We start from the raw sequence: 57,671 nt of genomic DNA, 5'->3' as shown, positions 1-57,671 counted from the left end.
GAATCCGGCCTACCAAATGAAATGGGCTTGATTAAAAACCAATATACCCAACGGACCTTTATTCAACCAACACAAGAACTACGGGAGCAAGGGGTTCGGATGAAGCTCTCTGCCGTATCCGGTGTCGTGAAAGGCAAACGGGTTGTCATGATTGATGATTCTATCGTACGTGGGACAACATCACGTCGAATTGTGAAGTTATTGAAAGAAGCAGGAGCTACAGAGGTCCACGTAGCAATCGGTAGCCCAGCCCTTGCCTACCCATGTTTCTACGGGATCGATATTCAAACACGTAAGGAATTGATTGCTGCCAATCATACAGTAGAGGAAACACGCGATATCATTGGTGCAGATAGCTTGACGTATTTGTCAATCGATGGCTTGATTGATTCTATTGGAATCGATACAGATGCCCCAAATGGCGGTCTTTGTGTGGCTTACTTTGATGGAAAATATCCAACACCTTTGTATGACTACGAAGAACGCTATGTGGAAAGTTTGAAAGAACATACTTCTTTCTATTAAGATCAGTGCAGAAGAAAAAAGAGGAAAAAATTATGTCTAAAAATGCTTATGCCCAATCGGGTGTGGACGTTGAAGCGGGTTATGAAGTTGTTGAACGCATCAAAAAACACGTGGCACGTACGGAGCGCGCAGGTGTTATGGGAGCTCTTGGTGGTTTTGGTGGCATGTTCGACCTTTCAAAAATAGGTGTCAAAGAGCCAGTTTTGATCTCAGGTACAGATGGTGTTGGAACAAAGCTTATGCTGGCTATCAAGTACGACAAACACGATACCATTGGTCAAGACTGTGTAGCTATGTGTGTTAACGATATTATCGCTGCAGGTGCTGAACCCCTCTACTTCCTCGACTATATTGCAACAGGTAAAAATGAACCTGCTAAATTAGAGCAAGTCGTTGCAGGTGTTGCAGAAGGTTGTGTGCAAGCAGGTGCCGCCCTTATCGGTGGGGAAACAGCTGAAATGCCTGGTATGTACGGTGAAGATGATTATGATTTGGCTGGATTTGCTGTCGGTGTTGCAGAAAAATCTCAAATCATCGATGGTTCAAAAGTAACTGCAGGCGATGTGATCCTGGGGCTTGCTTCAAGCGGTATCCATTCAAATGGTTACTCACTTGTTCGTCGTGTCTTTGCTGATTACACAGGGGAAGAAGTTCTCCCAGAATTGGAAGGGGAGAAACTTAAAGACGTCCTTTTGGAACCAACTCGTATCTACGTCAAAGCAGCTTTGCCACTCATCAAAGAAGAATTGGTGAATGGGATTGCCCACATCACGGGTGGTGGTTTCATCGAAAATGTACCACGTATGTTTGCGGATGACTTGGCTGCTGAAATTGACGAAAGCAAAGTACCAGTCCTTCCAATTTTCAAAGCCCTTGAAAAATATGGCCAAATCAAACACGAAGAAATGTTTGAAATCTTCAACATGGGTATTGGTCTCATGCTTGCGGTTAAACCAGAGAATGTGGAACGTGTCAAAGAACTTCTTGACGAACCTGTTTATGAAATTGGTCGTATTGTGAAGAAGACAGATGCAAGTGTGGTGATTAAATAATGGCTAAAAAAATTGCTGTTTTTGCCTCTGGGAACGGCTCAAACTTTCAGGTGATTGCGGAACAATTTCCAGTAGAATTTGTTTTTTCAGATCACCGGGATGCCTATGTCTTAGAGCGTGCCGAAAAGCTTGGGGTATTATCCTACGCTTTTGAACTCAAGGAATTTGAAAACAAGGCAGACTATGAAGGAGCCATTGTCGAACTTTTGGATGAACACAAGATTGACTTGGTTTGTCTCGCAGGCTACATGAAAATCGTCGGCCCCACCTTGCTAGCAGCTTATGAAGGCCGTATCATCAATATTCATCCGGCTTATCTCCCTGAATTCCCAGGAGCTCATGGTATTGAGGATGCTTGGAATGCAGGCGTTGACCAGTCTGGCGTGACTATTCATTGGGTGGATTCTGGCGTTGATACTGGTAAGGTTATCAAACAAGTCCGTGTGCCACGTCTAGAGAATGATACCCTTGATACTTTCGAGACTCGTATCCACGAAACAGAGTACAAGCTCTATCCAGAAGTCTTGGAACATTTGGGAGTGGAGAGGAAGTTTGAATATAAGTTAAAAAATTGGGATAGAACTGTAGATCAATATAATCCATGGAAAAATAATAAAGGTATAAGGTTGATTAATGAATTTCTTGAATGTTTAACAAAACCGAATAATGAATTTTCTTGGATTGAACCTAATAGAAAAAAATACAAACCTGCAACAAGATACATAATCCCTACACATGTTCAAGGAGATTATGAAAACGCGAATTTATATATTTGTTTGTTTAATCCTGGGGTTGCTAAGGCTGTTTGGGATTTGGATAAAATTAATTTTAATAGTTTTATTAAATTTGCACAAAAAGAAAAGTACATTAAACGAATGTTTCAGGGTAGTGAGACATGGAAAGAAGATGATGTAATTAAGAAAATTGTGCAGAATGAGAATATAATCGATCAAGAAATTAAGATAATCTATAATAATTTTGAAAAGAGACCAAATTTTAAAGAACTAAAACAGTTTATTAATTCGGAGTGTTATTATATTAGAAAATATTATGCAGAATTATTAGGTAAAAATAGGCCTGAGAATTTATTGGTAGATAAAGCTGTTGCTTTCTTGGTAGAAAACTTAGATTGGGAAAATAAAGAAAAGTACCTAAAGTTAGATATATGTAATTTAGAATTGGTTCCTTTTGCTTCGCTGAATAAGAAAGATATTAAATTATCGGATGTTGATGAAAAATTTACGAACTTCACAGTGAGTATTATTTTGAAACGAATTTCAAATTATTTGAAGAATGGTGGAGAAAAACCAGTTTTTGTTTTTAGAAGTAGAAAAGAATGGTTTGAAAGAATTAATATATTTATTAATTCAGAATTTGGAATGAGTGAGCCTTTTGATATTGAAAATAGTGAATTAATAGATTATTTTTATGAGTTTTCAAGTCAAAATGCAGTCTTATCAAGAAATAATATTCTAAAAGCTAGACGAAAGATAAGAGAAGATGAATTTAACTCAGGTTTCCTCAGTCTATTCAAATAAGTAAGGAGAACAAATGACTAAACGCGCACTAATTAGTGTTTCAGATAAAGCGGGCATTGTTGAATTTGCCCAAGAACTCAAGAAACTTGGTTGGGATATCATCTCAACAGGTGGTACCAAAGTTGCCCTTGATAATGCTGGGGTAGACACGATTGCCATCGATGATGTGACTGGTTTCCCAGAAATGATGGACGGTCGTGTGAAGACTCTCCACCCAAATATCCACGGTGGTCTTCTTGCTCGTCGTGACCTCGATAGTCACCTAGAGGCTGCTAAGGACAACAAGATTGAATTAATCGACCTTGTTGTGGTCAACCTTTACCCATTCAAGGAAACGATTCTTAAACCAGATGTGACTTACGCTGACGCGGTGGAGAACATTGATATCGGTGGACCATCCATGCTTCGTTCAGCAGCGAAAAACCACGCTAGCGTAACAGTTGTGGTAGATCCTGCTGACTATGCTGTTGTGCTTGACGAATTGGCAGCCAACGGCGAAACCTCTTATGAGACTCGCCAACGTTTGGCAGCAAAAGTATTCCGTCACACGGCAGCCTATGATGCTTTGATCGCAGAATATTTCACTGCTCAAGTGGGTGAAGAAAAACCTGAAAAACTCACTTTGACCTATGACCTTAAGCAACCAATGCGTTACGGGGAAAACCCTCAACAAGACGCAGACTTCTACCAAAAAGCTTTGCCAACGGCTTACTCCATTGCATCCGCTAAACAGCTGAACGGTAAAGAATTGTCCTTCAACAATATCCGTGATGCTGATGCCGCTATCCGGATCATCCGTGATTTCAAAGACCGTCCAACCGTTGTGGCCCTGAAACACATGAATCCATGTGGGATTGGTCAAGCTGACGATATTGAAACTGCTTGGGACTACGCTTATGAGTCTGACCCAGTCTCCATTTTTGGTGGAATCGTCGTTCTCAACCGTGAGGTAGACGCTGCGACAGCTCAAAAAATGCACGGTGTTTTCCTCGAAATCATCATTGCACCAAGCTATACAGATGAAGCGCTTGAAATCTTGACAACCAAGAAGAAAAACTTGCGGATCCTTGAATTGCCATTTGACGCTCAAGATGCTAGTGAAGTGGAAGCAGAATACACTGGTGTTGTTGGTGGTCTCCTCGTTCAAAACCAAGACGTGGTGAAAGAAAGCCCAGCTGACTGGCAAGTGGTGACGAAACGCCAACCAACGGAGACAGAAGCGACAGCTCTTGAGTTTGCTTGGAAAGCGATCAAGTACGTCAAATCAAATGGGATCATCGTGACCAATGACCATATGACACTTGGTGTTGGCCCTGGTCAAACTAACCGTGTGGCTTCAGTTCGTATTGCTATTGACCAAGCTAAAGACCGTCTTGATGGTGCTGTTCTTGCTTCAGATGCCTTCTTCCCATTTGCAGATAATGTGGAAGAAATTGCCAAAGCAGGGATTAAAGCGATCATCCAACCAGGTGGATCAGTCCGTGACAAAGAGTCAATTGAAGCGGCTGATAAATACGGCTTGACCATGATCTTCACAGGCGTGAGACATTTCAGACATTAATCAAAAAAGGCACTCATTCAACGATGAGTGTCTTTTCTGCTGGTTAAGAAGACCTTAATAGGGGTAGATATAGGTGACGGTTCCCCAGATGGGGTTAGTTGGATCGAACCAACCGCGGAAGTTGTCGATATAGCGATGGCCGTTGTAGTTAGCCTCTTGGATCTGAATTTTTTGGTCATGTTCGACATCCGTAACCAAGGCGACGTGCCCATATCCCCCATCATCCCAACAGGCGATGGCACCGACCTCTGGAGTGTCTCCTGTCCGGAATCCAGCAGCGCGTGCACTAGCTGCCCACATGCCGCCATTTCCCCACCAGTTGTGGGCCCAAGGGGCTAATTCTTTCGCTCCCCAGGTACACTCACCGATGGGGTAGGTATTTCCCGGGTGTGTTGCGAGTGGAGTGAGCTTTGGCTTTGCTTTTTCTACTTGAAAGGTAGTGGGGAATAGCCCTTTTAGTTGTCCTTGGCTTTTCTGATAGACGTGGAGATGAAATAGCCCATTTCCCTTGTGTTTTTGAGCCTGAAAGCGCAGTTGGAAATGTCCAGGTGCTATCTTCTTTGCGGGATACCAGACCAGATCATCCTGCCCATTTTCTTCAGACCAGATGGGGAAGACAATCTCGTCAACGTCTTCAAACAACTTTAGGTCTACCTCAAATTCTTGTGAGGAGATGGGTGTGATCGTAATCTTGGGTTGGGAGGAAGCCAGGTCTTTTTGCTGGACTCTGGTCGTGAGAGGGTAAAGTCCGGTTAGCTGCTCATTTGCCTCCACCCCATAGACATGGACATGATAAAGTCCGGCTTGATCAGAATGGTTGGTCAATGGCACTTGTAGGTCAAATCCCTTGTCACTGCGTTCCACAGGATACCAAATCAGGTCATCTTGACCATTTTGGTCAGACCAGACGGGAACTTGGATCTTTTGATACTTATCCGGGACGTTTCCAAGATGAATCACTAGCTGCCCTTTTTCGGCATAGATAGCATTGGTCGCTTGATCTGCATGGGCAATAGAGGCTTGCATCCCCCATGTCGCACAAGTCAGTACAACAAATTTTTTGATCGTTTGCATAATACTCCTTTTCGTCAATTAGTAGGTCTCACCTATACTATTCGGAAAAAAATGAGAAATAGGAGAAAATAGCAAAAAATGTTTGGATTCTACTGGGAATAGGAGACTTTTGCTGAAATCATTAGAATAAAACGAACGATTATGATATAATTTAATAAAATAATTCGCAAAAGAGGTTCGAGATGAAACTTTTGGTTGTTGGATCTGGCGGTCGTGAGCATGCGATTGCCAAGAAATTGTTGGAGTCTACAAACGTTGAGCAGGTTTTTGTGGCTCCTGGTAATGATGGGATGCGATTAGACGGTCTTGATTTGATCAATATCGGAATTTCCGAACATTCTAAGCTGATTGATTTCGCAAAAGTCAACGATATTGCTTGGACCTTTATTGGTCCAGATGATGCCCTTGCAGCTGGAATTGTGGATGACTTCAATGCAGCTGGTCTCAAAGCCTTTGGTCCGACCAAGGCTGCGGCTGAGCTGGAGTGGTCCAAGGATTTTGCTAAGGAAATCATGGTCAAATACGACGTTCCGACAGCAGCCTATGGCACATTTTCAGATTTTGAAGAAGCCAAGGCCTACATCGAAGAAAAAGGAGCTCCAATCGTCGTCAAGGCAGACGGCTTGGCCCTAGGGAAAGGTGTCGTCGTTGCGGAGACAGTTGAGCAAGCAGTTGAAGCCGCTCACGAGATGCTTTTAGACAATAAATTCGGTGATTCAGGTGCGCGTGTGGTCATCGAGGAATTCCTTGACGGGGAAGAGTTCTCTCTCTTTGCTTTTGTCAATGGGGATAAGTTCTACATTATGCCGACGGCTCAGGACCACAAACGTGCCTACGATGGCGACAAGGGTCCGAACACTGGTGGGATGGGTGCCTATGCGCCAGTTCCTCACTTGCCACAGAGCGTGGTTGACACAGCAGTTGACACTATTGTCAAGCCAGTTCTTGAAGGCATGATCAAAGAAGGTCGTCCTTACACTGGTGTACTTTACGCGGGACTTATCTTGACAGCTGACGGCCCTAAAGTCATCGAGTTCAACTCTCGTTTTGGAGATCCTGAAACGCAAATCATCTTGCCTCGTTTGACATCTGACTTTGCACAAAACATCTCTGACATTTTGGAAGGCAAAGAGCCAGCCATCACTTGGACGAACAAGGGTGTGACACTGGGCGTGGTTGTAGCATCAAACGGTTACCCACTCGCTTATGAGAAGGGTGTCAAGCTTCCAGCCAAGACAAATGGTGACATCATCACTTACTATGCTGGTGCCAAATTCGCTGAAAATGGCCAAGACCTTCTTTCAAACGGAGGACGCGTCTACATGCTGGTTACCACAGCAGACACCGTCAAAGACGGCCAAAACATTATCTACAACGAACTCAACAAACAAAACACAGAAGGCCTCTTCTACCGAAACGACATTGGAAGCAAGGCAATAAAAGATTAACAGATACTAACTTTGTCATGGCGAGCGAAAGCGAGCCAAACTAAGATAATGGTCGTTTGATTTGCGAGCGTTAGCGAGCTAGTATAGGATAATCGTCGCAGTAGTGGAACTCCTAGTAGCAGAAAACTGGAGACTCGGGCTCCAGTTTTAGTAATGGAACGCTACAGGCGGTCGCTTACATCCGCACTACAATAGACGATTATTAAAAAAGGAGAAAAAATGAAACCAGTAATTTCCATCATCATGGGCTCAAAATCTGACTGGGCAACCATGCAAAAAGCTGCTGAAGTCCTCGACAACTTCGGCGTCGCTTACGAAAAGAAGGTTGTTTCCGCCCATCGAACGCCTGACCTCATGTTCAAACATGCCGAAGAAGCACGTAGCCGTGGCATCAAGGTCATCATCGCGGGTGCAGGTGGCGCTGCTCACTTGCCAGGTATGGTTGCTGCTAAAACAACCCTTCCAGTCATTGGGGTACCCGTCAAGTCTCGCGCCCTTAGCGGTGTGGATTCTCTTTATTCTATCGTTCAGATGCCAGGTGGGGTACCTGTCGCAACCATGGCTATCGGTGAAGCAGGTGCGACTAACGCTGCCCTCTTTGCCCTCCGTCTTCTTTCGGTAGAGGACCAGGCTATCGCGACAGCTTTGGCGGATTTCGCTGAAGAACAAGGAAAAATTGCAGAGGAGTCTACAAATGAGCTCAACTAAAACCATTGGGTTCATCGGTGGTGGCCAGCTCGGTCAGATGATGGCGATCTCAGCTATCTACATGGGACACAAGGTTATCGCCTTGGATCCAGCAGCTGATTGCCCAGCCTCCCGTGTGGCGGAAATCATCGTGGCCCCTTACGACGACGTGGATGCCCTTCGTCAGTTGGCAGATCGCTGTGATGTTCTCACTTATGAATTTGAAAATGTGGATGCTGACGGTTTGGATGCTGTTATCAAGGAAGGACAACTCCCTCAAGGAACAGACCTGCTCCGCATTTCTCAAAATCGAATCTTTGAGAAGGATTTTCTTTCTAACAAGGCCCAAGTCACTGTGGCTCCTTACAAGGTCGTGACCTCAAGCCAGGATTTGGCAGATATTGACCTGTCGAAAAATTATGTCCTCAAGACTGCGACCGGTGGTTACGATGGCCATGGTCAAAAGGTTATTCGTTCAGAAGCAGACTTGGAAGAAGCATACACTTTAGCCGATTCAGCAGACTGTGTCTTGGAAGAATTTGTCAACTTTGACCTTGAGATTTCAGTCATCGTGTCTGGAAATGGCAAGGATGTGACAGTCTTTCCCGTTCAGGAAAATATCCACCGCAACAACATTCTTTCAAAAACCATTGTGCCTGCTCGCATTTCAGAAAGTCTAGCTGAAAAAGCCAAAGTCATGGCAGTGCAAATCGCAGAACAACTGAACCTTTCTGGTACACTTTGTGTAGAAATGTTTGCGACAGCTGATGACATCATTGTCAACGAAATTGCGCCACGTCCACACAACTCAGGTCATTACTCAATCGAAGCCTGCGACTTCTCCCAGTTTGATACCCATATCTTGGGCGTTCTCGGAGCACCACTCCCAGCAATTCACCTTCATGCACCAGCTGTTATGCTCAATGTTCTCGGCCAACATGTCGAGGCTGCTGAAATATATGTGACAGAAAATCCAAGCGCTCACCTCCACTTATATGGTAAACTAGAAGCAAAGCACAACCGCAAAATGGGACATGTGACTTTGTTTAGTGATGAACCAGATAATGTGGTTGAATTTGGGAAAGGGATTGATTTTTAAAATGGTAGAAGAATTCGATGATGTATTCGATGATGACATTACTACTCTAACATTTACTTATGCGGACGATGTAGAGATTCCAGAAATTCCTGATACAGAAGGGATTCATGTTGTAGAGATAACAAATAATCGACTAGTTATAAAGCATATCCTCGATGATGATGAGGTCTATGATTATATAAAGAGTTGTGGATTAACAAGTCGCCCTATAAAACTTTCGATTGAATTTTGTGTTTACGAAGATTCTGAGGAAGAATAGTCTTTAAATTGAATGTGGGAAATATATGATTCAACTCATCGTCAACTCTTTGTTTAAACAAGAGAAACCATATAACCACTGCTGGAAAGGGATTGATTTTTAAGTGAAAATAGCGATTCTAGGACTTGGAGTCATCGGGACCACTTATGCCTACGCCTTTCAAAAAGCAGGCTATCAAGTGGAACACGTACTGAGAGATAGTAAGAAAAGTACAGCTCCGAAGGAGTTGTCGGTTGATCTACTAGATGGTCGCTATCATTCCAAAGGTGAAAACAAACACGACACCTATGAGGTTCATGTGGCAGAAGCTGATTCAGAATATGATTTTATTTTTCTGAGTGTGCGTCATGGGCTTATCAAAGAAGCTGTGGAGACCTTGCGAAAAAATCATATCAAAGGCACCCTTGTTTTCTTCTGTAATTTCTGGGATACTCGAGAAGAGGTCCTAGAGTGGGCAGGGGATTACGACTATATTTTGGCCTTTCCGACAGCGGGTGGTCACATGCAGGAGAACCATTTGGATGGTGTTTTGTTCGACCATTTAATGTTAGAGGGAGAGCAAAAAGCACATATTTCTAACTATGCTGATCTGACGGATTTACTGACTTCTGCAGATTTGAAGTGGGAAGTACCTCATGATATGGTCGAGTGGATTTGGATTCATATGGCGATTAACGCAGGTGTCACTTCGACAGCTGCTCGTTCGGGAAATCTGGAAAAACCAGAAGAATTGGCTTTGAATTTGATGAATAGTTCATCGGAATTGTCATTGGCCATCAAGGCCATTCGAGAGGCTTTGAAAGTCGTAGAAGCGCGTGGCGTGAATTTGAAGCTTTACAAAGCTGAACTCTTACCTTACAAAATTCCCGCTTGGATAGCCGGCAAAGCCATGAAAGTCATGTTTGCGAAAAATGAGCTAACTCGAAAAATCATGACCTTGCACAATGACAAACAGGACATCTTCTATTGTTGTCAAAGTGTTTATCAGACTGGTCAGGAGTTAGGTGTCAAGATGCCTATTCTGGAAGCAAATATGAAGGGTATTTCGATTTAGGAGGTTTTATGATTCAACTCATTGTCAATGCTTTTGTTGAGAAGGACAAGACAGGAGCAGTCGTCGAAGTCTTGTATGCTAGTAGTGATCATGAAAAAGTGAAAGCTAAGTATGAAGAGCTGACTGCTCAATATCCTGAAAACTATTTAGCTATCTATGATGTTCCGCTGGATACGGATTTGAATACACTGGATCATTATCCATCTGTGTGGATTGGGAAAGAAGAATTTGAATAAAGCGACTGTCGGTTGCTAACTGATGTAAAACATCAAAAGAAAGGAAAATTAAACATGATTGATAGATATAGCCGCCCAGAAATGGCGAACATTTGGACTGAAGAAAATAAATACCGTGCTTGGCTTGAGGTGGAAATCTTGGCTGACGAAGCATGGGCTGAATTGGGAGAAATTCCTAAGGAAGATGTGGCTTTGATCCGTGAAAAAGCGGACTTTGACATCGACCGTATTTTGGAAATCGAGCAGCAAACTCGTCACGATGTGGTGGCCTTCACACGTGCGGTTTCTGAAACGCTTGGTGAAGAGCGTAAGTGGGTTCACTATGGTTTGACTTCTACTGACGTGGTGGATACTGCCTATGGTTACCTCTACAAACAAGCCAACGACATCATCCGCAAAGATCTTGAAAACTTCCTTAACATCATCGCTGACAAAGCGAAAGAACACAAGTTCACTATCATGATGGGTCGTACTCATGGTGTGCACGCTGAGCCGACAACTTTTGGTCTTAAATTGGCAACTTGGTACAGCGAAATGAAGCGCAACATCGAGCGTTTCGAGCATGCGGCTACTGGTGTGGAAGCTGGTAAGATTTCTGGTGCGGTTGGTAACTTTGCCAACATCCCACCATTCGTTGAAAAATACGTCTGCGATAAATTGGGTATCCGTGCTCAAGAAATCTCTACACAGGTCCTTCCTCGTGACCTTCACGCTGAGTACTTTGCGGTTCTTGCGAGCATCGCAACTTCTATTGAGCGGATGGCGACTGAAATTCGTGGTCTTCAAAAATCTGAACAACGGGAAGTGGAAGAGTTCTTTGCCAAAGGTCAAAAAGGGTCTTCAGCAATGCCTCACAAACGCAACCCAATCGGTTCTGAAAACATGACAGGTCTCGCGCGTGTGATCCGTGGTCACATGGTCACAGCTTATGAAAACGTAGCCCTTTGGCACGAGCGTGATATCTCTCACTCATCAGCTGAGCGGATCATCGCACCAGACACAACTATCTTGATTGACTACATGCTTAACCGTTTTGGAAACATTGTTAAGAACTTGACAGTCTTCCCAGAAAACATGATCCGCAACATGAACTCTACATTCGGTCTAATCTTTAGCCAACGTGCCATGTTGACTTTGATTGAAAAAGGTATGACGCGTGAGCAAGCTTATGACTTGGTGCAACCAAAAACAGCTCAATCATGGGATAATCAAGTAGATTTCAAACCACTTCTTGAAGCAGATCCAGAGGTGACATCACGCCTGACTCAAGAAGAAATCGACGAAATCTTCAATCCAACTTACTACACCAAACGGGTGGATGAGATCTTCGAACGCATCGGTTTGGGAGACTAGGCGCAACTAAAAACGGGAATTTGAAAAATAGACGAAAGAGGCCGGGACAAAAGTCCTAGCCTCTTAATTGTTCTTGGATTGTCGAGCAAGACGCAGTGGTTGAGTGGGCTCTACTACGCTGATTTCATCAGCTTTTACAGCCCTACTCAACTGTGCAGAGGTGGGACGACGAAATCGAATTCTAACGAATTACCGATTTCTGTCCCACTCTCTTTTTAAACTTTTTATAGCTAAACTATCACTAATTATATATATTTTTAAAGAGGTCTTTAGAAATCGTTTTTAACATGCTATACTGGACCTATAAAAAAGACCGAGATGTCTCAGTCTTTTTGGTTCTTAGTGATCGCGGTCACAGGAGATGAACTTGATCTTGTAGTAGTCACCGCGTTTATAGGTTTCCGTGTATTCAAGGATTTGGCCAGTCGCTTCTAGCTTGGTCATCTTCACTTGTTTGACTGTTGGGAAATTTTCGTCGATCTTCAATACCTTAGCAATCTTGCTTGGTGTAGGAAAGACGATTTCGTTGACTTCTTCGAAGTGCTCGTCATTCATATGAATGTGGTAGTCTTCTTTGAAGCGATCATAGATAGAGCTATAGTATTCCAAATTTGGATAGTTTGGATTGATGTATTGTTCAGGAACATAGGTTTGGTGGAAGATATAGGTATCATCCCCTGTCTGGCGAGTCCGTTCGATCTTATAGTAGAATTGCGTTGGGTTGAGGCCTAGTTTATCTAGGATGCTTAAGGTGTTTCCACGTTTAATAGAGAGAACTTTGACTTTGGCCTTTTGGATTGGGAAGGTTTCAACATCTGAAAATTCTACCAGTTTGTGTTTTCGAGCACGAGAAACAAAGGTTCCCTTTCCTTGCTGACGGACAATGTAGCCATCGGCGGCGAGGTCGTTCAAAGCACGGACAACGGTGATAGAGCTGACATCATAAATTTTGATGAGTTCAGCTTCCGTATAAAATTTATCTCCATTTTCAAATTTTCCTGAGATAATTTGCTGCTTCAAATCATCTTTGATGTGTTGGTACTTTGGAATTGCCATAGTGCTACCTCTCTTTAGATTTCTCTTATTTAACCCTATTTTAACATATTTTTTATAAAAGTGTTGACATTTTTCAAATAATTTATTATATTAATAAATGAAAAGGGTTACATATAAGAAAGGGGGGCGTTTATGGGAGTTTTTGAGATTCGCGATGCTTTCTATTTAAAAGGTCAACCCTTTAAGATTTTGTCCGGAGCAATCCATTATTTCCGTATTGACCCAGCAGACTGGTATCATTCCTTGTATAATCTAAAAGCTTTGGGTTTTAACACGGTTGAGACCTATGTTCCTTGGAATGCGCATGAACCCCGCAAAGGGCAGTTTGACTTTAGTGGCCGATTGGATCTAGAACGTTTCATTCAAACAGCCCAGTCCCTAGGACTTTACATGATTGTAAGGCCGTCGCCCTTTATCTGTGCAGAGTGGGAATTTGGTGGATTGCCAGCTTGGCTCTTAGAAGAAGACCTGCGAATCCGCTCATCAGACCCAGCCTTTATCGAAGCGGTGGATCGTTATTATGATCGCTTGCTTGGGTTGTTGACACCCTACCAAGTGGATCGGGGTGGTCCAATCCTTATGATGCAGGTGGAAAATGAGTATGGCTCTTATGGAGAAGATAAGGATTATCTTCGTGCCATTCGGGATTTGATGAAGGAAAAAGGCGTGACCTGTCCTCTCTTTACATCAGATGGTCCATGGCGAGCAACGCTAAGAGCAGGAACCTTGATCGAAGAAGACCTCTTCGTGACAGGAAACTTCGGTTCCAAAGCAGCCTATAACTTTGGTCAAATGAAAGAATTCTTTGACGAATACGGCAAGAGATGGCCCTTGATGTGTATGGAATTCTGGGATGGCTGGTTTACCCGCTGGAAAGAACCTGTGATTCAAAGGGACCCAGAGGAGTTGGCTGAAGCTGTCCATGAGGTCTTGGAGCTTGGCTCCATTAATCTCTACATGTTTCATGGCGGAACCAATTTTGGCTTCATGAATGGTTGTTCAGCTCGGGGGACGCTTGATTTGCCACAGGTGACGTCCTATGACTATGGGGCTTTGCTCAATGAGCAGGGCAATCCGACGGAGAAGTATTATGCTATTCAAAAAATGATGGCGACCTATTATCCGGAATACCCACAGCAAGAACCGCTCATCAAAGAGTGTTTACCAGAACAGACCTTGCAATTGGCGGCCAAGACTAGTCTTTTTGGGAATCTGGATAATTTGGCTCAAGTCGAGACCAGCCTTTATCCCGAAAAGATGGAAGAGTTGGGGCAAACCACAGGTTATCTCCTATATGAGACAGACCTTGAGTTGGATGCGGAAGAAGAAAGACTGCGCATCATTGATGGTCGAGATCGGGTACAGATTTACCTGGATGATCAACATGTAGCAACGCAATACCAAACAGAGATCGGTGAAGATCTTTTTATCAAAGGAAAAAAGAAAGCGGTTACGAATTTAAAAATCTTGCTTGAGAATATGGGACGTGTCAACTATGGGCACAAGCTCTTGGCTGATAGCCAGCACAAGGGCATTCGCACAGGTGTCTGTGTGGATTTGCATTTCCACCTGCATTGGAAGCAGTACCCACTGGATTTACAAGATCTCAGTCAGCTCGATTTTTCAAAGGAATGGCAGGCAGGTGCTCCAGCCTTTTACCGATATGATTTTCAGCTGGACCACACCCTTGACACCTATCTGGATATGACAGGATTTGGGAAAGGGGTCGTCTTTGTCAATGGCCATAACCTTGGTCGTTTCTGGGAGGTCGGACCGACCACTTCACTTTACGTGCCTCATGGTTTCCTCAAAGAAGGAGCTAATAGCCTGATCGTCTTTGAGACAGAAGGGCGTTACCAAGAGACACTTGAACTTGTTCAACAACCTACATTCAAAGAAGTAAAGGGGGAAAACTTATGACTATTGTAGGATGCCGTATTGATGGACGTTTGATCCACGGGCAGGTAGCCAATCTTTGGACTACCAAACTAAATGTTTCACGTATCATGGTGATCGATGATGAAGTCGCTCAAAATGATATCGAAAAAAGTGGCTTGAAACTAGCGACACCGCCGGGTGTTAAGCTCAGTATCTTGCCAGTCGCAAAGGCTGCGGAAAATATCTTGGCTGGAAAATATGATAGCCAACGACTCTTTATCGTAGCTCGCAAACCTGATCGTTTCCTTCGTTTGATCGAAGCAGGCGTTCAGCTTGAAACGCTGAATGTCGGCAATATGTCTCAATCCGATGAGACACGCGCGATTACCCGCTCGATCAATGTGGTGGACGCGGACGTGGAAGACTTTAACAAGATCCACGAAAAAGGTGTGAAGATTACGTCTCAGATGGTGCCAAACGACACTGCAGAAGACTTTATGAAGTTATTAAAGTAAAAGAAAATTTTTAGGAGGAAATTGTCATGATACAATGGTGGCAAATTTTACTACTTACTTTGTACTCAGCTTATCAAATCTGTGATGAGTTGACGATTGTTTCATCAGCAGGATCACCAGTCTTTGCTGGTTTCATTACAGGACTTGTCATGGGGGATTTAAAGACAGGTCTATTTATCGGAGCTTCTCTTCAATTGACAGTGCTCGGTGTAGGTACTTTCGGTGGAGCTTCTCGTATTGACGCAACATCTGGTGCCGTTCTTGCAACTGCCTTCTCAGTAGCAAAAGGGATTGATGCAGAGATTGCTATTGCTACAATCGCTGTGCCGGTAGCAACTTTGTTGACCTACTTTGATATTCTTGGTCGTATGACTACAACTTACTTCGCTCACCGTGTAGATGCTGCGATCGAACGTTACGACTATAAAGGAATTGAACGCAACTACCTTCTTGGTGCTGTTCCTTGGGCTCTTTCTCGTGCCCTTCCAGTCTTCTTCGCGCTTGCCTTTGGTGGTTCTTTCGTAGAAACTGTTGTTACAGGTCTTGCTAATGTACAATGGTTGGCAAACGGTCTGAAACTCGCAGGTCAAATGCTTCCAGGTCTTGGATTTGCGATCTTGCTTCGTTACCTTCCTGTTCGTCGTAACCTTCACTATCTTGCACTTGGTTTTGGCTTAACAGCAATGTTGACAGTGCTTTATAGCAATGTTCAAAGCCTTGGTGCTGCAGTGTCTAGCATTGTTGGTTCTGATGTGTTCGCTAAACTTCCAAAAGAACAAGCTATTACTTTTGTTAACAACTTCAAGAGTGTATCTATGATTGGTATTGCCATTATCGGTATCTTCCTTGCAGTGCAACACTTCAAAAACAGCCAACGTACAGTCGTAGCTGCTCCAGCAAGCAATGTAGAAAGCGGGGAAATTGAAGATGACGAATTCTAATTACAAACTAACAAAAGAAGATTTTAAACAAATCAACAAACGTAGCCTCTTCACCTTCCAATTGGGTTGGAACTACGAACGGATGCAGGCTTCTGGTTACCTTTATATGCTTTTACCTCAGTTGCGTAAAATGTATGGTGATGGCACTCCAGAATTGAAAGAAATGATGAAATTGCATACGCAATTCTTCAATACTTCACCATTCTTCCACACCATTATCACTGGTTTTGACCTTGCTTTGGAAGAAAAAGATGGTGTCAAATCAAAAGATGCGGTGAACGGGATCAAGACAGGTCTCATGGGACCATTCGCTCCTCTTGGGGACTCAATCTTTGGATCATTGGTACCAGCTATTATGGGTTCAATCGCAGCAACTTTGGCTATTGCAGGAAACCCAGCCGGTATCTTCTTGTGGATCGCTGTGGCAGTTGCTTATGACATTTTCCGTTGGAAACAGTTGGAATTTGCCTATAAAGAAGGGGTTAACCTCATCAACAACATGCAAAGTACCTTGACAGCTTTGATCGACGCAGCTGCCGTTCTGGGTATCTTCATGGTTGGCGCCTTGATTGCCAGCATGATTGGTGTTGAAGTTTCTTGGACTCCACACATTGGGGACAAAGCGATTGAAATTCAAGATATGCTCAACCTTATCTTCCCACGTTTGGTACCAGCAATCATCACAGGTGTAATCTACTGGTTGCTTGGACGTAAGGGTATGAACTCTACAAAAGCTATCTTGCTCATCATCCTTGCAGCAATCGCATTCTCAGCATTTGGCCACTTCTTCTTTGGAATGGCATAATGGAGTAAGGTATGGCAAAAGAGTTAGTATTGGTCAGCCATGGTCGCTTTTGTGAAGAGCTCAAAGCGAGCACAGAGATGATTATGGGACCACAAGAATCCATCCATACGGTTGCACTCTTACCAGAAGAAGGACCAGAAGACTTTACTGCTAAATTCGAAGCAACAGTCCAAGGTCTAGAAGACTATATTGTATTTGCCGATCTCTTGGGAGGAACTCCTTGCAACACCGTGAGCCGCTTGATCCTTGAAGGACGTGCGATTGACTTATACGCAGGGATGAATCTTCCGATGGTCATTGAATTCATCAATAGTAGCCTGACTGGTAATGAAGGGGACTACCCTGAACGTGCAAAAGAAAGTATTGTCAAGGTCAATGACCTCTTGTCAAACCTTGATGATGATGAAGATGAGTAGGTTGGTATGGGAGTCTGGGAGCATCATCTCAGGCTCCTTTCCCATTTATCAACGTTAGATTGTAGAAAGGAACAACAGGTTCTATGTTAGACTATACAAAAGAAGACTTGCAGGAGCTAGGAGCAGAGATCACAACACGTGAAATCTACCAACAACCGACGGTTTGGAAAGAAACAGCTCGCTTGTATCAAGAAAGAAAAGCGGAAATAAAAGCTTTCTTAGAAAAAATTGGGCAAGAGCATGACTATATCAAGGTCATCTTGACAGGGGCTGGGACCTCAGCCTATGTGGGAGATACCTTGGTTCCATATTTGCAGGAAGTACACGATGAACGCCACTGGAATTTTCAATCCATTGCGACGACGGATATCGTAGCTCATCCTCAAACCTATTTGAAAAAAGAGGTTCCGACTGTTTTAGTATCTTTTGCCCGGAGTGGCAATTCGCCAGAAAGTGTCGCCACCGTGCAGTTGTCTCAAGACTTGGTTGATGAGCTCTATCAGATCACCATTACCTGTGCCGAAGAAGGAAAACTGGCCCAGCAAGCCCACGGAGATGAGCGCAATCTCTTGCTTCTCCAACCTAAAGAAACCAATGATGCCGGCTTTGCGATGACCTCTAGCTTTACCTCTATGCTTTTGACAGCTCTCTTGGTTTTTGATCCAAGTGAGGAAGAGATCAAGGAAAAACGAGTAGCAGAGCTGGTTGATCTATCTGAGCAAATCTTGGAGAAGGACCGTGCGGTCAAGGAAGTGGTCGATCTAGACTTTGAGCGCGTGATCTATCTGGGAGCAGGACCTTTCTTTGGCCTAGCTCATGAAGCCCAGCTCAAGATTTTGGAATTAACAGCAGGCAAAATCGCAACCATGTATGAGAGTCCTGTCGGTTTCCGTCATGGTCCAAAATCCCTCATCAATGACCAGACTCTCGTCTTGGTCTTTGGATCCATTGATCCTTATACCCGTCAGTATGATCTGGACTTGGTTCGCGAAGTTGCAGGGGATCAGATTGCCCGTCAGATCGTCCTCTTGTCCGATCAAGCTGCAGGGATCGAGCATGTACGAGAAGTGTTAGTAGAAGCTTCTGCAGCCTCACTAGATATCTACCGTGCCTTCCCTTACATTATCTATGGTCAATTGATTTCTCTCTTGACTTCGCTCAAGGTGCAAAATCGCCCAGATACGCCTTCACCAACTGGTACCGTCAATCGGGTTGTTCAAGGGGTGATCATTCATCCATTTCATAAAGAATAGCCACTAATTTTCTATAAAAAGTGGAGTGTTTCTTCTTGTGAAACTGATACAATGGAGAAAAACAGTGAGAGGAGAAGGTTTGTGAAACAGTATCAAGAAAGCGTGTTTGGGGAATGGCAGAATCAAGAGGTTCGGGCTTATCGCTTCGAAAATGACAAGGGCTACCAATTATCTGTCATGACCTATGGGGCGACGATTTTAGAATATGTGACACCGGATAAAGAAGACCAGTTTGTCAATATTATCCTAGGCTTTGATCGCTTTGAGGACTATGTGGGCAATAGCCCTAAATATGGGGCTAGTATTGGCCCGGTAGCAGGCCGGATTGCAGGAGCTAGCTTTGAACTCAATGGTCAAACCTATCACTTGGAAGCCAATAATGGTGCTAACTGCAACCACAGTGGACCGACGGGTTGGGACAGTGCCTTGTTTAGCGTGGAGTCGGTAACGGATCAGGAAATCACTCTGTACACAGAGCGTGCAGATGGTACCGGTGGTTTCCCTGGGAATCTCAAGATCTGGGTAACCTATGGTTTGACGGAAGATGGTGAACTCGAGATTGCTTATCGGGTAGAAACGGATCAGGACACCCTAGTCAATCCGACCAACCACAGCTATTTCAACCTATCTGGGAACTTCACCCAGCCGATCAATGACCATGTCTTTCAGATCAACCATCAAGGGCTTTACCCTATCCATCCAGACGGTGTTCCTCTTCAGACCGTGGATAGAGAAAGTCCGGTTGTTCAGCATCTCTACCAAGCTATGCTCTTGGAGGATCTTTTTAAGGACTCTGATCCGCAAATCCGTCTGGTAGAAGGATTAGACCATCCATTTGCTCTTCCAGAAGGGCATGAAAATGCTGGCTTTCTTTACCACCAGCCATCTGGACGTTTCTTGACCTTCAAGTCAGAAGCCCCAGCCTTGGTGGTATATTCAGCCAATTTCGTAGACGAAACGGTTCATCTGCAAGGCCAATCAATGGTTCAGCACAATGGCTTGGCTCTAGAATTCCAAACAGTGCCAGATGCCATTCACAGTGACCAAGCTGAAAAGGTCATCTTGAGAGCAGGTCAAGTCTTTACCAGCAAGACTAGCTACCATGCCATCGCTAAGAAATAAGGAGGAAAGGGGTGACCCAAACAAGAATGTGAAATCCTTGCTTGGGACATCCTCTTTTTCTCGAAAAAAATTTTTTAGAAAAACTATAAGGAAAGTTTAAGCTTCCTATCGTATACTAATACCATCATCAAAGACCTCCTAACTTTGAATGATAAAACTCCTAAAACTTTTTCATAATAATCTCCCTATAAGAGCCACCAAAACCGGTGGCTTTTTTCTGGGAGTGAGACAGAACAATTTTTTAAAATTGTTCGTTGTCTCACCCCCGCACAGTTGATTAGGTAATCTTTGGAGCTATAAGAGCGAACAAAGATACCAATCAACCACTGCGTTATGTAATTATTACTAAACCTATTTCATCTAACCAAGCCTGATAGGGACGTAGACGAGCTTAGGTACATTGACGCAGTTCGAACGCAAGTGAGAACTACGATCTTTAAAAAATTAATGAGGTGAACTCAGAGAGTTCAACCGAACCAAAGGTACCGAAGTATTTTAATAGAGCGTAAGCTCTTTATTTTTTTGCACAGAAAAAAGCCCCTTGAGAAATTCTCAAGGGGCAGTGGAATGACTAATTAGTTTTGGCGTCAGACACTTTTTTGAATTTTGCTGAAATAATCGTATTTAGATTATTCTGTCCATCGCGTTGCTCAATCGTCAACGTTAAAATATCTCCATCAATAGAGTATTTATACGTAGTTTCTTTAGCGACAGGTCCAATGGACATGGTTGCTAGTTGCACAATATTTATAGCTTCTGGGAAGATAATCGTTTGGTTTGCTGTATCTAATTTACCGTTCTTCAATACAGAATGAATTTTAGCATTACCTCTATCAAATTCATAAGTTGTATTGGGCAAGTCTTTAGCGCCATCCTGTAGATTGACTGATAATTTGGTAAATTGATTTTTAATATATTCGTCTTTCGTTTGAGTCACTTTAGATGCATCTTTTTGTTTTAAGTAATCGTAGAATCTTCCAAAACCATCTGCTAGAGATACAGTATAGTCGAATTCAACAGATGTACCTGTAATGTTCAACATTGGTTTTAAATCTTTCCATGCCTCAGGATAGATCAGCTTGATAGCCGAATCATCATTGTCAAAATCTTTAAAGGCTAAGCTACGTTCAAGAGTTGGTCTGAAGTCGATAGCTTGCCACTTTCCTTCAATTGGAACAGGGTCTTTTTGAGTAGTGCTTCCTTTACGTTTGAAGTGTAGTTCATAGTGAACGGGAAGGTTATCTCTTTTCGATTTCCCTTCAATCGTAATATAAAGCATGTCGTCTTTTAATTTGTAGTGATATGTGTTTGGCGAAACGCGATTTTCACCGAATGAGAAGAAGAATGAGTTTGCTACTGAAAGTCCTTCATCAAAGGTCATTGTTTTGGCACCTTGATCAATAGAACCCGTTGCTTCGTAGCTAAACACGCCAGTATCTTTATTCATGCTGACTTTGTATTCTTAAAGTCGCCTGCAAATCCTTCATGAGAGTCATACATGATTTTTTTGAATTCTTCTTCAGTCTTGCCTCTAGCATCTGTTGTGACAGTGTAGAAAGCTTTAATAAAGTTATCAATGTTATAGTCGTATTTAATCGTTGCCGTATTGTTTTCAATCTTCATGTCCATTTTGAAGTCTTTAACAGATTCAAGCAAGTGTGCAAAGTGGATTCCATGGAGGGTATAGGCTCCGATGGATGACGTTAAAGCATCGAGAGTATCGACTAATTCCCATTCGCCATCAATCGTTTCGACTTTTGCTGTTTCTGTTTTAGCGGCATTTTTAGAGCCACTTTGTTTTTGAGAACAAGAAGCTAGTAGGAAGACTGAGAACAGTGCAATGAATGCTAAAAATAATTTTTTATAACGTCTAATCATCGCTAGACCTCCTTAAAATAGATGATTGTATTACGCTTATATTATACGTGCAACATAAATGTTTTGCAAGGGTTTTCAAACGAATCGCAATTTTGTTTTGTAACTTGACCGATTATTCAACATAAGAAACGGAAAAATTGTATGTAGCAGAGTCCCCAATAGATGAGATTCTCAAGCTTTCCTAAATTATTTTTTTGCACACAAAAGAGGCTGGGACAATATTCCTAGCCTCTCAATTATTTTTGGATTGTAGAGCAAGACGCAGTGGTTGAGTGGGCTCTACTACGCTGATTTCATCAGCTTTTACAGCCCTACTCAACTGTGCGGAGGTGGGACGACGAAATCGAATTCTAACGAATTACCGATTTCTGTCCCACTCTCAGTGAGTTATTTAATTAGTTTTAGGATCTGAAACTTTCTTGAATTTCATTGGATAAACAAGATGAGCACCAGTTTCATCGTACGTTTTCTCAGCATAAATTGTAAGGATGTCACCATTCAATTCGTAGTGATAAGTAATTGGTACGTCTGTAGAATTAATATAAAGAGGTAGAACTCCAAAGATGTTTGGCACTTCAGGGAATACGATCGTTTTTGCATTCTCGTTTAAAACCCCATCATTTAACGTTGCAGTTAACACTTTTGTATCGTTATCAAACGTTCCAGTTTGATGTTTAAAACTTCCAAATTTCTTTTCTCTTACGCCTAGAAGGATGGCAGTAGCTTCTTCTTTTGTAGGATATTTATCTTTATTCTGTTCAGCATAAAAATCAATATACTTATTCATATCTGCACTATAAGAATAAGTTACATCTGTTCCTGTAATTTTTAGAGTCGGAACGATATCTTGGAAGGCTTCAGTAACCTTTAATCGACTATTAGCATCATCATAATAAATTAAGAAAGTACGTTCTACTGTATCTCTAAAATCTACAGCTTTCCAGTCTCCTTCTAGTGAGACTGGGGTAGGTGCTACTGTGGTAGTTTCTGCAACTGTTGTAGTCTCAGTGGTTGTTTGTTGTTTCTGTTGCTGTTGTTTCTGTTGTTGCCCACATCCTGATACCAATAGAAGAGCAAGAAGGGAAAACATCCATAGGGAACTTTTTTTCATATTGTTCATGATTGATCACTCCTTCTAATGTTTCTCTCCTACGTAATTGAAACGAAGACGTATGAGTCTAAAATGACTTTGTTCATCTTTACCTTCAGCATAAAGTGTTATTTGGTTACCTTCAACGGTGTAAGTATAAGTAATTGGTACAAGTGAATTATACGTGGTTCCCATAACAATTCTACTTAAAAATGTAGGTGTTTCAGGGAACGTAATAGTATGTTTCTGCGTATCGATTTCTCCAGTTAGAGAGTAATCATAGGCATAATTAGGTTCGTCAAGAGTAATCTTTGTATGTTTCAAATTTGGAATATAATTCTTAAATTCAGCAGTTTTATTTTTTAAATACGATTCATAATTCGCTTTGTTCTCTCCTGTTGCAAATGCTTGATCCTCATACAGTTCTCTGTAATCAAAATGGTACTTCAATTCAACGGTTTTGTCTTTAATGGTCATCGTCATCTTAACCTTATCGAAGTCATCAAGCATTAGTACAGCGGCTAGTTTTTTGATATTAGAAGCTAGGAATACTTTCTGAATGGTCATTTGTTGGTCAGTCCATTTCCAAGTTCCTTGTTGATCCTTTGTAAGATCTTGTGGTGCTTTTATTGTTTGAGGAGATTTATCTGTTTGAGAAGACTTATTTGTTTTAGAAGACTGCGATGGAGAAGACTGACATCCCGCAATGAGGAGCACTGCAAAGAATGCCAAGAAACCGAAAAGGATCTTCTTTGTTTTAGTAAACATAAATTTACCTCCTAAACCTTGTTGCTTTAATTTTATCATTAAAGGAAATAATTATAAAGTGAAATGGTGAGCGAGGTATGAAGAAGAAGGGACCGTATAATAAAAAGAAAGGTTGGCAATGAGGGCAACTGTTCAACTTTTTCTAACGAACGACGGTGTGAACTAGGATCTTTAAAAAACACATTCTATTTATGGTACCGAAGGTATCATTTTTTGCTATAATAGACTGTATGAGTAGAATTTTAGACAATGAAATCATGGGCGATGAAGAGGCCGTTGAACGGACGCTACGCCCGCAATATTTACATGAATATATCGGTCAGGATAAGGTCAAGGACCAGCTGAAAATCTTTATTGAGGCAGCCAAGCTTCGGGATGAAGCGCTGGATCATGTCCTTCTTTTTGGCCCTCCGGGGCTTGGAAAAACCACCATGGCCTTTGTCATCGCCAATGAACTGGGCGTCAATCTCAAGCAGACTTCTGGTCCTGTCATTGAAAAGGCCGGTGATTTGGTAGCTATCCTGAATGACTTAGAGCCGGGGGATGTCCTCTTTATCGATGAGATCCACCGTCTTCCTATGTCAGTCGAAGAAGTGCTTTACAGCGCCATGGAAGATTTTTACATCGACATTATGATTGGCGCTGGTGAGAGCAGCCGGAGTGTCCATCTGGACCTTCCTCCTTTCACTCTGATTGGGGCAACGACTCGAGCTGGTATGCTGTCCAATCCCTTGCGTGCTCGCTTTGGAATTACGGGGCACATGGAATACTATGAGCAGGATGATTTGACAGAGATTGTCGAGCGGACCGCCGAAATCTTTGAGATGGAAATTACCCACGAAGCTGCCGAAGAGCTTTCTCTTCGTAGTCGTGGGACCCCTCGGATTGCCAACCGTTTGCTCAAACGGGTGCGCGATTTTGCTCAGATCATGGGCGATGGCTTGATTGACGATACCATTACAGACAAGGCCCTCTCTATGCTGGATGTGGACCATGAAGGACTGGACTATGTCGATCAAAAGATCCTGCGCACCATGATTGAAATGTACGGCGGTGGCCCGGTCGGGCTTGGGACTCTATCGGTCAATATTGCTGAAGAACGTGAAACTGTAGAAGATATGTATGAGCCTTACTTGATTCAAAAAGGCTTTATCATGCGGACCCGGACAGGGCGCGTGGCGACCCGCAAGGCTTATGAACACCTGGGTTATCCCTACAATGGAGACTAGAAGAAGATGCTGACGGAAGAAGCAATCGTAGAACAGATCCAAGCGGATCCGGAGATGATGAAAGTCTTGGCTATTATTCGGGATCTCAACTTGGCAGATGCCTGGTTAGCAGCGGGTGCGGTGCGCAATTTCATCTGGAACCAGCTCTCTGGAAAACCAGGGTTTGACGCGACAACCGATATGGATCTGGTCTTTTATGACCCTGCGATCAGTTATGAGGAGACTCTCCAGATCGAGCAGGAATTAAAGAAGACCTATCCCCAGTACGCTTGGGAAGTGAAGAATCAAGTCTATATGCACCAGCATAGTCCTGGGACGGCTCCTTATCGCAGTGCTTGTGACGCGGTTTCTAAATACCCCGAGCAGTGTACGGCTCTTGCAGTTCGCTTAAGGAAAGATGGTCGGCTAGAGCTCTTTCTCCCTTATGGGACAAAGGATATCGAAGACTTCATCGTTCAGCCGACTCCGCATTTTTTAGCCAGCCCAGAGCGTTTAGCGGTTTATACAGAGCGGATGAAAAAGAAAAATTGGCAGAGTAAATGGCCTCTATTAGAGGTTCGTTTTCCAAAATAGAGAAACAGATCAGATTTGAAAAAAGGAATCTGATTTTTCTTTAAAATGATGGAGCCACTTTGTCATCTTTCTGTCACATTTTTGTTATAATAGTAATAGTATGCTGGTTTTCCATAGTGGAAAGCGAAGGGCTCAGCTAGGTTGGGCAGTCCGAACAAGGAGTTAGGTGGAATCATGAAAAAAATCGTCTTTGTCTGCTTAGGAAATATTTGTCGGAGCCCCATGGCGGAGTTTGTCATGAAGGACTTGACGGATCAGTATGAGATTGAAAGTCGGGCCACCTCGAGCTGGGAACATGGCAATCCCATCCATCAGGGAACCCAGAAAATCTTTCAACAACATCAAGTCCCGTATGATCCAGCCAAGACATCCTTACAGATCAAGGAAGAGGATTTTTACAACTTTGATTTGATCCTAGGGATGGACGAAAACAATGTAGCAGATCTGAAGCGAATGGCTCCTGCAGGAACAGAACACAAGATTCATCTTTTTGCTTCTGAAAGTGTGCCAGATCCGTGGTATACCGGTGATTTTGAGGAGACCTATTCCAGAGTCCTGAGTGGCTGTAAGGCTTGGTTAGATCAGCTAGCAACTTCTTAAGAGTTTGATATGTGAGAGAATGAATATGAAAGAATTTTATGAGACTTATAAGGTCTATCTGACGCGAAAAAATTTAGAAATAGCAGCATTAGTCGTGATTGTTCTATCTGCTTTGCTGGTTTTCCTTTCAGCCATTCCAGGTCAGGGCGTCTTGACCTTGGATAAGGGGGCGATCCGTTACGACGGAAGTTTGGTCCGTGGCAAGATGAATGGCAAGGGAACCGTCACCTTTAAAAATGGGGATACCTATACAGGTAACCTCGTCAACGGCTCTTTTAGCGGCTATGGTAAGTTTAAGTCCAAGGATGGTTGGACCTATGAAGGGCAGTTTATTAACGGCCAGCCGGAGGGCAAAGGCACCTTAACCACAGAAGCCAACGTCGTATACAAAGGAACATTCAAGCAGGGGATTTATCAAAATGCGCATTAAATGGTTTTCACTAGTCCGTGTTACAGGACTCTTATTGGTATTGCTTTACCATTTCTTCCAAAAAGCCTTTCCTGGAGGCTTCATTGGGGTAGATATTTTCTTCACCTTCTCAGGATTTTTGATTACAGCGCTCTTGATCGATGAATTTGCGCGCAAGCAAGGAATCGACTACCTGGCATTCTTGAAACGGCGCTTTTACCGGATCGTACCACCCCTTGTCTTTATGGTCTTGGTCGTGATGCCCTTTACCTTTATGGTCCAACGGGACTACGTGGCTGGTATTGGGACTCAGATTGCGGCGGTCTTTGGTTTTGTGACCAATTTCTTTGAGATGGCAACGGGTGGTAGTTACGAAAGTAACTTCATTCCACATCTCTTCCTTCATACCTGGAGTCTGGCCCTAGAAGTGCATTACTATGTGCTCTGGGCACTTTTGGCATGGTTCTTGGCTAAGCGGGCTAAGACGGTTGGAAAATACCGAGGCATGCTCTTCCTGGCGTCCAGCGGGCTCTTTCTCTTCACCTTCTTGTCCATGTTCATCCGCGCCTTTCTGACAGCTAATTTCTCCACCATCTATTTTTCTAGCTTCACTCACATCTTCCCCTTCTTTGCGGGATCGTGTCTAGCAACGGTGACAGGGATTGCCAATGTCAGCCCGAACTTTACAAAGCTGGTGCAGTCTTGGAGCATGAAAAAGACCTTATCGGTCTTGGGTGGAAGCTTTGCCTTCTTGTTTGTGCTCAGTCTTTTCTTACCATTTGATAGCTTGTGGACCTATCTATTTGGCTTTTTAGTAGCGACAATCGCAGCTTGTGCCATGATTCTGTCGGCCCGCATTCTCCATGAAAAGACGCCAGATAAAAAAGAACCAGCCATCCTCAATTTCTTGGCAGATACCAGTTATGGCGTTTACCTTTTCCACTGGCCTTTCTTTATCATCTTCTCTCAACATTTGGGAAATATGATGGCAGCCCTTGTGACGACGATCGTTTCCTTGATTCTAACGGCTCTGTCCTTCTATATTTTGGAGCCAACCATTGCAGGTAAGGAACCTCGGGTCTTTGGTATGAAGATGGATCTCAGCTTTTTGACCAAACCGATCTTTTACCTCATGATTCCATTAGCTCTCTTGATGGTTGGAATCTCCGCCTTTGCACCTACCGTTGGAGCTTTTGATGAGAGTTTGGTAGTGAGTGGGCTCAATCAAGCAGACAGCAAAATGCAGGTCACACGGACGCAGGTGGACAATGCGACGGCAACAGACTATAACGTTTCAAATGGTGTGACCATGATCGGGGATTCGGTTAACTTGCGAGCGCAGGACTACCTGACTAAAGCCATCCCTGGCATCCAGATCGATGCAGTGGTGAGCCGTCAGTTGGAAAATGGAATGAAGGTCTTTGAGACCGATATCTCCAATAAAGTTCTCCTAAAAAATGTGGTCATTGCCCTAGGAACCAATACTGTAAGCAACTACAAAGAATTGCTGGATCAGTATGTTGAGAAACTTCCAAAAGGCCGTCGCTTGATCCTTGTGACACCATATGATGGGCGCTATGCCAACGATCCGTCCAGTGAATCGGTTCAAACGCGTCTTTATGAGTTGGAACTAGCCAAGAAATACGATTTCATCACCATTGCGGACTGGTATCAAGTAGCCGTGGAAAATCCAAATATTTGGGTGGGAACAGACTCTGTTCACTTCAATATGGAGACCAATGGTGGGGAACTCTATGCCCAAACCGTCAAAGAAGCTCTTGACAAGGCTGAAAAAGGTCCAGTCAAGAAGTAAAAAAGCATCTCTGAAACTGAAACAAAACAAATCCTAACAAAACAAAAAGCAACTTTTTACTTGTAAAAAGCTGCTTTTTTTAGTAAGATTAAGAAAACGCTTACAAAAATCGATTGAAAACATCACTTTGTGAAGAAAAAATTTTTAAAATTATTTTTTCACAATTTTGCTAAAGAATTGTTTTTGCAGCAATTGAATTGATAAAACTTTCACAAACTTCAAAAAAATCTTTGTGAAAGTTGCTTGGAAGTGTTTACAAAAAACTCAAAATAGAGTACAATTATATTGTGAAATAATTAACAAATCGAAATTTCTTACACTATTCTTGAAAATTTCTGAAAACAAGAAAAAGTTCCGGAAAAGGATAAGGGTTTCAAACATTGGAGGAAAGCATCAAATGGCTGATAAAAAAACTCTCTCACCTGAAGAAAAGAAACTCGCTGCTGAAAAACACGTAGACGAGTTGGTGCAAAAAGCGCTGGTGGCGCTTGAAGAAATGCGCAAATTGGATCAGGAACAAGTAGACTACATCGTTGCAAAAGCATCTGTAGCTGCTCTTGACGCACACGGTGAGCTTGCTCTTCATGCATATGAAGAAACTGGTCGTGGAGTCTTTGAAGACAAGGCGACGAAGAACTTGTTCGCTTGTGAGCACGTTGTAAACAACATGCGTCACACCAAGACAGTTGGTGTCATTTCAGAAGATGACGTCACTGGTTTGACCCTTATTGCTGAGCCCGTCGGAGTTGTCTGCGGGATCACTCCTACAACAAACCCAACTTCAACAGCAATCTTTAAAGCTTTGATTTCCTTGAAGACACGGAACCCTATCGTCTTTGCCTTCCACCCATCTGCTCAAGAATCATCAGCTCATGCAGCACAAATCGTACGCGATGCAGCAATTGCAGCTGGAGCACCTGAAAACTGTGTGCAATGGATTACCCAACCTTCTATGGAAGCAACCAGTGCCCTTATGAACCATGAAGGAGTTGCGACTATCCTTGCGACCGGTGGTAACGCCATGGTTAAAGCAGCGTACTCATGTGGGAAGCCAGCTCTTGGGGTTGGTGCCGGAAACGTACCTGCTTATGTTGAAAAATCAGCTAATATCCGCCAAGCAGCACACGATATCGTCATGTCTAAATCATTTGACAACGGTATGGTCTGTGCATCTGAACAAGCGGTTATCATCGATAAAGAAATCTACGATGAGTTTGTTGAAGAATTCAAATCTTACCACACTTACTTTGTCAACAAAAAAGAAAAAGCCCTTCTTGAAGAGTTCTGCTTCGGCGTAAAAGCCAACAGCAAGAACTGTGCAGGTGCGAAATTGAATGCGGACATCGTTGGGAAACCAGCAGCATGGATCGCAGAACAAGCTGGCTTCTCTGTTCCAGAAGGAACCAATATCCTTGCGGCAGAATGTAAAGAAGTTGGCGAAAAAGAACCGTTGACTCGTGAAAAATTGTCACCAGTCATCGCTGTTTTGAAATCTGAAAGCCGTGAAGACGGAATTAACAAAGCTCGCCAAATGGTCGAATTCAATGGTCTTGGTCACTCAGCAGCCATCCATACTGCTGATGAAGAATTGACCAAAGAATTTGGTAAAGCGGTCAAAGCTATTCGTGTGATCTGCAACTCTCCTTCGACTTTCGGTGGTATCGGGGATGTTTACAATGCCTTCTTGCCATCATTGACACTTGGATGTGGTTCTTACGGACGCAACTCTGTTGGGGACAACGTTAGTGCCATCAACCTCTTGAATATCAAAAAAGTCGGACGCCGGAGAAATAACATGCAATGGATGAAACTTCCTTCAAAAACATACTTTGAACGTGATTCAATTGAATACCTACAAAAATGTCGTGACGTTGAACGTGTCATGATCGTTACAGACCACGCTATGGTAGAGCTTGGTTTCCTTGATCGTATCATCGAACAGCTTGACCTTCGTCGCAACAAGGTGGTTTACCAAATCTTTGCAGACGTAGAACCAGATCCAGATATCACAACTGTTGAACGTGGTACAGAGATCATGCGTGCCTTCAAACCAGATACCATCATTGCTCTTGGTGGTGGATCACCAATGGATGCGGCCAAAGTTATGTGGCTCTTCTACGAACAACCAGAAGTGGACTTCCGTGACTTGGTTCAAAAATTCATGGATATCCGTAAACGTGCCTTCAAGTTCCCATTGCTTGGTAAGAAGACCAAATTTATTGCGATCCCAACAACATCTGGTACAGGATCTGAAGTAACTCCATTTGCCGTTATCTCTGATAAAGCCAACAACCGTAAATACCCAATCGCAGACTACTCATTGACTCCAACAGTTGCCATCGTAGACCCTGCCTTGGTATTGACAGTTCCTGGATCTGTTGCAGCAGACACTGGTATGGACGTCTTGACGCACGCGACAGAAGCTTACGTATCACAAATGGCTAGCGACTTCACAGATGGTCTTGCTCTTCAAGCTATTAAACTTGTCTTTGAAAACTTGGAAAGCTCAGTCAAGAATGCGGACTTCCATTCACGCGAAAAGATGCACAATGCGTCAACCATTGCAGGTATGGCCTTCGCCAATGCCTTCCTCGGTATTTCTCACTCCATGGCCCACAAGATCGGTGCACAATTCCACACCATCCACGGACGGACCAATGCCATCTTGCTTCCATACGTTATCCGCTACAACGGTACACGCCCAGCCAAGACAGCTACATGGCCTAAGTACAACTACTACCGTGCAGATGAAAAATACCAAGATATCGCTCGTATGCTAGGACTTCCATGCTCTACTCCAGAAGAAGCCGTTGAAGCTTACGCAAAAGCTGTATACGAACTCGGTGAACGCTGTGGTATCGAAATGAACTTCAAAGCACAAGGAATCGATGAAAAAGAATGGAAGAAACATTCTCGTGAATTGGCCTTCCTTGCTTACGAAGATCAATGTTCACCAGCTAACCCACGTCTTCCAATGGTAGACCATATGCAAGAAATCATCGAAGATGCATACTATGGTTACAAGGAACGTCCAGGACGTCGTAAATAAGACGCCAAGGAACAACTGATGTTTATCAGCTATCCCTCACTCGTAAAAGTGGGGGATTTTTGCTATTTGGGTCCAAAACTCGTTTTTTCATAAAAAATTAGACTTTTTTTCAAAAATTGTGTTATTTTTATAGCATTCCGAGCTATTTTATGTTACCCTATAGTGTGTGAATCTGCCTGTAGCTGAAGGGTTATGATCCTTTTTCAGTTATAGGAAACGAAAAAATAAATCCAAGAAAGGAGGCCATCTCAAATGGAGTTAGAAGGTGACGTGCAAGGAAGACAAGATCAGGCACAGAAAATTATTGAAATGCCCCAACGAGATCGGGAAACTTCCACTTCAGAAAATCAGCCATCATCTGCTTCGGTGGTCTCCATGTATGGGCAGGAAAAGCCAAGCATTTCTAGCCTCCATCAGCAACTAGCGAGCGCGTCTGGGACCCAGACCATTCAATTGCGGGAGGAATTGGTGCTGGCAGTAGCGCAGAATGCTTCAGCGCAAGCAACTGCCTTTGAGGCAGAAGTCAAGGATAAGCTGGAAGAGGCTAAGGAGACGGTTTCCCATAAGGTCGCTGAGGTGTCACAAATGGCCCACAGCATGGCCCAATTTTTAACAGATGCAGAAGTGGAGCAACTATTAGGAGAGTTCTCCATGGATACTTGTTGGGACCAAGCAGTAGAGGCGGAAAACCTCGCCCAAGCAAAGGCCTACTCCACTCGCTTGTCAGATTTGGCAGGTCAGCTGGAGGCTGCATCAGCTCAATTGGTGGACTTGGACAAGGGACAAGCGACGGCCTTTGATTTTTCATAAGTAGGAGAAAAAGATGTTAGAGATCCTGGGAGAGGACAGAGAACGAATTGAGGAGCTCCATCGAGAGATTAAAAAGGAGCAAGAGCGGATTGCGATCAGAAGTTTGATTGCAACGCAGAAAGCCTTGATGATGTTGGAAGGGATGAGTTTGCAGGTAACCTTGGGCGGTCAATCCGAAAAGATGCGTTCTTTTGCTACAACGACCCTAGTTAGTGATTTGAAAGATGGATTTACAGGAGGAGCAGCGGACGCGGTAGAAACAGCACTGAAATCAGTGAAGAAGCCGATTTTATTGAGTCCGATTAAAGGAGGTATGTGATGTACCATTCAGGAAATAGTGAATTAGAACAACTAGAAGATCGACATTACCGCTTCAATCAAAAGCTTAGCGAGTTGGAGTGGGATTATGCGGATATGCGTATGGATGTCCGCCAACATACAGAAAATTTAGTGGACTGGCTGAGTGCCCTTCATTTTCAAGCCCCAAGTGCGGAGGCCCAAAGTGGCTTGGAGCGTTTATTTGCCTTGCAAGAAGAGTTTGAGGCAGAACTCAAGCGCTATGAAGAGCGTTTAGAAGAAGAGCGCGAGCGCGAGCAGCAAGAGTACTATAAGCAGCGCCAACAATTAGAACAAGGTGATTGAAACATTCCTCTGGTAGAGATAAGAGGAATGTTTTTGTTTGCTCAAAAAACTTTTAAAAATGTGCTCATAAAATCTTGTAAGCGTTTACTTAATATGTTATAATATTCACAAAGAAACGAAAATAAAATGGTTTTATCAAACCAACAAAGAAAAGGAGTCGCTTATGAAAGCTGCAACTTATGTATCTGCAGGCAATCTGCAACTGCTGGATCAACCAAAACCAGTGATCAAAAATCCAACGGATGCCATTGTGCGTGTCTTGAAGACAACCATCTGTGGGACAGACCTTCACATCCTAGGAGGAGATGTTCCGGCTTGTAAAGAAGGCACGATTTTAGGTCACGAAGGAATCGGGATCGTCGAAGAAGTCGGCGATGCGGTTACTAACTTCAAGGTGGGCGACAAGGTCATTATCTCTTGTGTCACAGCTTGTAATACATGCTATTACTGTAAACGTAGTCTTCCTTCTCACTGTGAAGATGGTGGTTGGATTTTGGGTCACTTAATCAATGGGACCCAAGCAGAGTATGTCCACATTCCACATGCGGATGGTAGTCTTTATCATGCGCCTGAAACTGTGGATGACGAAGCCTTGGTGATGCTCTCAGACATTCTCCCAACGTCTTATGAAATTGGGGTGCTTCCATCTCATGTGAAACCTGGGGACAATGTCTGTATCGTTGGAGCTGGTCCGATCGGTCTTGCGGCTCTCTTGACCGTTCAATTCTTCTCACCAGCTACGATTATCATGGTGGACTTATCTGAATCTCGTCTTGAAGCAGCTAAGAAATTTGGGGCAACTCACACCATCTGCTCCAGCGATATTGCGGAAATCAAGGCCTTTATCAATGAAGTGACGGATGGTCGTGGTGTCGATATTTCAATGGAATGTGTGGGTTATCCTGCGACCTTTGATGTCTGCCAAAACGTCATCTCTGTCGGCGGTCACATCGCCAATGTCGGTGTTCACGGAAAACCAGTTAGCTTCAATTTGGACGAATTGTGGATCAAGAACATTACCCTCAACACCGGTCTCGTCAATGCCAACACCACTGAAATGTTGCTCAATGTCCTAAAATCTGGTAAGATCGATGCAACCAAGCTCATTACCCACCACTTCAAACTCTCAGAAGTCGAAAAGGCCTATGATGTCTTTAAACATGCGGGTGAAAACAATGCACTCAAGGTTATTATCGAAAATGACATCAGTGAATGATGTGCTCGTTACTCTTTGTTCATAGTTTTTTTAGAAGGGCCAGAGATATTCTGGTCCTATTTTCAGTCCCAAATAGCCGATGATTCCTTGCAAAAAAATTCCTTTTCTTATAATATAAGTGTAGAAAACGATTATATGGATAGAAAGGTGTGATCTTATGAAAGGCTTTCGTTATCATCGTGAATTCTGGATGGACTTCCATTTCTGGCTCTTGGTCTTGCTTATAGTAGCTGTGGTTATGACGATGCAGGCTCCGCTTTCGGTAGTTAGCCTAGCTTATCTTGCTTTTGTAGGGATTTTGATTCTGTTGCAGGTCTTTCAACCGTCTGTATCGACACGGCAGTACCCAGAAGGTAGCTACCATTTCAATTGGACCTTCTATCGTGATACTAGACTGTATATCGATCTCTTTTTATTAGCAGGTCTCTTGGCAGGCCCAATTACTTCATCGGATATGGTCTATTGGATCTTGCTTGGAGCCGTCGTCGGCTCTATCGGCTTTGTATTTGTCGTAAAGGAAAAAGCGACTCAAAAGATGGCTTAGGGAATCACCATGTCCTAGATCTCTGAAACTAGTTTCAGAGATCTTTTTATTTTTCCCTAAAATGTGAAACTATAATCCAATTGCACGATTAATATTGTAAGCGCTTTAAAAATAGATTATAATCAATTTACAAGTACTCGAGTTGCCTTATTATCAAAGGAGAAGGAGTTATGTCAAAGATTACAAAAGATGAACTGATTGAACAAATCAAAGACGGCATCATTGTTTCTTGTCAAGCTCTCCCTCATGAACCGCTCTATACAGAAGCAGGAGGAGTCATTCCTCTCTTGGTCAAAGCGGCTGAACAGGGTGGAGCTGTCGGAATCCGAGCCAATAGTGTCCGGGATATCAAGGAAATCAAGGAAGTGACCAAGTTACCAATTATTGGGATTATCAAACGTGATTACCCACCTGAAGAACCATTTATCACGGCTACTATGAAAGAAGTCGATGAGCTGGCAGCTTTGGATATCGCAGTCATTGCTCTTGATTGTACCAAACGTCCCCGTCATGATGGTCTTTCGATTAGTGACTTTATCCATCAAGTCAAAGAGAAATATCCAGACCAACTCTTGATGGCTGATACCTCTACTCTGGAAGAAGGATTGACAGCTGTCGAAGCGGGAGTAGACTTTGTCGGAACGACCCTTTCGGGCTATACGGACTACAGTCCAAAGGTTGATGGTCCAGATTTTGAACTGATCCATAGCCTCTGTCAAGCAGGAGTGGATGTCATCGCAGAAGGCAAGATCCACTATCCTGATCAGGCCAAGAAAATCCATGATCTTGGGGTTCGTGGGATCGTTGTAGGCGGCGCCATTACCCGACCAAAAGAGATCACCGAGCGCTTTGTCGCAGCCTTAAAATGAGAAAACAAAACAGTAGATTGAAGGAGGAGGAGACCGAATAGAGAGTAGTCGAATTCATTTAATGAGAATGTTTCAGTGAAGGGATAACGATGTAGATTTCAAGAAGGAAGTCATATTTGCTTAACTTTCTGTAACATAAATCTAGTGTTAAAGGAGAAATAGATGATATTTGATGATTTAACAAACATAAAATTGTACAAAGGGATTCATCCTAATCTGGATCAAGCGATTGATTTTCTCTATGAACACCGGAAAGATTCTTTTGAGCTAGGGAGATATGATATCGACGGTGACAAGGTCTTTCTCGTTGTTCAAGAAAACACCCTTAACAAAGATGAAAATAATCGCTTTGAACATCATCGCCGTTATGCCGACCTTCATTTATTAGTTGAAGGGCATGAATTCTCTAGCTACGGTTCCCGTATCCTAGATGAAGCTATTCCATTTGATGAAGCAAGTGATATTGGCTTTGTTCATTGTGAGAAATTCTATCCACTTCATTTGGGCTATCATAATTTTGCAGTCTTCTTCCCTGGTGAACCTCACCAACCAAATGGTTATTCAGGTCAGGAAGAAACAGTCAGAAAATATTTATTCAAAATTGCGATTGATTAGATGTCTTAAATAGAAAATGGAGGAGATAGGCAATATAGTTAGTTTTTTCGGAGAAGTTAAGTCTTCAAAGCGCTGATTACATATTTTGTATTTAAAACAGAAAGAGGAAAACAATGAAAAATAGTAAGAAAATTCTTTTCGCTTTGGTTCTCGCGTTATTCGCATTGTTTGTCACTGCATGTTCATCTTCAAAAAATGATGCAGAAGGAAGTAATAAAACTGGAGAATTATCTGGTGAAATTGTAATGTGGCACTCATTTACTCAGGGGCCTCGGTTAGAAAGTATTCAAAAATCAGCTGATGAGTTCATGAAGAAGCATCCAAAAGTTAAAATCAAGATTGAGACATTTTCATGGAATGACTTCTATACAAAATGGACGACTGGATTAGCAAATGGCAATGTTCCAGATATTAGTACAGCTTTGCCAAACCAAGTTATGGAAATGGTAAATTCAGATGCCTTAGTTCCATTGAATGATACCGTTAAGAAAATCGGAGAAGATAAATTTAATAAAACAGCATTAGATGAAGCGAAGGTTGATGGCAATTTTTATTCTGTTCCTTTGTATTCACATGCTCAAGTCATGTGGGTTCGCACTGATTTATTGAAACAATATAATATTGAAGTTCCAAAAACATGGGACCAGTTGTATGAAGCTTCAAAAAAATTAAAAGAAAATGGAGTTTATGGATTGTCTGTTCCTTTTGGGACAAATGACCTGATGGGTACACGCTTCTTAAATTTCTACGTACGAAGCGGTGGCGGAAGTCTGTTGACAAAAGATTTGAAAGCTAACTTGACAAGCAAGCTGGCCCAAGATGGAATTAAATATTGGGTGAAGATGTACAAGGAATTTTCTCCTAAAGATTCATTGAACTTTAATGTCTTGCAGCAAGCTACTTTGTTCTATCAAGGAAAGACAGCCTTTGACTTTAACTCAGGTTTCCATGTAGGTGGTATTCAAGCAAATAGCCCTCAATTGATTGATGCAATTGACGCCTATCCGATTCCAAAAGTAAAAGAATCAGATAAAGATTATGGTATTGAAACTTCTAATATTCCATTGGTAGTTTGGAAGAATTCCAAACATCCAGAAGTAGCGAAAGCATTCTTAGAATCTTTGTATGAAAAGAAAGATTATATTAGCTTCTTAGATTCAACTCCTGTTGGAATGTTGCCTGCCATCAAAGGAATTAGTGATGATCCAGCCTATAAAGATAATGACGTTCGCAAGAAATTCCAACATGCAGAAGAAGTTATTACAAAAGCAGCAGAAAAAGGTACAGCTATTGGATATGAAAATGGTCCAAGTGTTCAAGCTGGAATGTTAACAAACCAACATATCATTGAACAAATGTTCCAAGATATTATTACAAATGGTAAAGATCCAATGGAGGCTGCTAAGGATGCAGAAAAACAATTGAACGATTTATTCGAAACTGTAGCAGTTGATGTTAAATAATAATAGCAGAGGCTACAATAATGTAGCCTCTGTTTTTAGAGAGGAAAAAGCATATGGTCAAAAATAGAAATTTGACTCGATGGGTGTTTGTGTTACCTGCTATTATCATTGTTGGACTATTATTTGTTTACCCATTTTTCTCCAGCATTTATTTTAGCTTTACAAACAAACATTTGATCATGCCGCGGTATAAATTTGTAGGATTAGCAAATTATAAAGCAGTTTTATCGGATCCTAATTTCTACAATGCCTTCTTCAACTCCCTTAAATGGACAGTCTTTTCTCTTGTGGGACAAGTGCTTGTTGGTTTTGTATTAGCACTTGCATTGCATAGAGTTAGACGTTTTAAGAAGTTATATAGGACATTGTTGATTGTTCCTTGGGCGTTCCCAACTATTGTCATTGCCTTTTCTTGGCAATGGATCTTAAATGGAGTATATGGTTATCTACCTAACTTGATTGTGAAATTAGGACTGATGAATCACGTCCCTGGATTTTTGACAGAAAGTACGTGGGCTTTCATCTGTTTAGTGTTTATTAATATTTGGTTTGGTGCCCCTATGATCATGGTCAATGTTCTATCTGCCTTACAAACGGTTCCGGAGGAACAGTTTGAAGCGGCTAGGATTGATGGAGCCTCCAGTTGGCAAGTTTTTCGATTTGTAATTTTACCTCATATTAAAGTAGTAGTCGGATTACTTGTTGTACTTAGAACAGTATGGATCTTTAATAACTTTGATATTATCTATCTGATTACAGGTGGAGGCCCTTCAAACGCAACAACAACATTGCCAATATTTGCATATAATCTCGGATGGGGAACAAAACTCCTTGGGCGTGCCTCAGCGGTAACAGTCTTGCTATTTATTTTCTTATTGGCAGTATGTTTCATTTACTTTGGAGTAATTAGTAAATGGGAGAAGGAGGGTAGAAAATGATGAAGAGAAGAACAAATGTACTCCTTGATATTGGGTCACATGTTGTTTTAGTTATTTCAACTATTATCGCAATTTTTCCTTTAGTTTGGATCCTCCTATCTTCTGTGAAAGGAAAAGGAGAATTAACCCAATTTCCAACAAGATTTTGGCCTAAACAGTTTACTCTAGATTATTTTACGCATGTCATTAATGATCTACATTTTATAAATAATATAAAAAATAGCTTGTTAATCGCATTAACGACAACAGTTATCGCTATTATCATTTCTGCAATGGCTGCTTATGGTATTGTTCGATTCTTTCCAAAATTAGGGGCGATTATGTCCCGGTTGCTTGTAATTACCTATATCTTCCCTCCGATTTTATTGGCAATTCCTTATTCGATCGCCATTGCAAAAGTTGGATTAACCAATAGTTTAATTGGTTTAATGATTGTTTATCTTTCATTTAGTGTTCCTTATGCAGTGTGGTTGTTAGTAGGGTTCTTTCAAACAGTTCCAATTGGAATCGAGGAAGCAGCAAAAATAGATGGTGCGAATAAATTTGTCACCTTCTATAAAGTGGTATTACCAATTGTAGCACCAGGAATTGTTGCTACAGCGATCTATACCTTTATCAATGCCTGGAATGAATTTCTTTATGCATTGATCCTGATCAATGATACAAGTAAGATGACTGTTGCAGTGGCTTTGCGTTCATTAAATGGTTCGGAAATACTGGATTGGGGAGATATGATGGCGGCATCCGTAATTGTAGTATTGCCTTCAATTATCTTCTTCTCAATTATCCAAAATAAAATCGCAAGTGGTCTTTCTGAAGGATCTGTAAAATAGTAAAAATAGAAATAGGAGAAAAACAATGGTTGTAAATTATGGTGTTGTCGGCACAGGATACTTTGGTGCTGAATTGGCAAGATATATGAAAGAAAATGATGGAGCAGTAATTACAGTTGTGTATGATCCGGAAAATGCAGAAGCTGTAGCAGAAGAATTAGGAGCCCGAGTGGCATCATCACTCGATGAATTGGTTCAAAGTGATGATGTGGACTGTGTGATTGTTGCTTCTCCTAATAATCTGCATAAAGAACCCGTTATTAAAGCTGCTCAGAATGGAAAAAATGTTTTTTGTGAAAAACCGATTGCCCTATCATATGAAGATTGTAAAGAGATGGTAGAAACATGTAAAGAAAATGGTGTGATTTTCATGGCTGGTCATATTATGAATTTCTTTAATGGTGTCCATCATGCTAAAGAATTGATCAACCAAGGAGTTATTGGAGATGTTTTGTACTGTCATACAGCTAGAAATGGCTGGGAAGAACAACAACCATCCATTTCATGGAAAAAAATTCGTGAAAAATCAGGAGGACATCTTTACCACCATATTCATGAGTTGGATTGCGTTCAATTTTTAATGGGAGGTATTCCTGAAACAGTTACGATGACAGGCGGAAATGTTGCTCACCAAGGGGAAAACTTTGGCGATGAAGATGATATGATTTTTGTCAATATGGAATTCCCTGGTAAGCGATTTGCTTTGCTTGAATGGGGTTCTGCCTATCGTTGGGGGGAACACTATGTTCTGATTCAGGGAACGAAAGGTGCTATAAAATTAGATTTATTTAATTGTAAAGGTACTCTGAAAGTAGACGGAAAAGAAACTTATTTCTTAATCCATGAATCTCAGGAAGAGGATGATGACCGTACAAGAATTTATCATAGCACTGAGATGGATGGTGCCATTGCTTATGGTAAACCAGGGAAACGAACTCCATTATGGTTATCTTCTGTTATTGATAAAGAAATGAAATATCTTCATGACATAATGAATGGTGCTCCTGTATCAAAAGAATTTGAAAAACTATTAACCGGGGAAGCGGCGTTGGAAGCAATTGCGTCTGCTGATGCTTGTACTCGTTCCATTAATGAGGACCGAAAAGTTAAATTATCAGAGATCATGGGTTAATAATATTACTGATACGACAAAAGGAGAAAATATGTCAGATTTAAAAAAATATGAAGGAGTCATCCCTGCTTTTTATGCCTGCTATGATGACCAAGGGGAAATTAGCCCGGAGCGGGTGCGTGCTCTCGTAGAATATTTTATCGCGAAAGGTGTGCAGGGCTTGTATGTCAACGGATCCTCTGGCGAATGTATCTACCAGAGCGTGGCCGATCGCAAGCTGGTCTTGGAAGAAGTCATGGCAGTAGCTAAAGGAAAATTGACCATCATCGCTCACGTAGCCTGCAACAACACCAAGGATAGCGTGGAATTGGCACGACATGCAGAAGAACTAGGAGTGGATGCCATTGCGGCCATTCCGCCGATTTACTTCCGCTTGCCAGAATACGGTGTGGCCCACTACTGGAATGAAATCAGTGCAGCTGCACCCCATACAGACTTTGTCATCTACAATATCCCGCAATTGGCTGGGGTAGCTTTGACACCGAGTCTTTACAAGGAAATGTTGAAAAATCCACGGGTGATTGGGGTGAAAAATTCTTCGATGCCTGTTCAGGACATTCAAACTTTTGCTTCTTTAGGAGGCGATAACCATATCGTCTTTAATGGTCCGGATGAACAATTCTTAGGTGGCCGTCTCATGGGAGCACATGCTGGTATCGGTGGCACCTATGGTGCGATGCCAGAGCTATTCTTGAAGCTCAATCAGCTAATTGCTGAGAAAGACTTGGAGACTGCGCGTGCCCTGCAGTTTGCCATCAATGATATTATCGGAGTCTTGACGTCTGCTCATGGCAATATGTATGCGGTCATCAAAGCAGTTTTGCGCATCAATGAAGGTTTGGACTTGGGATCTGTTCGCTCCCCTTTGACGCCAGTAGTAGAAGCGGATCAAGAAGTGATCCAACGTGCTGCTCAACTCATTCAGGACACAAAAGCCAGATTCCTTTGATCAAAGGAGGTCTAGATGAATCCATATGTTGTAATTGATATCGGAGGGACCAGTATCAAGTATGGTTTAGCCGATGCAAAAGGGCAACTCCTAGAGACCCATGAAATGCCAACGGAGGCTCAAAAAGGAGGACCTCACATTCTTAACACAACAAAGGAAATCGTAGCCCGTTATTTGAAGAAGCATCCCTTGGCAGGGGTGGCGATTTCTTCGGCCGGAATGGTAGATCCTGATAAGGGAGAAATCTTTTATGCTGGCCCACAAATTCCCAACTATGCAGGCACCCAATTCAAAAAGGAAATCGAAGAGACCTTTCAGATCCCTTGCGAGATTGAAAATGATGTTAACTGTGCCGGTCTCGCAGAGGTCACCACAGGCCATGCAAAAGGATCGAACAATGCTGTTTGCCTGACGATTGGGACAGGGATCGGCGGTTGCCTCTTGCTCGATGGTCAGGTCTTTCATGGCTTTAGCAATTCAGCCTGTGAGGTTGGCTATCTTCATTTGCCAGATGGTGCCTTTCAGGATCTAGCTTCAACGACGGCTTTGGTCGAGTATGTGGCAGAACATCACGGTGATCCTGTGGAACAGTGGAATGGCCGCCGGATCTTTAAGCAGGCAACAGAAGGAGATAAGATCTGTATGGCTGGAATTGATCGAATGGTGACCTACCTTGGCAAAGGACTGGCCAATATCGTTTATGTGGTCAATCCAGAGGTCATCGTTCTTGGAGGGGGGATTATGGCTCAGGAAGCCATCCTCAAGCCAAAAATCTATCAAGCCCTGTGTGCCGAACTGGTTCCTAGCCTAGCAGATAAGATCCGTTTGGAATTTGCCCACCATCAAAACGCTGCGGGTATGTTGGGGGCTTACTATCACTTTAGACAAAAACATGAAACATAAAACAAGTCGCGTTGGCGACTTGTTTTTGATTCATCAAAAAAAGCATGAAAGATGAAGAAAGCCTGATCTTTCATGCTTTTTAAATAGGGAGACCATATTAAGATTTTCGAGAACGTTGATTAGAAAGTTTTTTGTTTTCCCAGTAGCTATTAAAGACAATTTCCTTTTGTTCTCGACTTTTATTAAGGAAATGAGCATAGATCAAATCGACCACAATGAGGAGTGGTAAAATGGCGGAGATTCGATCGATATAGGTACTACTAGGAAGAGGTGCGGCCGGTAACACTTCTGTGAATCCTTGGTGGATGGCAGCCGGGTTAGCGGTCACAAGAACCGTTTTAGCCCCTTTTTCTTTGGCGTCCAGGAGACTATCTGTAATGGAGTTGGTGCCTCCTGACAATGAGAAACCGATGACTAAACAAGAGGAATCGAGAATACTGGTCGTCCAGGCAAAGCCGTCTTGATCAGTCAGGGCTTCACAAACGACGCCTAGTCGCATAAAGCGCAATTTCATTTCTCGAGCGACTAAACCGGAACTACCGATCCCGAAGAAATAGACTCGGTCTACTTGATCGATTAGTTCAGCTACCCGATCTAATTGAGAATCTTTTACCAGACTTTCAGTGACGTTACTGATATGGTGGTAGCGTTGCAAGACGCTCAGCGTCAGTTCGTCATGCACTTGCACCTGTTTTTGATTTTTGGTTTCTTCGTTAAAGTGATAGACAAATTCCCGATAGCCGGAAAAACCACATTTTTGAGAGAAACGCGTTAAAGCTGCCTTTGAGACGTGGAGTAACTCCGTTACACGAGAAGAGGACAGGGAGTGCTGTCGTGCTTCGGATGATAAAAAATATTGGGCAATGTCGCGTTCCATATCTGTTAACTCAGCTTCATGGCTGGCGATAATGGCGCGTAAATCTTGATCTTGTTTCACAGCAATCCTCCTTTCTCACGAGATGAAATAACAGGATGCTCCTATAATATATTACACATTATAACATGGGTAACCGCTTTATTCAAGTAAAAGCAAGTAAGAAATACTGAAACTAGGAACAGGATATGCGAAAAGAAGAGAACGCTACCAATCCTGGCAGTAGTGGCTTGTTGGTTATCCACAATTTTCTGAAAATTTCCGGTTGGGCCTGAACAAACGATATGAATTGTGGTATAATTTAAGATAATTGTACTGTTGTTGGAAGAACAATGGTTGAATAAGGAGGTGTGACGATGTCGAATGCAACACTCGAGATGATGCAAGAGATCGAGCAAGCTGCTCAGGGCGTGATCGTAGGCTATGAAGCTCAAGTTGAACAAATCCGAACGGATTCGCGCGATCGCCTTGCAACAGTGGCACAGCATTACGATGAGGAAACCAAGCAATTGGTCACAGAGGCAGAAAAAAACGCCCAGGAAAGACTCGTCCGTTTAACGAAAGATCTGGAAGAAACGGTTGCGCGCAATGATGCCAAGGTACAAGAGGCGATGACCGATAAGCGAGCTGGGTTAGTTGAAGCCATTGTAGCAAAGGTGGTAGCAAGCTATGGCCGTTAGTCAGATGCAAAAACTGTCCCTCATCTTACCCAAAGATGACTTGGACAGTCTCCTACTAGCGCTACAGTCTGAGGCAAAAATCCAGATTTATGACCTCAGTGAGCATGAAGAATGGCAGGCTGCCTTTGAGGCAAATACCTTGTCTCAACCCTTGACAGAGGACAATCGTCAAGCCTTGGTAGAGCTGCAAAAACGTCAAGAACAAGTTGAAAAAATGATTCAGACTCTAGAGCCTTACATGCCTGAGAAGAAGGCTCTGCAAGCTCTAAAGGAAGAACCCTTAAGCTTGTCTTTTGATGACTTGCAGGCCCATGGGATGATTCGAGACGAGGATCTCCTATTGACCAAGTTGAAACGCCAATTGCACGTGTTAGATAAGGCCCGTCAGAAGATTGCGGATGCAAAGGGAGAGATAGAGCGCTTAGAAAAATGGCGACCGTTAGAGGTGACGCCAGCTGCTCTCGCTACTTTTCACTATGTGCATGGCTTGATCGGGACCATTCCCAATAGCGATACAGACGCCGTTCGTTCTTCCTTAAAAGCTCATCCTGAGCTGAAGTTAGAAGAAGTCTTTACGTCTGAAACTGAACACGGCTATGTCATCTTGTATCGTTCGGGAGATCGTGTAGCTGTTCAGGAGCTTCTGGAAGACCATGGGTTCAAAGAATTGGACTATGAAGAAGAGCAGGTCCCGGCCGCCTACTTGGATCGCCTAGAAGGAGAAATTAAGGAGCAAGAAGCTGTAGTTGCAGCAACCCTAGCCGAGTTACAAAACTCCCAGAAGGAGTTGGACCAACTCAAGTACCAGATGGATTACTTGTTGAGCTTGGGAGCTCGTGAGGAAGCCAAGTCGCTTCTTGCCAGCACGCAAAGCTTGGTAGCCCTAGAGGGTTGGATTGAAACATCCCAAGTGGACTCATTACGAGACTTCTTGCAAGAAGGTTTTGGTTCTCGGGTCTTACTAGAGACACGCGATGTGACGGAAAAAGATTGGGATGACGTTCCGATTCAGTTGCGAAACAATGCCTTGGTAGAGCCCTTTGAATTAGTTACAGAGATGTACGCCCTGCCTAAGTATTACGAGAAAGATCCGACACCGATCGTATCTCTCTTCTACTTTGTTTTCTTTGGCATGATGGTCGCAGATATCGGTTATGGACTGTTGCTAACGGTAGCGACAGGGTTTGCCCTTAAAGCCTTTAAACTCAAGCCTGGGACAGCGAAAAACCTTCGTTTCTTCAGTCTCCTAGGAGTTTCAGTTGCCCTTTGGGGTGTGGTCTATGGCTCTTTCTTTGGATTTGAGATGCCTTTTGCCCTGATCAGTACGACCAGCAACGCTATGACCATCCTGATCCTCTCAGTGGTCTTTGGTTTTGTCACTGTCTTAGTGGGCTTGTTACTAGGGGGGATGAAAAATGTCCGCCTCAAAGACTACACCGAAGCCTATAATGCGGGCTTTGCTTGGGTCTTGATCCTACTTGGCTTAATGCTTCTAGCAGTAGGCAATATCTTGCCAGGAATGAGCCTTCTAGTTCCGATCGGCAAGTGGCTAGCTATTTTGAATGCCATTGGGATCTTGATTGTTTCCATTGTCAGTGCCAAGAAGCTATCCGGTTTAGCGTCTGGTCTCTTTAACCTCTACAATGTTAGTGGCTATGTCGGAGACTTGGTCAGCTTCACCCGTTTGATGGCCTTGGGCTTGTCTGGAGCGAGTATCGGTTCGGCCTTCAACCTCATTGTCAATCTCTTCCCACCGCTTGGACGGTTTACGGTAGGGCTTATGCTCTTTATCGTCCTACATGCCATTAACATGTTCCTGTCCTTCTTGTCAGGATATGTGCATGGAGCCCGTTTGATCTTTGTGGAGTTCTTCGGTAAGTTCTACGAAGGAGGAGGCAAGCCATTTCGTCCTCTCAAACCTTCTGAACGCTATATTAAAACAAAAAAATAAGTATTATCTTTAAAAAATAGGAGTATATTCATGGAATCTTTAGCATCATATTTTTCAGCCCATGGGGGCGCCTTCTTTGCAGCATTTGGTGTGGCGATCGCAGTTGCACTTAGTGGAATGGGATCTGCTCTTGGGGTTGGTAAAACGGGTCAAGCAGCAGCAGCCCTCTTGAAAGAACAACCCGAAAAATTTGCCCAAGCCTTGATTTTGCAATTGTTGCCAGGTACACAAGGTTTGTACGGATTCGTTATCGGGATCTTGATCTGGTTGCAAATTAAGCCAGATATGCCACTTGAAACAGGAGTTGCTTACTTCTTTACAGCTCTTCCAGTTGCGATCGTTGGTTATTTCTCAGCAAAACACCAAGGAAATGTTGCGACAGCAGGGATGCAAATCTTGGCCAAACGTCCTGAAGACATGATGAAAGGGGTTATCCTTGCGGCCATGGTTGAAACCTACGCCATCTTGGCCTTCGTTGTGTCCTTCCTATTGACCCTACGCGTCGGCTAAGAGCTAGCTTTGATGGATTCGCCTCGCGAGGCGAAAAACACAAGACGCATGCAATAGGAGAAAAAACGATATGGATGAACAAACCCAATTAAAGGATTCGATCTTGGCCCAAGCCCACGAAAAAGGGCGTAAACTCTTAGAAGAGGCCAAGGAAACCATCCTAAAAGAAGAGACTGCACAAGAAGAGCGGTTGATCCAAGAGAAACTCAATCAACGCTCTGAGCAGCTCAAGCGGATTCAACGTCAATTGCAACGTGAAACCCAACAAATCGAAAATAAAAAACGCCAATCAACCCTTGTCACCAAGCAACGAGTCTTAAAGGATCTCTTTGCAGATGCTTATGAAGCAATGGCGGCTTGGCCCCTTGAAAAGGAAATGCAGTTTGTAGATGTGATTTTAGACCGCTATCAAGGGCAAGTTGTGACTCTGGCCTTTGGGGCGGTGAGTGCTAGCAAATTTGATCCAGCAGCTCTCGAGAAATTAAAGCAAACTCATCAGAATGTGACAGTTGCGGATGCGACGATTCCAGCTCAGGCAGGCTTTGTCTTGTCGGTTGGGAAGATTGATGACAACTATCTCTACCGTGATTTGGTGGATTCCATTTGGGAGCAAGAAAGCTACCAGATGGCAGCCAGCATTTTCACAAATGAAGAGAACTAGGAGGTTGCAATGAGCGAACGGACCTATTCTCAAGTCAATACAGGAATCAGCGTACGTGAGGCTAGTTTTGTCAGTCCCAGTCAGTTCGAGCAGTTGCTTGCAAGTCCCTCCAGCGAGAGTCGAGAAGGCTTGCTACAAGGGACGCCTTATGCTCTAGATAGCAAAGAGATCAAGGATTTAGCAGCCCTTGAAGCCCGTCTGATGGCAGCCTTGTTGGCAGAATACCAATGGGCTTTTGAGGTAAGCCCTCAGTCAGACCTGGTTAGCCTTTTTACTTTGAAGTACACCTATCATAATCTCAAGGTTTATCTAAAACACAAGGCGACAGAGCGCAAGTTGGGGCACTTATTGATCCCTATCGGTCCTTATTCTCTCGATGTGCTCGAGCATTTGGTGGCGACCTTTTCTGCGGAGCATTGCCCAGCCTTTATGGCGGAAGAAGTGGCTGCAACCTGGCAAGAATTCCAAGACTATCAGGACTTGCGGGTTCTCGAAATCGGGATGGATTTAGCTTATTTTAAACATCTGAGATACTTAGGGGACAGCCTAGATCATCCGATTCTGAAGCAGTTGGTGAACGTGACCATTGACTTTTACAATGCGATTACAGTTAAGCGGGCCTTGGATCAGCAAAAACCGCATAGCTTTATGCACCAATTACTTTCAGATGAAGGGAGCCTCAGTGCCCATCAGGTGATCGACCTGCTAGAATCCGGTCAGTGGTTGACCTGGTTTTATCAAGTCAATCCGCTGGACTACGATCTCGCCTTAGAGACTTATGAAGAAAAGATGCGCACCGGTCAACTAAAGACCGTAGAGTTGGAGTATTTAGAGAGTTTGGTGAAATTCAGTCTTCTAGACGCTGGCCGTTTTGAAGTCGATGGACCACTCCCTCTTGTTCGTTATCTTTACGGAAAAGAGTTAGAGGTGACCAACCTTCGTTTGGTCCTCTCTGGTTTGGACAATGGTTTTCCGCTAGCAGAAATTAAAGAAAGGATGAGACCGATTTATGGACAAACAGACCTATAAGATCGCCGTTGTGGGCAATCGGGACGCCATCCTTCCTTTTCGCCTGATTGGCTTTCAAACCTATCCGGTCACAGAGCCGCAAGAAGCGATCAATACCTTGCGAAAACTCAGTCGGGAAAACTTCGGGATTATCTACCTGACAGAGGATATTGCTCAGGCCATTCCAGAAACAGTGGCTTTTTACGACCAGCAGCTGACACCGGCTTTGATCCTTATCCCGACCCATAGAGGGACTACAGGACTGGGCCAACAGCGGATTCGTGATAATGTCGAAAAAGCAGTAGGACAGGATATTTTATGAGAACAAATGAATTTGGCCAAACGATTGGCGATGCACTGCCGGATTTTACTCCGGGGCGTCTGCCAGCTATTGAGCGGATCGAAGGTCGCTATACCGTGATCGAGCGCCTCTCAAAAGAAAAACATGGAGCAGATCTTTATCAGGTCTACGGGCCGGACTCTCCAGCAGCTATGTGGACCTTTCTGTTCAAAGGTCCTGCCCACAATGAAAAGGAGTGGGACCGCTTATTAGATGATCTCATGACAGCTCAAGGTCGCTTTTACTATGCGATTGTAGACAAAGATTCAGGCAAGGCTTTGGGGACTTTCTCTCTCATGCGGATCGATCAAGCCAACCGGGTGATCGAAGTCGGAGCAGTGACCTACTCACCAGCGCTCCAAAAAACACGCATGGCTACGGAAGCCCAGTATCTGTTAGCGCGCTACGTGTTTGAAGATTTAGGCTACCGCCGCTATGAGTGGAAATGCGATGCCCTAAACCAAGCATCTCGCAAAGCAGCTGAGCGCTTAGGGTTCACCTATGAAGGCTGTTTCTGTCAGGCTGTTGTTTATAAAGGTCGGACCCGTGATACAGACTGGTTGTCCATCATTGACCAAGAATGGCCAGAAATCAAACAGCGCTTCGAAGCCTGGTTGGATCCAAGCAATTTCGATGCCAATGGCCAACAAAAGCAATCTCTAAGAGAGATAGCACAAAAGTAAAACAAAGAAACAAAGGATTCCCAGGAGGAATACATGACTCAAGGAAAAATTATCAAAGTTTCCGGTCCCTTGGTGGTTGCATCAGGGATGCAGGAGGCCAATATCCAAGACATTTGCCGGGTCGGCGATCTTGGTTTGATTGGCGAAATTATTGAGATGCGGCGGGACGAAGCCTCTATCCAAGTATATGAAGAAACGTCTGGAGTTGGTCCAGGAGAACCAGTGGTAACAACCGGAGCTCCCCTTTCTGTTGAATTGGGACCAGGCTTGATCTCTCAGATGTTTGACGGGATCCAACGCCCCTTGGAACGCTTCCAAGAAGTTACTGCCAGTGACTTTTTGGTTCGTGGGGTGCAAGTTCCAAATCTAGATCGGGACACCAAATGGGCCTTTGAACCAAGCGTGACAGAAGGAACAGAGGTGGTTGCAGGAGACATCGTCGGTACCGTTCAAGAGACCAATATGGTGGAGCACCGCATCATGGTGCCCTTTGGTGTGAGTGGACGTGTGACCAAGATCGCAGCAGGTTCTTACACAGTAGAAGAGCCGGTTTATGAGATCGAGCAGGCAGATGGTAGCCTCTTTACTGGTACTTTGATGCAAAAATGGCCGGTTCGTCGAGGCCGTCCCTTTGCACAAAAACTGATTCCAGTAGAGCCTTTGGTCACAGGTCAACGGGTCATCGATACCTTCTTCCCTGTGACTAAAGGTGGAGCTGCAGCTGTTCCTGGTCCTTTCGGAGCTGGGAAAACAGTTGTGCAACACCAGGTGGCTAAGTTTGCCAATGTAGACATCGTAATTTACGTTGGTTGTGGGGAACGAGGAAATGAAATGACGGACGTTCTGAATGAATTTCCAGAATTGATCGATCCAACGACTGGTCAATCCATCATGCAACGGACTGTTCTGATCGCCAACACTTCGAACATGCCAGTAGCGGCGCGTGAAGCTTCCATCTACACAGGGATTACTATTGCCGAATACTTCCGTGATATGGGCTATTCCGTTGCCATCATGGCGGATTCTACTTCTCGTTGGGCAGAAGCTCTCCGTGAAATGTCTGGTCGTCTAGAAGAAATGCCAGGGGATGAAGGCTACCCAGCCTACCTTGGTAGCCGGATCGCTGAATACTACGAGCGTGCAGGTCGGGTCAAGACACTTGGAACCACTGCGCGTGAAGGTTCGATTACCGCCATCGGTGCCGTTTCTCCTCCAGGTGGAGATATTTCAGAGCCGGTAACGCAAAATACCTTGCGAATTGTTAAGGTCTTCTGGGGCTTAGATGCTCAATTGGCCCAACGCCGCCACTTCCCAGCCATCAACTGGTTGAGTTCTTATTCTCTTTACCAAGATGAAGTTGGTCGCTATATCGATCTACATGAACAAATCAGCTGGTCTGAAAAAGTGACCCGTGCCATGAACTTGCTTCAAAAGGAAAGTGAATTGCAAGAAATCGTTCGCCTGGTTGGTCTGGATTCCTTGTCTGAAAAGGACCGCTTGACCATGAATGCGGCCAAGATGATCCGCGAAGACTACCTGCAACAAAATGCCTTTGATGAGGTCGATACCTATACCTCTTTCAGCAAGCAGGTGGCCTTGTTGACCAACATTTTGACCTTTGACCAAGAAAGTCAAAAAGCGTTGGAATTAGGGGCCTACTTCACAGAAATCATGGAAGGAACCGTGGCCCTTCGAGACCGCATTGCCCGTAGCAAGTTCATCCATGAGGACCAGTTGGCAACCATTCAAGCCCTGAAAGAAGAAATCGTAGAAACCCTACACCAAATCGTCGCAAAAGGAGGAGTAGACAATGAGCGTGATTAAAGAATACCGTACTGTCAGCGAAGTTGTTGGCCCCTTGATGATTGTCGATCAGGTCGAAGGAGTTCACTACAATGAATTGGTAGAAATCAAGCTCCATGACGGAACGACCCGTCAGGGACAAGTCCTCGAAGTCCAAGAAGATAAGGCAATGGTCCAGCTCTTTGAAGGATCTAGCGGGATCAACTTAGAAAAAGCCAAAGTCCGCTTTACCGGACGTCCCCTAGAACTTCCTGTGTCTGAAGACATGGTCGGACGCATCTTTAACGGGATGGGCAAACCCATCGATGGCGGTCCAGAGATTATCCCAGAGAAGTACTTGGACATTGATGGGCAAGCTATCAACCCTGTTTCACGGGACTATCCGGATGAATTTATCCAGACAGGGATCTCAGCCATTGACCATTTGAATACCTTGGTTCGGGGCCAAAAACTCCCAGTCTTCTCAGGTTCTGGTCTTCCTCACAAGGAGTTGGCGGCTCAGATTGCTCGTCAAGCGACAGTTCTTAATTCCGAAGAAAACTTTGCCGTGGTCTTTGCGGCCATGGGGATTACCTTTGAAGAAGCCGAGTTCTTTATGAACGACCTTCGGGAGACAGGAGCGATTGACCGCTCTGTCCTCTTCATCAACTTAGCCAATGACCCAGCTATCGAACGGATTGCGACTCCTCGGATCGCCTTGACCGCAGCCGAATATTTGGCCTATGAAAAAGACATGCATGTTTTGGTCATTATGACCGATATGACCAACTACTGTGAAGCCCTTCGGGAAGTATCCGCTGCCCGCCGGGAGGTTCCAGGACGTCGGGGCTATCCAGGTTACCTTTATACTAACCTCTCAACCCTCTACGAACGTGCAGGACGCTTGGTTGGAAAGAAAGGATCTGTGACTCAAATTCCAATCCTTTCCATGCCAGAGGATGACATCACCCACCCCATCCCTGACTTGACAGGCTACATCACAGAAGGTCAGATTATCTTGTCCCGCGATCTCTACAATAGTGGTTACCGTCCACCGATCAATGTTCTTCCATCCCTTTCTCGTTTGAAGGACAAGGGTTCTGGTGAAGGCAAGACTCGGGAAGACCATGCGGCGACCATGAACCAGCTCTTTGCGGCTTACGCCCAAGGAAAACAAGCCAAAGAACTGGCTGTAGTGCTTGGGGAGTCTGCCTTGTCAGATACCGACAAGCTCTATGTCAAATTTACCGATCGCTTTGAGCAAGAATACATCAATCAAGGTTTCACTACCAATCGGACGATTGAGGAAAGTTTGGATCTCGGTTGGGAACTCTTATACATCCTTCCACGAACAGAGCTTAAACGGATCAAGGATGAGATGATTGACAAGTATCTGCCAAACAAAGAGGATTAGCCTATGGCACGATTAAATGTAAAACCGACTCGGATGGAGCTCAATATTCTCAAAGAGCGCCTCAAGACAGCAACCCGGGGGCATAAGTTGCTCAAGGATAAGCGGGATGAACTCATGCGTCGCTTTATTGAAGCTGTACGTGAGAATAATCGCTTGCGCCAAAAGGTGGAGGCAGCGCTGGTGGGCAACATGCAAGATTTCGTGATGGCCAAGTCCTTAGAGAGCGACCTCATGGTGGAAGAAATCTTTGCTGTGCCAACCCGTGAAGTCTCTCTTCATATCGAAGAAGAAAATGTCATGAGTGTGCGCGTGCCCAAGCTTCATGCTCGTATCGATAATCCGTACGGAGATGATGAAGGAGATGTGGTCTATAGCTACCTAGCATCCAACAGTCAAATGGATAGTACCATTCAAGAAATGGGAGCACTCCTCCCAGATTTGCTCAAATTAGCGGAAATCGAAAAAAGTTGCCAACTCATGGCAGACGAAATCGAGAAAACCCGCCGTCGAGTGAACGGACTCGAGTATGCGACTATCCCAGATCTCAAAGAAACTATCTATTATATCGAAATGAAACTCGAAGAAGCCGAACGCGCCAACCTTGTCAGAATCATGAAGGTGAAGTAAGATACAAAGAGTTGTAGGCGTGTTCAATTACTTGAAAAAGACAAGAACCTCATCGAGGAGCCGCTCCTTGATGAGGCTTTTTTTGCGCCCTCGAACTCTTCTTCCACCACCCTCTTTTTATGTTACTAGTTTGTAACAATGTGACAAGAAAGACGAAATGTTACAAGAAAAATACAGTTTTGTTAAATAGCCAAAAAGGCCTTTTATTATTTTTAAATTGTGATAAGATAGTATGGTAGTTAATTTGTCCAAGAAAATCTTGAGCAAAAAAACAAAGAAAAAAGAGGATAAAAGATGAAATTAAAAGTTAATACGAAAGCCTTGATCGCTTCAACAGTAGCTCTTGCAGTGATTCCATTTACAAAAGCCACTGCAGAAACACTTGAAGATTGGGTAGCTCGCTCAGTAGATGAAATCAAACATGATATCCAACAAAGCGGTGAAAACCAACAAACTTATACCATCAAATATGGTGATACATTGAGTTCGATCGCAGAAGCGCTTGGAATCGATGTTCATGTGTTGGCAAACTTGAACAACATCAGCAACATGGATTTGATCTACCCAGGTACTGTTTTGAAAACAACAGTAAATGATCAAAAAGAAGTAACTTCAGTTGAAATCCAAACTCCTCAAGCAGGTTCGACAGATGCAACCGTTGCAAGTGCTGACTTGACAACAAACCAAGTGACAGTTGATGACCAAACAGTCGCTGTCAACGATTTGTCAAAACCAGTAAACGAAGATAACAAAGCTGTTCCAGTTGCTCCAGCAACGGAAACTCAAGAAGCCCCAGCAGAAGCTCCAGTAGTTGAAGTACCAGCAGCAGAAACACCAGCACAACCAGCTGTTCCAGAAACACCAAACTACGGTGCTCCAGCTGTCAATGTTGAAGTTCAAAATCAAGAAGTAGCGCCAGCTGCTCCTCAATCTGCTCCAGCAACCGAAGCTCCTGCTGAAACACCAGCTTCTGCTCCTGAAGCTCCAGCAGCACAACCAGCAGTAGAAACTGCTGCAGCACCTGAAGTGCAACCAGTAGCATCAACTCCAACAAGCGGAAATACTATTCCAACTGATCCAAATCTTCAACCTCAAGCGGAAGCTTTCCGTCAAGAAATTGCAGCGAAATTCGGTATCACAAACATCGGTGGTTACCGTGAAGGGGATCCAGAAGACCATGGTAAAGGACTTGCAGTAGACGTGATGGTTCCAACAAATTCAGAGCTTGGAGATCAAGTTGCACAGTATGCGATTGACAACATGGACCGTGCAGGTATCTCATATATTATTTGGAAACAACAATTCTACATGCCAGTAAACAACATTTACGGACCAGCTAATACATGGAACCAAATGCCAGACCGTGGTGGAGATACAGCAAACCACAACGACCACGTACATATCTCATTTAACGGATAATAAAACTATTGAACTAGGCCTAGAGCTTAGTTCTTTTTTTGTGTGCTTGAATTCACAATAAAAGTGCACAAAAAAGGCCAGAAGACGAATCTTCTAGCCGGACAATGGTTATAAAATATGATCGACTTTTTCCACCTGATAAAGAGCAATGGCCATGATAATGGTTAAGACCAGTAGCATGATGATAGCTGGTGTCCAAGAGTGGAAGAGAGATTTGCTGTAGCCGAAGAGGATGGGACCAAAGGCTGCAAAAACGTAGCCTCCGGTTTGGGCAAGTCCAGAAAGTTGAGCTGTTTTTTCAGGTGTGCTGGATTTCATGGAGAAAGCGACCATGAGGTAAGGGAAGAGCGAACTAACGGAACTTCCAATCAGGGCATTTAATACCAACCAGTAGAAGAAGTTGCTGGTCGGGATTAAGAGCATGGCTACCCCCAGAATCCCTGCTCCGACAACAATCGTCAGCATCAAGCGTCGATTGCGATCGGATAATCGTGTCGTTAAACTTGGGATCGTCAAGGAGAATGGGAGACTGATCAAGGTAAATACTGAAGCCAGTAGTCCAGATTCAACCTTTGAAAGGCCAGCTTGAACAGCCATGGTCGGAAGCCAGGTCATACTTGTGTAGAAAAGCAGTGACTGCAAGCCTCCAAAAATCATGATAGCCCAGACATACTTATTGGTATACCACTTGCTACTAGATTCTGTAGTAGCCGTCTTTTTTAGATGGTGGTTGTAGCGAAGGTTAGGAATCCAGATGACCAAAGCAAGAGCACATAAGGCTGTCAAGATGTTGACCAAACCTTGCCAAGAAGTGGCTTTGGTGATCGGAACGGCAACAGAAGAGGCGATCGCTGTGGACATCCCCATAGAAGTGATGTACAAAGTGGTCAGAATGCCTAGTTGGCGGGGTCTGTTCGCCTGAATCAGGCTTGGAAGTAGCACATTGAGAAAGGCGATGCCAGCTCCAATCAAGATGGTTCCCAGATAGAGGAAGGGGAGGTTGATAATCCGAATGGCAGATCCGATCGTCATTGCGATCAAGACAAGAAAGAAGAGGCGCTCAATCCCCAACTTTTTAGCAAATTGAATCGCAAAAGGTGAGAAAATGGCAAAGGTGAGAAGTGGTAGGCTAATCAATAGTCCCAGAGAGCTCACATCTACCCCCAAACCAGCAGCGATGTCAGACAAGACCGTCGGAAGCGTAGTAAATGGTGTTCGTAAAACAATCCCAAGCATAATGATGCCCGGGATGAATAGCATAGAATGTGTTTTTTTCATAAATCCTCCTCAGACAAAAATTCTCTTCATTATAACATAGATCGAGCATAAATTGGAGTATTAGTACAAATGAAGGAGAAGGAACGTAGTTCTCACTAGCGTTCGAACTGCGTCAACGTACCTAAGTTCGTCTACGCCCTTACTAGGTCTGGTTCACAAAAATAGATTAGTAACAATTGCATAACGCAGTGGTTGATTGGTATCTTTGTTCGCTCTTATAGCTCCAAAGAATACCTAATCAACTGTGCGGGGGTGAGACAACGAACAATTTTATAAAATTGTTCTGTCTCACTCCCATAGAAAAAGCCACCGGTTTTGGTGGCTCTTATAGGGAGATTATTATGAAAAAGTTTAGGATTTTCTATCAAACAAAGTTAGGAGGTCTTTATTTGATGGTTTTATTATAAGGCGGTTTGCTTAAAGAAAACTTAAGAAAAGGCGCTGATCGAAAGAATCGGTCTGAAGTCTGAGAAAATACATTAGCTAGCATCACAAATAAGCTGTGTTTTTATTTATAATAACTTTTTCTTTTTAAAGTATGTAGTTTCCGCTCTGCTTAAACTGCGTCAATGTACTTAAGCTCACTAACGTTCGCTAAGGAAATAAAGATCGTAGTTCTCACTGTCGTTCGAACTGCGTCAACGTACCTAAACTCGCTGATGCTCGTAAAGGTACGTAGAGAAAAAGCCACCGGTTTTGGTGGCTCTTATAGGGAGATTATTATGAAAAAGTTTAGGATTTTCTATCAAACAAAGTTAGGAGGTCTTCATTTGATGGTTTTATTATAAGGCTGATTTCTTAAAGAAAACTTAAGAAAAGACGCTGTTTATAAGAATCGGTCTTAGGTCTGATAATTTTTTACAACAGAAACTATTTAGATTTTTTTCTAAATAGAGTTGACAAACCCATCCGAAAGCACTAGAATCTATTTAGAAACATTTCTAAATAGAATAGAGGAGATAGAGAATGAATTTTGCGCAAACATTTAAAGCTTTATCGAATCCGATAAGAAGAAGTATCTTAGAACTGCTAAAGGCGGGGAAATTATCTGCTGGTGATATCGCTGGCCACTTTGATGTAGCAGGAGCGACGATTTCCCATCATTTAAGCCTCCTCAAGCAGGCAGATTTAATTCGAGAGGAAAAAGAGAAGAATTTTATCTACTATGAACTCAATACTTCTGTCTTGGAGGATTTAATGGTCTGGCTCGTTGATTTGAAAGGAGACTCTACTGATGAAAACGAATAAAAAACTATTGCTATTAACTTCTATGGTGATCCTTTTCCCCATGCTTTGGGGGCTGATGATTTGGTCGCAATTGCCTAACCAAATCCCGATTCACTTCAATTTTGCTGGCCAGGCCAATAACTTCCAATCGAAACCCCTGGTTGTGTTTGGTCTTCCTATTTTCGATCTCATGGTGCATCTGTTTATGATTTTCGTGATCGGACGTGATCCTAAGAATCGCACGATGAATGAGAAAATGATCAGAGCGATTTACTGGTTGACCCCAATCGTTTCCTTAAGTACCTCCTATCTCATCTATAGCAAGGCGCTAGGATCTACTACCAATCCATCAGTTTTTGTTTCGGTGTTGCTGGGTCTCATCTTTGTGATCATGGGCAATTACATGCCGAAGCTAAAAGTGAATCACACGGTTGGAATACGTCTGCCTTGGACTTTGCAGAGTGAAGATAACTGGCACAAAACCCATCGCTTGGCAGGGAAGTTGTGGGTCCTCGGAGGTTTGATCCTTCTACTTGAAGCAGGACTTCAATTCGCACTTTCTTATGTTTTGGTGCTGGTCATCCTCGCCATTGTGGTTATCCCTATGGTGTACTCTTATCAATTAAGTCGGAAAAATCGTTAGTATGAAAAACAACCAGAGAAGAAGCCAGTCGGGAACGGTTTCTTTTCCGGTTGTTTTTGTTTGTTCATCGTTTCAAATTCAAAACGTTCAGGAAAATACGAATTTTTCGGAAAGCTTATAGTATATTCTTTACACTTGGCTACTATATTCTATTTTCAGACAGAATAGTATCTTTCTGGATAGTTGACTCAGTTTTCTTCCATTATATACTATTATTGAAGGAAAACCATTGATAAATTATAATTGTAAATAAAATATTAAAAGTAATTCCCCTATTTCGCTTAAACTTATTCATATTTTATGAAATTAATCTGTAGATATTTTTCTGAAAAGCCCTAATATTACGCTATTTTTAGTCCAACTGAAACCCATACTTTCC

At 43.3% G+C, this 57,671-nt stretch carries 57 protein-coding genes and 1 pseudogene (1 of these 58 running past the window's edge); 50 read left to right on the top strand and 8 right to left on the bottom strand.

Features of this window, described 5'->3' with window-relative positions:
- The 4 genes and pseudogenes from purF to purH all read left to right on the top strand — a co-directional run.
- A protein-coding gene (purF, locus tag WKT08_RS09550; RefSeq protein ID WP_003009289.1) for an amidophosphoribosyltransferase crosses the window boundary here: on the top strand, nt 1-525 show its 3' end. It extends 915 nt beyond the left edge of the window; the window shows 525 of its 1,440 coding nt (coding positions 916-1,440); the start codon falls outside the window, past its left edge; it ends in the stop codon at nt 523-525.
- Nucleotides 526-554: 29 nt separating this feature from the next.
- Complete coding sequence (gene purM, locus WKT08_RS09545; RefSeq protein ID WP_340281727.1) at nt 555-1,577, top strand: phosphoribosylformylglycinamidine cyclo-ligase; 1,023 nt, start codon at nt 555-557, stop codon at nt 1,575-1,577.
- Nucleotides 1,577-2,128 (top strand): annotated as a pseudogene (purN, locus tag WKT08_RS09540) (phosphoribosylglycinamide formyltransferase); the annotation flags it as partial. The gene purM and the pseudogene purN, both read left to right, overlap by 1 nt.
- A 1,000-nt stretch (nt 2,129-3,128) precedes the next feature.
- Nucleotides 3,129-4,676: a bifunctional phosphoribosylaminoimidazolecarboxamide formyltransferase/IMP cyclohydrolase gene (gene purH / locus WKT08_RS09535; protein WP_340281698.1), complete on the top strand. Its 1,548-nt coding sequence runs from the start codon at nt 3,129-3,131 to the stop codon at nt 4,674-4,676.
- A gap of 54 nt (nt 4,677-4,730) precedes the next feature.
- Here the strand turns inward: purH and WKT08_RS09530 are convergent, their stop codons facing one another.
- Nucleotides 4,731-5,750: a GBS Bsp-like repeat-containing protein gene (locus WKT08_RS09530; protein WP_049473296.1), complete on the bottom strand. Its 1,020-nt coding sequence runs from the start codon at nt 5,748-5,750 to the stop codon at nt 4,731-4,733.
- A gap of 182 nt (nt 5,751-5,932) precedes the next feature.
- Here WKT08_RS09530 and purD point away from each other — a divergent pair, with 182 nt between their 5' ends.
- The 7 genes from purD (at nt 5,933) to purB (ending at nt 11,886) form a co-directional block, all read left to right on the top strand.
- Nucleotides 5,933-7,198 (top strand): phosphoribosylamine--glycine ligase, encoded by a 1,266-nt coding sequence (gene purD / locus WKT08_RS09525; RefSeq protein ID WP_009731965.1) that lies wholly within the window; start codon nt 5,933-5,935, stop codon nt 7,196-7,198.
- Nucleotides 7,199-7,417: 219 nt separating this feature from the next.
- On the top strand, nt 7,418-7,906 hold the full coding sequence (gene purE, locus WKT08_RS09520) for a 5-(carboxyamino)imidazole ribonucleotide mutase (RefSeq protein ID WP_003015335.1): 489 nt from the start codon (nt 7,418-7,420) through the stop codon (nt 7,904-7,906).
- Nucleotides 7,893-8,984, top strand: a complete 1,092-nt coding sequence (gene purK, locus WKT08_RS09515; RefSeq protein WP_340281694.1) for a 5-(carboxyamino)imidazole ribonucleotide synthase — start codon at nt 7,893-7,895, stop codon at nt 8,982-8,984. The genes purE and purK overlap by 14 nt, the downstream gene beginning before the upstream one ends.
- 1 nt (nt 8,985) lies before the next feature.
- A complete protein-coding gene (locus WKT08_RS09510) occupies nt 8,986-9,243 on the top strand; it encodes a hypothetical protein (RefSeq protein WP_223325599.1) in 258 nt (85 codons plus the stop codon).
- A gap of 103 nt (nt 9,244-9,346) precedes the next feature.
- Nucleotides 9,347-10,297, top strand: coding sequence for a ketopantoate reductase family protein (locus WKT08_RS09505; RefSeq protein ID WP_340281692.1), 951 nt, complete (start codon nt 9,347-9,349; stop codon nt 10,295-10,297).
- Between the two features lie 8 nt (nt 10,298-10,305).
- Nucleotides 10,306-10,533 (top strand): hypothetical protein, encoded by a 228-nt coding sequence (locus WKT08_RS09500; RefSeq protein WP_045613324.1) that lies wholly within the window; start codon nt 10,306-10,308, stop codon nt 10,531-10,533.
- Between the two features lie 54 nt (nt 10,534-10,587).
- Nucleotides 10,588-11,886, top strand: coding sequence for an adenylosuccinate lyase (purB, locus tag WKT08_RS09495; RefSeq protein ID WP_340281687.1), 1,299 nt, complete (start codon nt 10,588-10,590; stop codon nt 11,884-11,886).
- Nucleotides 11,887-12,225: 339 nt separating this feature from the next.
- Here purB and WKT08_RS09490 read toward each other — a convergent pair whose 3' ends face one another.
- Nucleotides 12,226-12,942, bottom strand: coding sequence for a GntR family transcriptional regulator (locus WKT08_RS09490; protein WP_340281685.1), 717 nt, complete (start codon nt 12,940-12,942; stop codon nt 12,226-12,228).
- 132 nt (nt 12,943-13,074) lie between these two features.
- On the opposite strand from WKT08_RS09490, the gene WKT08_RS09485 reads away from it, so the two are divergent.
- From WKT08_RS09485 to WKT08_RS09455, 7 genes are all read left to right on the top strand, one after another.
- On the top strand, nt 13,075-14,862 hold the full coding sequence (locus WKT08_RS09485) for a glycoside hydrolase family 35 protein (RefSeq protein WP_340281683.1): 1,788 nt from the start codon (nt 13,075-13,077) through the stop codon (nt 14,860-14,862).
- A complete protein-coding gene (locus tag WKT08_RS09480) occupies nt 14,859-15,335 on the top strand; it encodes a PTS system mannose/fructose/N-acetylgalactosamine-transporter subunit IIB (protein ID WP_003009322.1) in 477 nt (158 codons plus the stop codon). The genes WKT08_RS09485 and WKT08_RS09480 overlap by 4 nt, the downstream gene beginning before the upstream one ends.
- A 26-nt stretch (nt 15,336-15,361) precedes the next feature.
- Nucleotides 15,362-16,276, top strand: coding sequence for a PTS mannose/fructose/sorbose/N-acetylgalactosamine transporter subunit IIC (locus WKT08_RS09475; RefSeq protein ID WP_049523782.1), 915 nt, complete (start codon nt 15,362-15,364; stop codon nt 16,274-16,276).
- Entirely contained in the window at nt 16,263-17,081 is an 819-nt protein-coding gene (locus WKT08_RS09470) for a PTS system mannose/fructose/sorbose family transporter subunit IID (RefSeq protein ID WP_023920055.1), read from the top strand. The genes WKT08_RS09475 and WKT08_RS09470 overlap by 14 nt, the downstream gene beginning before the upstream one ends.
- 11 nt (nt 17,082-17,092) lie before the next feature.
- Entirely contained in the window at nt 17,093-17,497 is a 405-nt protein-coding gene (locus WKT08_RS09465) for a PTS sugar transporter subunit IIA (RefSeq protein ID WP_003002366.1), read from the top strand.
- A gap of 83 nt (nt 17,498-17,580) precedes the next feature.
- On the top strand, nt 17,581-18,750 hold the full coding sequence (locus tag WKT08_RS09460) for an SIS domain-containing protein (protein WP_340281677.1): 1,170 nt from the start codon (nt 17,581-17,583) through the stop codon (nt 18,748-18,750).
- An 81-nt stretch (nt 18,751-18,831) separates the two neighbouring features.
- The gene (locus tag WKT08_RS09455) at nt 18,832-19,872 is read left to right on the top strand and encodes an aldose epimerase family protein (protein ID WP_340281675.1); all 1,041 of its coding nucleotides are present in this window, start codon (nt 18,832-18,834) and stop codon (nt 19,870-19,872) included.
- Nucleotides 19,873-20,443: 571 nt separating this feature from the next.
- Here the strand turns inward: WKT08_RS09455 and WKT08_RS09450 are convergent.
- From WKT08_RS09450 to WKT08_RS09435, 4 genes are all read right to left on the bottom strand, one after another.
- Nucleotides 20,444-21,319, bottom strand: a complete 876-nt coding sequence (locus WKT08_RS09450; protein ID WP_340281673.1) for a hypothetical protein — start codon at nt 21,317-21,319, stop codon at nt 20,444-20,446.
- Nucleotides 21,316-21,750, bottom strand: a complete 435-nt coding sequence (locus WKT08_RS09445) for a hypothetical protein (protein ID WP_340281671.1) — start codon at nt 21,748-21,750, stop codon at nt 21,316-21,318. Before WKT08_RS09445 ends, WKT08_RS09450 begins: the two co-directional genes overlap by 4 nt.
- 391 nt (nt 21,751-22,141) lie before the next feature.
- Nucleotides 22,142-22,870 carry a hypothetical protein gene (locus WKT08_RS09440; protein WP_340281669.1) on the bottom strand — a complete coding sequence of 243 codons (729 nt, stop codon included), beginning with the start codon at nt 22,868-22,870 and terminating at the stop codon, nt 22,142-22,144.
- A 15-nt stretch (nt 22,871-22,885) separates the two neighbouring features.
- On the bottom strand, nt 22,886-23,608 hold the full coding sequence (locus tag WKT08_RS09435) for a hypothetical protein (protein WP_340281667.1): 723 nt from the start codon (nt 23,606-23,608) through the stop codon (nt 22,886-22,888).
- A gap of 230 nt (nt 23,609-23,838) precedes the next feature.
- Here WKT08_RS09435 and ruvB point away from each other — a divergent pair, with 230 nt between their 5' ends.
- The 19 genes from ruvB (at nt 23,839) to WKT08_RS09340 (ending at nt 42,195) form a co-directional block, all read left to right on the top strand.
- Nucleotides 23,839-24,837, top strand: coding sequence for a Holliday junction branch migration DNA helicase RuvB (ruvB, locus tag WKT08_RS09430; RefSeq protein WP_021154208.1), 999 nt, complete (start codon nt 23,839-23,841; stop codon nt 24,835-24,837).
- A 6-nt stretch (nt 24,838-24,843) separates the two neighbouring features.
- Nucleotides 24,844-25,410 carry a nucleotidyltransferase family protein gene (locus WKT08_RS09425; RefSeq protein WP_340281662.1) on the top strand — a complete coding sequence of 189 codons (567 nt, stop codon included), beginning with the start codon at nt 24,844-24,846 and terminating at the stop codon, nt 25,408-25,410.
- 174 nt (nt 25,411-25,584) lie between these two features.
- On the top strand, nt 25,585-26,010 hold the full coding sequence (locus WKT08_RS09420; RefSeq protein ID WP_118096327.1) for a low molecular weight protein-tyrosine-phosphatase: 426 nt from the start codon (nt 25,585-25,587) through the stop codon (nt 26,008-26,010).
- A gap of 25 nt (nt 26,011-26,035) precedes the next feature.
- Nucleotides 26,036-26,440 carry a hypothetical protein gene (locus WKT08_RS09415; RefSeq protein WP_227038475.1) on the top strand — a complete coding sequence of 135 codons (405 nt, stop codon included), beginning with the start codon at nt 26,036-26,038 and terminating at the stop codon, nt 26,438-26,440.
- Nucleotides 26,430-28,232: an acyltransferase family protein gene (locus WKT08_RS09410; protein ID WP_227038476.1), complete on the top strand. Its 1,803-nt coding sequence runs from the start codon at nt 26,430-26,432 to the stop codon at nt 28,230-28,232. Before WKT08_RS09415 ends, WKT08_RS09410 begins: the two co-directional genes overlap by 11 nt.
- Before the next feature lie 397 nt (nt 28,233-28,629).
- Nucleotides 28,630-31,281: a bifunctional acetaldehyde-CoA/alcohol dehydrogenase gene (adhE, locus tag WKT08_RS09405; RefSeq protein ID WP_070845585.1), complete on the top strand. Its 2,652-nt coding sequence runs from the start codon at nt 28,630-28,632 to the stop codon at nt 31,279-31,281.
- Between the two features lie 252 nt (nt 31,282-31,533).
- Nucleotides 31,534-32,091: a hypothetical protein gene (locus WKT08_RS09400; RefSeq protein WP_340281653.1), complete on the top strand. Its 558-nt coding sequence runs from the start codon at nt 31,534-31,536 to the stop codon at nt 32,089-32,091.
- Between the two features lie 13 nt (nt 32,092-32,104).
- Nucleotides 32,105-32,410 (top strand): hypothetical protein, encoded by a 306-nt coding sequence (locus WKT08_RS09395; protein WP_003002376.1) that lies wholly within the window; start codon nt 32,105-32,107, stop codon nt 32,408-32,410.
- On the top strand, nt 32,410-32,733 hold the full coding sequence (locus WKT08_RS09390) for a hypothetical protein (protein ID WP_003009394.1): 324 nt from the start codon (nt 32,410-32,412) through the stop codon (nt 32,731-32,733). The genes WKT08_RS09395 and WKT08_RS09390 overlap by 1 nt, the downstream gene beginning before the upstream one ends.
- A gap of 163 nt (nt 32,734-32,896) precedes the next feature.
- Complete coding sequence (locus tag WKT08_RS09385; protein ID WP_024056400.1) at nt 32,897-33,949, top strand: zinc-dependent alcohol dehydrogenase family protein; 1,053 nt, start codon at nt 32,897-32,899, stop codon at nt 33,947-33,949.
- Nucleotides 33,950-34,106: 157 nt separating this feature from the next.
- Complete coding sequence (locus WKT08_RS09380) at nt 34,107-34,493, top strand: ABC transporter permease (protein WP_254742736.1); 387 nt, start codon at nt 34,107-34,109, stop codon at nt 34,491-34,493.
- A 170-nt stretch (nt 34,494-34,663) separates the two neighbouring features.
- Complete coding sequence (locus WKT08_RS09375) at nt 34,664-35,362, top strand: N-acetylmannosamine-6-phosphate 2-epimerase (protein WP_009731987.1); 699 nt, start codon at nt 34,664-34,666, stop codon at nt 35,360-35,362.
- Nucleotides 35,363-35,524: 162 nt separating this feature from the next.
- On the top strand, nt 35,525-35,977 hold the full coding sequence (locus WKT08_RS09370; RefSeq protein WP_023920078.1) for a YhcH/YjgK/YiaL family protein: 453 nt from the start codon (nt 35,525-35,527) through the stop codon (nt 35,975-35,977).
- A 113-nt stretch (nt 35,978-36,090) separates the two neighbouring features.
- Entirely contained in the window at nt 36,091-37,440 is a 1,350-nt protein-coding gene (locus WKT08_RS09365) for an ABC transporter substrate-binding protein (RefSeq protein ID WP_023920080.1), read from the top strand.
- 53 nt (nt 37,441-37,493) lie between these two features.
- A complete protein-coding gene (locus tag WKT08_RS09360; RefSeq protein WP_023920083.1) occupies nt 37,494-38,378 on the top strand; it encodes a carbohydrate ABC transporter permease in 885 nt (294 codons plus the stop codon).
- A complete protein-coding gene (locus WKT08_RS09355; RefSeq protein WP_045760232.1) occupies nt 38,378-39,211 on the top strand; it encodes a carbohydrate ABC transporter permease in 834 nt (277 codons plus the stop codon). Before WKT08_RS09360 ends, WKT08_RS09355 begins: the two co-directional genes overlap by 1 nt.
- Nucleotides 39,212-39,236: 25 nt before the next feature.
- Nucleotides 39,237-40,343 (top strand): Gfo/Idh/MocA family protein, encoded by a 1,107-nt coding sequence (locus WKT08_RS09350; protein WP_006595261.1) that lies wholly within the window; start codon nt 39,237-39,239, stop codon nt 40,341-40,343.
- A gap of 31 nt (nt 40,344-40,374) precedes the next feature.
- Nucleotides 40,375-41,292 (top strand): dihydrodipicolinate synthase family protein, encoded by a 918-nt coding sequence (locus tag WKT08_RS09345; RefSeq protein WP_223345918.1) that lies wholly within the window; start codon nt 40,375-40,377, stop codon nt 41,290-41,292.
- Between the two features lie 15 nt (nt 41,293-41,307).
- Nucleotides 41,308-42,195 carry an ROK family protein gene (locus WKT08_RS09340; RefSeq protein ID WP_003009424.1) on the top strand — a complete coding sequence of 296 codons (888 nt, stop codon included), beginning with the start codon at nt 41,308-41,310 and terminating at the stop codon, nt 42,193-42,195.
- 97 nt (nt 42,196-42,292) lie between these two features.
- Here the strand turns inward: WKT08_RS09340 and WKT08_RS09335 are convergent, their stop codons facing one another.
- Entirely contained in the window at nt 42,293-43,132 is an 840-nt protein-coding gene (locus WKT08_RS09335; RefSeq protein WP_118228641.1) for a MurR/RpiR family transcriptional regulator, read from the bottom strand.
- 293 nt (nt 43,133-43,425) lie between these two features.
- Between WKT08_RS09335 and WKT08_RS09330 the strand changes: the two genes are divergently transcribed.
- The 11 genes from WKT08_RS09330 to WKT08_RS09280 all read left to right on the top strand — a co-directional run bounded on the left by WKT08_RS09330 (nt 43,426) and on the right by WKT08_RS09280 (nt 54,144).
- The gene (locus WKT08_RS09330; RefSeq protein ID WP_340281631.1) at nt 43,426-43,749 is read left to right on the top strand and encodes a hypothetical protein; all 324 of its coding nucleotides are present in this window, start codon (nt 43,426-43,428) and stop codon (nt 43,747-43,749) included.
- On the top strand, nt 43,739-45,700 hold the full coding sequence (locus WKT08_RS09325) for a V-type ATP synthase subunit I (protein WP_340281629.1): 1,962 nt from the start codon (nt 43,739-43,741) through the stop codon (nt 45,698-45,700). The genes WKT08_RS09330 and WKT08_RS09325 overlap by 11 nt, the downstream gene beginning before the upstream one ends.
- Before the next feature lie 30 nt (nt 45,701-45,730).
- On the top strand, nt 45,731-46,210 hold the full coding sequence (locus WKT08_RS09320) for a V-type ATP synthase subunit K (RefSeq protein WP_003009435.1): 480 nt from the start codon (nt 45,731-45,733) through the stop codon (nt 46,208-46,210).
- Nucleotides 46,211-46,280: 70 nt separating this feature from the next.
- Nucleotides 46,281-46,871 (top strand): hypothetical protein, encoded by a 591-nt coding sequence (locus tag WKT08_RS09315; RefSeq protein ID WP_340281626.1) that lies wholly within the window; start codon nt 46,281-46,283, stop codon nt 46,869-46,871.
- A 9-nt stretch (nt 46,872-46,880) separates the two neighbouring features.
- Nucleotides 46,881-47,900: a V-type ATPase subunit gene (locus WKT08_RS09310; RefSeq protein WP_340281624.1), complete on the top strand. Its 1,020-nt coding sequence runs from the start codon at nt 46,881-46,883 to the stop codon at nt 47,898-47,900.
- Entirely contained in the window at nt 47,881-48,201 is a 321-nt protein-coding gene (locus WKT08_RS09305; RefSeq protein ID WP_031572747.1) for a V-type ATP synthase subunit F, read from the top strand. The genes WKT08_RS09310 and WKT08_RS09305 overlap by 20 nt, the downstream gene beginning before the upstream one ends.
- Nucleotides 48,198-48,902 (top strand): GNAT family N-acetyltransferase, encoded by a 705-nt coding sequence (locus tag WKT08_RS09300; protein WP_340281622.1) that lies wholly within the window; start codon nt 48,198-48,200, stop codon nt 48,900-48,902. The genes WKT08_RS09305 and WKT08_RS09300 overlap by 4 nt, the downstream gene beginning before the upstream one ends.
- A 33-nt stretch (nt 48,903-48,935) precedes the next feature.
- Complete coding sequence (locus WKT08_RS09295; RefSeq protein WP_041826169.1) at nt 48,936-50,726, top strand: V-type ATP synthase subunit A; 1,791 nt, start codon at nt 48,936-48,938, stop codon at nt 50,724-50,726.
- Nucleotides 50,713-52,098 (top strand): V-type ATP synthase subunit B, encoded by a 1,386-nt coding sequence (locus WKT08_RS09290; protein ID WP_340281618.1) that lies wholly within the window; start codon nt 50,713-50,715, stop codon nt 52,096-52,098. Before WKT08_RS09295 ends, WKT08_RS09290 begins: the two co-directional genes overlap by 14 nt.
- A gap of 3 nt (nt 52,099-52,101) precedes the next feature.
- Nucleotides 52,102-52,725 (top strand): V-type ATP synthase subunit D, encoded by a 624-nt coding sequence (locus WKT08_RS09285; protein WP_009731999.1) that lies wholly within the window; start codon nt 52,102-52,104, stop codon nt 52,723-52,725.
- A 294-nt stretch (nt 52,726-53,019) separates the two neighbouring features.
- A complete protein-coding gene (locus tag WKT08_RS09280; RefSeq protein ID WP_340281615.1) occupies nt 53,020-54,144 on the top strand; it encodes a LysM peptidoglycan-binding domain-containing protein in 1,125 nt (374 codons plus the stop codon).
- A gap of 108 nt (nt 54,145-54,252) precedes the next feature.
- Here the strand turns inward: WKT08_RS09280 and WKT08_RS09275 are convergent, their stop codons facing one another.
- On the bottom strand, nt 54,253-55,422 hold the full coding sequence (locus WKT08_RS09275; protein WP_340281612.1) for a CynX/NimT family MFS transporter: 1,170 nt from the start codon (nt 55,420-55,422) through the stop codon (nt 54,253-54,255).
- A 966-nt stretch (nt 55,423-56,388) separates the two neighbouring features.
- On the opposite strand from WKT08_RS09275, the gene WKT08_RS09270 reads away from it, so the two are divergent.
- On the top strand, nt 56,389-56,670 hold the full coding sequence (locus tag WKT08_RS09270) for an autorepressor SdpR family transcription factor (RefSeq protein WP_003009465.1): 282 nt from the start codon (nt 56,389-56,391) through the stop codon (nt 56,668-56,670).
- Nucleotides 56,657-57,292, top strand: coding sequence for an SdpI family protein (locus tag WKT08_RS09265; protein ID WP_061455895.1), 636 nt, complete (start codon nt 56,657-56,659; stop codon nt 57,290-57,292). The genes WKT08_RS09270 and WKT08_RS09265 overlap by 14 nt, the downstream gene beginning before the upstream one ends.
- Nucleotides 57,293-57,671: the final 379 nt, after the last annotated feature.

Source organism: Streptococcus sp. HCA-5024 (assembly GCF_037890265.1).
Lineage (GTDB): Bacteria > Bacillota > Bacilli > Lactobacillales > Streptococcaceae > Streptococcus > Streptococcus lingualis.
This window is presented reverse-complemented; position numbering and strand designations above follow the sequence as displayed.

What these genes read in the sequence shown, in the direction of transcription:
- purH (WP_340281698.1), top strand. Translation starts at nt 3,129, where the DNA reads ATGACTAAACGCGCACTAATTAGTGTTTCAGATAAAGCGGGCATTGTT.
- WKT08_RS09530 (WP_049473296.1), bottom strand. Translation starts at nt 5,750, where the DNA reads ATGCAAACGATCAAAAAATTTGTTGTACTGACTTGTGCGACATGGGGG.
- purD (WP_009731965.1), top strand. Translation starts at nt 5,933, where the DNA reads ATGAAACTTTTGGTTGTTGGATCTGGCGGTCGTGAGCATGCGATTGCC.
- purE (WP_003015335.1), top strand. Translation starts at nt 7,418, where the DNA reads ATGAAACCAGTAATTTCCATCATCATGGGCTCAAAATCTGACTGGGCA.
- purK (WP_340281694.1), top strand. Translation starts at nt 7,893, where the DNA reads ATGAGCTCAACTAAAACCATTGGGTTCATCGGTGGTGGCCAGCTCGGT.
- WKT08_RS09510 (WP_223325599.1), top strand. Translation starts at nt 8,986, where the DNA reads ATGGTAGAAGAATTCGATGATGTATTCGATGATGACATTACTACTCTA.
- WKT08_RS09500 (WP_045613324.1), top strand. Translation starts at nt 10,306, where the DNA reads ATGATTCAACTCATTGTCAATGCTTTTGTTGAGAAGGACAAGACAGGA.
- purB (WP_340281687.1), top strand. Translation starts at nt 10,588, where the DNA reads ATGATTGATAGATATAGCCGCCCAGAAATGGCGAACATTTGGACTGAA.
- WKT08_RS09490 (WP_340281685.1), bottom strand. Translation starts at nt 12,942, where the DNA reads ATGGCAATTCCAAAGTACCAACACATCAAAGATGATTTGAAGCAGCAA.
- WKT08_RS09485 (WP_340281683.1), top strand. Translation starts at nt 13,075, where the DNA reads ATGGGAGTTTTTGAGATTCGCGATGCTTTCTATTTAAAAGGTCAACCC.
- WKT08_RS09480 (WP_003009322.1), top strand. Translation starts at nt 14,859, where the DNA reads ATGACTATTGTAGGATGCCGTATTGATGGACGTTTGATCCACGGGCAG.
- WKT08_RS09475 (WP_049523782.1), top strand. Translation starts at nt 15,362, where the DNA reads ATGATACAATGGTGGCAAATTTTACTACTTACTTTGTACTCAGCTTAT.
- WKT08_RS09470 (WP_023920055.1), top strand. Translation starts at nt 16,263, where the DNA reads ATGACGAATTCTAATTACAAACTAACAAAAGAAGATTTTAAACAAATC.
- WKT08_RS09465 (WP_003002366.1), top strand. Translation starts at nt 17,093, where the DNA reads ATGGCAAAAGAGTTAGTATTGGTCAGCCATGGTCGCTTTTGTGAAGAG.
- WKT08_RS09460 (WP_340281677.1), top strand. Translation starts at nt 17,581, where the DNA reads ATGTTAGACTATACAAAAGAAGACTTGCAGGAGCTAGGAGCAGAGATC.
- WKT08_RS09450 (WP_340281673.1), bottom strand. Translation starts at nt 21,319, where the DNA reads ATGAATAAAGATACTGGCGTGTTTAGCTACGAAGCAACGGGTTCTATT.
- WKT08_RS09445 (WP_340281671.1), bottom strand. Translation starts at nt 21,750, where the DNA reads ATGATTAGACGTTATAAAAAATTATTTTTAGCATTCATTGCACTGTTC.
- WKT08_RS09440 (WP_340281669.1), bottom strand. Translation starts at nt 22,870, where the DNA reads ATGAACAATATGAAAAAAAGTTCCCTATGGATGTTTTCCCTTCTTGCT.
- WKT08_RS09435 (WP_340281667.1), bottom strand. Translation starts at nt 23,608, where the DNA reads ATGTTTACTAAAACAAAGAAGATCCTTTTCGGTTTCTTGGCATTCTTT.
- ruvB (WP_021154208.1), top strand. Translation starts at nt 23,839, where the DNA reads ATGAGTAGAATTTTAGACAATGAAATCATGGGCGATGAAGAGGCCGTT.
- WKT08_RS09425 (WP_340281662.1), top strand. Translation starts at nt 24,844, where the DNA reads ATGCTGACGGAAGAAGCAATCGTAGAACAGATCCAAGCGGATCCGGAG.
- WKT08_RS09420 (WP_118096327.1), top strand. Translation starts at nt 25,585, where the DNA reads ATGAAAAAAATCGTCTTTGTCTGCTTAGGAAATATTTGTCGGAGCCCC.
- WKT08_RS09415 (WP_227038475.1), top strand. Translation starts at nt 26,036, where the DNA reads ATGAAAGAATTTTATGAGACTTATAAGGTCTATCTGACGCGAAAAAAT.
- WKT08_RS09410 (WP_227038476.1), top strand. Translation starts at nt 26,430, where the DNA reads ATGCGCATTAAATGGTTTTCACTAGTCCGTGTTACAGGACTCTTATTG.
- adhE (WP_070845585.1), top strand. Translation starts at nt 28,630, where the DNA reads ATGGCTGATAAAAAAACTCTCTCACCTGAAGAAAAGAAACTCGCTGCT.
- WKT08_RS09400 (WP_340281653.1), top strand. Translation starts at nt 31,534, where the DNA reads ATGGAGTTAGAAGGTGACGTGCAAGGAAGACAAGATCAGGCACAGAAA.
- WKT08_RS09395 (WP_003002376.1), top strand. Translation starts at nt 32,105, where the DNA reads ATGTTAGAGATCCTGGGAGAGGACAGAGAACGAATTGAGGAGCTCCAT.
- WKT08_RS09390 (WP_003009394.1), top strand. Translation starts at nt 32,410, where the DNA reads ATGTACCATTCAGGAAATAGTGAATTAGAACAACTAGAAGATCGACAT.
- WKT08_RS09385 (WP_024056400.1), top strand. Translation starts at nt 32,897, where the DNA reads ATGAAAGCTGCAACTTATGTATCTGCAGGCAATCTGCAACTGCTGGAT.
- WKT08_RS09380 (WP_254742736.1), top strand. Translation starts at nt 34,107, where the DNA reads ATGAAAGGCTTTCGTTATCATCGTGAATTCTGGATGGACTTCCATTTC.
- WKT08_RS09375 (WP_009731987.1), top strand. Translation starts at nt 34,664, where the DNA reads ATGTCAAAGATTACAAAAGATGAACTGATTGAACAAATCAAAGACGGC.
- WKT08_RS09370 (WP_023920078.1), top strand. Translation starts at nt 35,525, where the DNA reads ATGATATTTGATGATTTAACAAACATAAAATTGTACAAAGGGATTCAT.
- WKT08_RS09365 (WP_023920080.1), top strand. Translation starts at nt 36,091, where the DNA reads ATGAAAAATAGTAAGAAAATTCTTTTCGCTTTGGTTCTCGCGTTATTC.
- WKT08_RS09360 (WP_023920083.1), top strand. Translation starts at nt 37,494, where the DNA reads ATGGTCAAAAATAGAAATTTGACTCGATGGGTGTTTGTGTTACCTGCT.
- WKT08_RS09355 (WP_045760232.1), top strand. Translation starts at nt 38,378, where the DNA reads ATGAAGAGAAGAACAAATGTACTCCTTGATATTGGGTCACATGTTGTT.
- WKT08_RS09350 (WP_006595261.1), top strand. Translation starts at nt 39,237, where the DNA reads ATGGTTGTAAATTATGGTGTTGTCGGCACAGGATACTTTGGTGCTGAA.
- WKT08_RS09345 (WP_223345918.1), top strand. Translation starts at nt 40,375, where the DNA reads ATGTCAGATTTAAAAAAATATGAAGGAGTCATCCCTGCTTTTTATGCC.
- WKT08_RS09340 (WP_003009424.1), top strand. Translation starts at nt 41,308, where the DNA reads ATGAATCCATATGTTGTAATTGATATCGGAGGGACCAGTATCAAGTAT.
- WKT08_RS09330 (WP_340281631.1), top strand. Translation starts at nt 43,426, where the DNA reads ATGTCGAATGCAACACTCGAGATGATGCAAGAGATCGAGCAAGCTGCT.
- WKT08_RS09325 (WP_340281629.1), top strand. Translation starts at nt 43,739, where the DNA reads ATGGCCGTTAGTCAGATGCAAAAACTGTCCCTCATCTTACCCAAAGAT.
- WKT08_RS09320 (WP_003009435.1), top strand. Translation starts at nt 45,731, where the DNA reads ATGGAATCTTTAGCATCATATTTTTCAGCCCATGGGGGCGCCTTCTTT.
- WKT08_RS09315 (WP_340281626.1), top strand. Translation starts at nt 46,281, where the DNA reads ATGGATGAACAAACCCAATTAAAGGATTCGATCTTGGCCCAAGCCCAC.
- WKT08_RS09310 (WP_340281624.1), top strand. Translation starts at nt 46,881, where the DNA reads ATGAGCGAACGGACCTATTCTCAAGTCAATACAGGAATCAGCGTACGT.
- WKT08_RS09305 (WP_031572747.1), top strand. Translation starts at nt 47,881, where the DNA reads ATGGACAAACAGACCTATAAGATCGCCGTTGTGGGCAATCGGGACGCC.
- WKT08_RS09300 (WP_340281622.1), top strand. Translation starts at nt 48,198, where the DNA reads ATGAGAACAAATGAATTTGGCCAAACGATTGGCGATGCACTGCCGGAT.
- WKT08_RS09295 (WP_041826169.1), top strand. Translation starts at nt 48,936, where the DNA reads ATGACTCAAGGAAAAATTATCAAAGTTTCCGGTCCCTTGGTGGTTGCA.
- WKT08_RS09290 (WP_340281618.1), top strand. Translation starts at nt 50,713, where the DNA reads ATGAGCGTGATTAAAGAATACCGTACTGTCAGCGAAGTTGTTGGCCCC.
- WKT08_RS09285 (WP_009731999.1), top strand. Translation starts at nt 52,102, where the DNA reads ATGGCACGATTAAATGTAAAACCGACTCGGATGGAGCTCAATATTCTC.
- WKT08_RS09280 (WP_340281615.1), top strand. Translation starts at nt 53,020, where the DNA reads ATGAAATTAAAAGTTAATACGAAAGCCTTGATCGCTTCAACAGTAGCT.
- WKT08_RS09275 (WP_340281612.1), bottom strand. Translation starts at nt 55,422, where the DNA reads ATGAAAAAAACACATTCTATGCTATTCATCCCGGGCATCATTATGCTT.
- WKT08_RS09270 (WP_003009465.1), top strand. Translation starts at nt 56,389, where the DNA reads ATGAATTTTGCGCAAACATTTAAAGCTTTATCGAATCCGATAAGAAGA.
- WKT08_RS09265 (WP_061455895.1), top strand. Translation starts at nt 56,657, where the DNA reads ATGAAAACGAATAAAAAACTATTGCTATTAACTTCTATGGTGATCCTT.